Annotated in this window: 41 protein-coding genes (1 of these 41 running past the window's edge); 19 read left to right on the top strand and 22 right to left on the bottom strand. The window is 55.9% G+C overall.

Annotated features, from left to right (window positions below; genetic code table 11):
* Together M3087_RS11805 and M3087_RS11800 are read left to right on the top strand one after the other, a co-directional pair.
* A protein-coding gene (locus M3087_RS11805; protein WP_249095944.1) for a fimbrial protein crosses the window boundary here: on the top strand, nt 1–1006 show its 3' portion. Its footprint begins 2039 nt before the window's first position; the window shows 1006 of its 3045 coding nt (coding positions 2040–3045); the start codon falls outside the window, past its left edge; it ends in the stop codon at nt 1004–1006.
* Nucleotides 1007–1150: 144 nt separating this feature from the next.
* Nucleotides 1151–1726, top strand: coding sequence for a uracil-DNA glycosylase family protein (locus tag M3087_RS11800; RefSeq protein WP_249095942.1), 576 nt, complete (start codon nt 1151–1153; stop codon nt 1724–1726).
* A 10-nt stretch (nt 1727–1736) separates the two neighbouring features.
* Here M3087_RS11800 and ruvA read toward each other — a convergent pair whose 3' ends face one another.
* Nucleotides 1737–2333: a Holliday junction branch migration protein RuvA gene (gene ruvA, locus M3087_RS11795; RefSeq protein ID WP_249095941.1), complete on the bottom strand. Its 597-nt coding sequence runs from the start codon at nt 2331–2333 to the stop codon at nt 1737–1739.
* Between the two features lie 97 nt (nt 2334–2430).
* On the opposite strand from ruvA, the gene M3087_RS11790 reads away from it, so the two are divergent.
* Nucleotides 2431–3330: a diaminopimelate dehydrogenase gene (locus M3087_RS11790; protein WP_022385229.1), complete on the top strand. Its 900-nt coding sequence runs from the start codon at nt 2431–2433 to the stop codon at nt 3328–3330.
* A gap of 343 nt (nt 3331–3673) precedes the next feature.
* Here the strand turns inward: M3087_RS11790 and M3087_RS11785 are convergent, their stop codons facing one another.
* Entirely contained in the window at nt 3674–4048 is a 375-nt protein-coding gene (locus tag M3087_RS11785) for a winged helix-turn-helix transcriptional regulator (RefSeq protein ID WP_249095939.1), read from the bottom strand.
* A 180-nt stretch (nt 4049–4228) separates the two neighbouring features.
* On the opposite strand from M3087_RS11785, the gene M3087_RS11780 reads away from it, so the two are divergent.
* A complete protein-coding gene (locus M3087_RS11780) occupies nt 4229–4684 on the top strand; it encodes a cupin domain-containing protein (protein ID WP_022385216.1) in 456 nt (151 codons plus the stop codon).
* A gap of 76 nt (nt 4685–4760) precedes the next feature.
* On the opposite strand, the gene M3087_RS11775 is transcribed toward M3087_RS11780, so the two are convergent.
* Nucleotides 4761–6041 carry an O-acetylhomoserine aminocarboxypropyltransferase/cysteine synthase family protein gene (locus M3087_RS11775; protein WP_249095937.1) on the bottom strand — a complete coding sequence of 427 codons (1281 nt, stop codon included), beginning with the start codon at nt 6039–6041 and terminating at the stop codon, nt 4761–4763.
* A 115-nt stretch (nt 6042–6156) separates the two neighbouring features.
* On the opposite strand from M3087_RS11775, the gene M3087_RS11770 reads away from it, so the two are divergent.
* Nucleotides 6157–7170: an N-acetylmuramoyl-L-alanine amidase gene (locus tag M3087_RS11770; RefSeq protein ID WP_249095935.1), complete on the top strand. Its 1014-nt coding sequence runs from the start codon at nt 6157–6159 to the stop codon at nt 7168–7170.
* A 41-nt stretch (nt 7171–7211) separates the two neighbouring features.
* Nucleotides 7212–7643: an acyl-CoA thioesterase gene (locus M3087_RS11765; RefSeq protein WP_106483653.1), complete on the top strand. Its 432-nt coding sequence runs from the start codon at nt 7212–7214 to the stop codon at nt 7641–7643.
* Between the two features lie 103 nt (nt 7644–7746).
* Here the strand turns inward: M3087_RS11765 and gdhA are convergent, their stop codons facing one another.
* A complete protein-coding gene (gene gdhA, locus M3087_RS11760) occupies nt 7747–9084 on the bottom strand; it encodes an NADP-specific glutamate dehydrogenase (RefSeq protein ID WP_022385212.1) in 1338 nt (445 codons plus the stop codon).
* Nucleotides 9085–9532: 448 nt separating this feature from the next.
* Between gdhA and M3087_RS11755 the strand changes: the two genes are divergently transcribed.
* From M3087_RS11755 to M3087_RS11745, 3 genes are all read left to right on the top strand, one after another.
* Entirely contained in the window at nt 9533–13792 is a 4260-nt protein-coding gene (locus tag M3087_RS11755; RefSeq protein ID WP_249095933.1) for an ATP-binding protein, read from the top strand.
* A 12-nt stretch (nt 13793–13804) separates the two neighbouring features.
* Nucleotides 13805–15118, top strand: coding sequence for an acetylxylan esterase (locus M3087_RS11750; protein ID WP_022385210.1), 1314 nt, complete (start codon nt 13805–13807; stop codon nt 15116–15118).
* A gap of 70 nt (nt 15119–15188) precedes the next feature.
* A complete protein-coding gene (locus M3087_RS11745) occupies nt 15189–15728 on the top strand; it encodes a helix-turn-helix domain-containing protein (protein WP_022385209.1) in 540 nt (179 codons plus the stop codon).
* 157 nt (nt 15729–15885) lie between these two features.
* Here M3087_RS11745 and M3087_RS11740 read toward each other — a convergent pair whose 3' ends face one another.
* Nucleotides 15886–16311: a hypothetical protein gene (locus M3087_RS11740; RefSeq protein WP_022385208.1), complete on the bottom strand. Its 426-nt coding sequence runs from the start codon at nt 16309–16311 to the stop codon at nt 15886–15888.
* A gap of 836 nt (nt 16312–17147) precedes the next feature.
* On the opposite strand from M3087_RS11740, the gene M3087_RS11735 reads away from it, so the two are divergent.
* Complete coding sequence (locus M3087_RS11735) at nt 17148–17444, top strand: ATP-binding protein (RefSeq protein WP_289551393.1); 297 nt, start codon at nt 17148–17150, stop codon at nt 17442–17444.
* A gap of 8 nt (nt 17445–17452) precedes the next feature.
* Nucleotides 17453–17671 (top strand): Fic family protein, encoded by a 219-nt coding sequence (locus M3087_RS11730; RefSeq protein ID WP_249095919.1) that lies wholly within the window; start codon nt 17453–17455, stop codon nt 17669–17671.
* 111 nt (nt 17672–17782) lie between these two features.
* On the opposite strand, the gene M3087_RS11725 is transcribed toward M3087_RS11730, so the two are convergent.
* Nucleotides 17783–18184 carry a DUF2752 domain-containing protein gene (locus tag M3087_RS11725; RefSeq protein ID WP_249095916.1) on the bottom strand — a complete coding sequence of 134 codons (402 nt, stop codon included), beginning with the start codon at nt 18182–18184 and terminating at the stop codon, nt 17783–17785.
* Nucleotides 18185–18341: 157 nt separating this feature from the next.
* Between M3087_RS11725 and M3087_RS11720 the strand changes: the two genes are divergently transcribed.
* Together M3087_RS11720 and M3087_RS11715 are read left to right on the top strand one after the other, a co-directional pair.
* On the top strand, nt 18342–20786 hold the full coding sequence (locus M3087_RS11720; RefSeq protein WP_249095914.1) for a heavy metal translocating P-type ATPase: 2445 nt from the start codon (nt 18342–18344) through the stop codon (nt 20784–20786).
* Nucleotides 20787–20904: 118 nt separating this feature from the next.
* Entirely contained in the window at nt 20905–21378 is a 474-nt protein-coding gene (locus M3087_RS11715) for a low molecular weight protein-tyrosine-phosphatase (RefSeq protein WP_106483646.1), read from the top strand.
* 124 nt (nt 21379–21502) lie between these two features.
* Here the strand turns inward: M3087_RS11715 and M3087_RS11710 are convergent, their stop codons facing one another.
* Nucleotides 21503–21742: a CD225/dispanin family protein gene (locus M3087_RS11710; protein ID WP_234395670.1), complete on the bottom strand. Its 240-nt coding sequence runs from the start codon at nt 21740–21742 to the stop codon at nt 21503–21505.
* 315 nt (nt 21743–22057) lie between these two features.
* Here M3087_RS11710 and M3087_RS11705 point away from each other — a divergent pair, with 315 nt between their 5' ends.
* A complete protein-coding gene (locus tag M3087_RS11705; protein WP_249095912.1) occupies nt 22058–23173 on the top strand; it encodes a Fic family protein in 1116 nt (371 codons plus the stop codon).
* 169 nt (nt 23174–23342) lie between these two features.
* Here the strand turns inward: M3087_RS11705 and M3087_RS11700 are convergent, their stop codons facing one another.
* The 4 genes from M3087_RS11700 to M3087_RS11685 form a co-directional block, all read right to left on the bottom strand.
* Nucleotides 23343–26297 carry a PEP/pyruvate-binding domain-containing protein gene (locus tag M3087_RS11700; RefSeq protein ID WP_249095908.1) on the bottom strand — a complete coding sequence of 985 codons (2955 nt, stop codon included), beginning with the start codon at nt 26295–26297 and terminating at the stop codon, nt 23343–23345.
* Nucleotides 26294–27145 carry a flagellar motor protein MotB gene (locus M3087_RS11695; protein WP_106625684.1) on the bottom strand — a complete coding sequence of 284 codons (852 nt, stop codon included), beginning with the start codon at nt 27143–27145 and terminating at the stop codon, nt 26294–26296. Before M3087_RS11695 ends, M3087_RS11700 begins: the two co-directional genes overlap by 4 nt.
* Nucleotides 27146–27463: 318 nt before the next feature.
* Complete coding sequence (priA, locus tag M3087_RS11690) at nt 27464–29929, bottom strand: primosomal protein N' (RefSeq protein WP_249095906.1); 2466 nt, start codon at nt 29927–29929, stop codon at nt 27464–27466.
* Between the two features lie 99 nt (nt 29930–30028).
* Complete coding sequence (locus M3087_RS11685) at nt 30029–32068, bottom strand: HD family phosphohydrolase (RefSeq protein ID WP_249095903.1); 2040 nt, start codon at nt 32066–32068, stop codon at nt 30029–30031.
* A gap of 267 nt (nt 32069–32335) precedes the next feature.
* Here M3087_RS11685 and M3087_RS11680 point away from each other — a divergent pair, with 267 nt between their 5' ends.
* The 3 genes from M3087_RS11680 (at nt 32336) to M3087_RS11670 (ending at nt 35837) form a co-directional block, all read left to right on the top strand.
* Nucleotides 32336–32953, top strand: a complete 618-nt coding sequence (locus tag M3087_RS11680; RefSeq protein WP_249095900.1) for a rubredoxin-like domain-containing protein — start codon at nt 32336–32338, stop codon at nt 32951–32953.
* 136 nt (nt 32954–33089) lie between these two features.
* Complete coding sequence (gene gltX / locus M3087_RS11675) at nt 33090–34607, top strand: glutamate--tRNA ligase (protein ID WP_022385075.1); 1518 nt, start codon at nt 33090–33092, stop codon at nt 34605–34607.
* 12 nt (nt 34608–34619) lie between these two features.
* Entirely contained in the window at nt 34620–35837 is a 1218-nt protein-coding gene (locus tag M3087_RS11670; RefSeq protein WP_249095896.1) for a 3-deoxy-D-manno-octulosonic acid transferase, read from the top strand.
* A 157-nt stretch (nt 35838–35994) separates the two neighbouring features.
* Here the strand turns inward: M3087_RS11670 and M3087_RS11665 are convergent, their stop codons facing one another.
* The 8 genes from M3087_RS11665 to M3087_RS11630 form a co-directional block, all read right to left on the bottom strand.
* Entirely contained in the window at nt 35995–37092 is a 1098-nt protein-coding gene (locus M3087_RS11665) for a PepSY-associated TM helix domain-containing protein (protein WP_249095893.1), read from the bottom strand.
* A gap of 13 nt (nt 37093–37105) precedes the next feature.
* Nucleotides 37106–38326 carry a DUF4374 domain-containing protein gene (locus tag M3087_RS11660; protein WP_369860747.1) on the bottom strand — a complete coding sequence of 407 codons (1221 nt, stop codon included), beginning with the start codon at nt 38324–38326 and terminating at the stop codon, nt 37106–37108.
* Nucleotides 38327–38351: 25 nt separating this feature from the next.
* Nucleotides 38352–40526 (bottom strand): TonB-dependent receptor, encoded by a 2175-nt coding sequence (locus tag M3087_RS11655; RefSeq protein WP_249095888.1) that lies wholly within the window; start codon nt 40524–40526, stop codon nt 38352–38354.
* Nucleotides 40527–41359: 833 nt separating this feature from the next.
* Nucleotides 41360–42505: a SusF/SusE family outer membrane protein gene (locus M3087_RS11650; RefSeq protein ID WP_249095884.1), complete on the bottom strand. Its 1146-nt coding sequence runs from the start codon at nt 42503–42505 to the stop codon at nt 41360–41362.
* Nucleotides 42506–42563: 58 nt separating this feature from the next.
* Nucleotides 42564–44246, bottom strand: a complete 1683-nt coding sequence (locus tag M3087_RS11645) for a RagB/SusD family nutrient uptake outer membrane protein (protein ID WP_249095881.1) — start codon at nt 44244–44246, stop codon at nt 42564–42566.
* A 24-nt stretch (nt 44247–44270) separates the two neighbouring features.
* The gene (locus M3087_RS11640) at nt 44271–47303 is read right to left on the bottom strand and encodes a SusC/RagA family TonB-linked outer membrane protein (protein ID WP_249095880.1); all 3033 of its coding nucleotides are present in this window, start codon (nt 47301–47303) and stop codon (nt 44271–44273) included.
* A gap of 56 nt (nt 47304–47359) precedes the next feature.
* Nucleotides 47360–49534: a glycoside hydrolase family 97 protein gene (locus tag M3087_RS11635; RefSeq protein ID WP_249095877.1), complete on the bottom strand. Its 2175-nt coding sequence runs from the start codon at nt 49532–49534 to the stop codon at nt 47360–47362.
* A gap of 38 nt (nt 49535–49572) precedes the next feature.
* Complete coding sequence (locus M3087_RS11630; RefSeq protein WP_410797081.1) at nt 49573–51432, bottom strand: glycoside hydrolase family 13 protein; 1860 nt, start codon at nt 51430–51432, stop codon at nt 49573–49575.
* Nucleotides 51433–51668: 236 nt separating this feature from the next.
* Here M3087_RS11630 and M3087_RS11625 point away from each other — a divergent pair, with 236 nt between their 5' ends.
* Together M3087_RS11625 and M3087_RS11620 are read left to right on the top strand one after the other, a co-directional pair.
* Nucleotides 51669–53279 (top strand): DUF6377 domain-containing protein, encoded by a 1611-nt coding sequence (locus tag M3087_RS11625; protein ID WP_022385086.1) that lies wholly within the window; start codon nt 51669–51671, stop codon nt 53277–53279.
* 102 nt (nt 53280–53381) lie between these two features.
* Nucleotides 53382–54740, top strand: a complete 1359-nt coding sequence (locus M3087_RS11620; protein ID WP_249095875.1) for an MFS transporter — start codon at nt 53382–53384, stop codon at nt 54738–54740.
* A 152-nt stretch (nt 54741–54892) separates the two neighbouring features.
* On the opposite strand, the gene M3087_RS11615 is transcribed toward M3087_RS11620, so the two are convergent.
* The 3 genes from M3087_RS11615 to M3087_RS11605 form a co-directional block, all read right to left on the bottom strand.
* Nucleotides 54893–55228 (bottom strand): HigA family addiction module antitoxin, encoded by a 336-nt coding sequence (locus M3087_RS11615; protein WP_022385089.1) that lies wholly within the window; start codon nt 55226–55228, stop codon nt 54893–54895.
* An 8-nt stretch (nt 55229–55236) separates the two neighbouring features.
* On the bottom strand, nt 55237–55554 hold the full coding sequence (locus M3087_RS11610; RefSeq protein ID WP_022385090.1) for a type II toxin-antitoxin system RelE/ParE family toxin: 318 nt from the start codon (nt 55552–55554) through the stop codon (nt 55237–55239).
* A gap of 863 nt (nt 55555–56417) precedes the next feature.
* A partial coding sequence (locus tag M3087_RS11605; protein ID WP_249095873.1) for an ATP-binding protein occupies nt 56418–57671 on the bottom strand: 1254 nt, incomplete at its 5' end.

Here is a 57671-nt window from a genome sequence, read left to right as displayed (position 1 = left end):
AACGACTGGAAATAGCTGGAGCTTATTGTCCGCAAGTGATAAGGAAAAAAGTGCCTTTAAAGCCTGTTTGGCCCGTAATCGTGATTTGAATAGAAATGGAAGAATTGACAATGAGGAGATACGCTGGTATTTGCCAGCCCGTTCACAGTATTTGCGGATGGGTATAGGTGCTAATTCGCTGGGAAGTGCTGCATTGTTCAGTGGAGATAAAGCCAGCATCACAAATTATCCTTTCGGTGTCGATTGGAGTCTGGTAGGTAAGGGCTCGTTGTATTATTCAAATACTCCATCTCCGGAAAGTGATGACCCCTGGGAATTGTATTGGGCGATAGAAGTTGGTGCTTATGGTTCCAATAGAAAGCCGGATCCAAACGGACCGGAATTAACTCAATACGGTTATAGGGCACAAATCCGTTGTGTACGCAATTTGCCGAGTGCCGGACATCTTGACACTCCATATGATGATGGAGCATTGGCTGGACCTGTTTATGGGAAATTAAGACGTTTGGAGTCATTGGACAAAAAAAATTATATTTTTGATTTTGGAGACCGCCTGGATGATGTGCTGTACCGTCATGCTGAACAGACTCGTCCTTATTCGGAGCATAATGAAACAAGTACTGCGAATATGCTTCCTGCGGCATTTGTGGTTTCGTCGGATTATATAATAAGTAGAAGAGGAACCCCGATGCAATATACGGTTGCAGAAGCTTATTCAAGTGATAATAACCCGTGTGCAGATTATTATGAGACACAGGCAGATAGAGGAAAGTGGCGTGTCCCGAATTTGAGCGAACTGACCGTAATGTCTACTGTGGCTGAGGAATTGGGGATGGATAAGGTAACTTTAAGCAGTACACAGTTCTCAAATCCGAACGTCCGTTGTGCCTTTAATTTTAATGGTACAATCATTACGGCGTGGGATAAAAATTCAGAGAATACAAAAGGATATATTCGCTGTGTACGCGATGCCACACAGGCAGAAATAAATGCAATTCGTAGATAAGTTTAAGATATTACAACGGAACTGCTAAAGTGAATGGGGGGGATGTTCATGGGACGTCCTCCCATTTTCCTCTCCTCATTCCTCCCAGTTTGCCGGTATTCTCCTTACCTTTGCACGCACAGAACCATTGGATACAGGAGAATTATGAATGTAGAACAACACCCGCTGAAACCTTTCCTTCCGGCTAATGCCCGTCTGCTGATGCTGGGCAGCTTTCCGCCCCAACAGAAACGTTGGTGCATGGACTTCTATTACCCCAATTTCATCAACGACATGTGGCGCATCGTGGGGCAAGTCTTTTTCGGTGACCGCAATCACTTCGTGGATGTGGCGGCGAAACGCTTCAGGAAAGAGATGATTGTGGACTTCCTGAACGAACGCGGCATCGCACTGTACGATACAGCCACCAGCATACGCCGTTTGCAGGACAACGCTTCCGATAAATACCTGGAAGTGGTGGAACCTACCGACGTGAGAGGACTGTTACGGCAGATTCCCCATTGCCGGGCAATTGTCACGACGGGACAGAAAGCCACCGACACCCTGTGCGAGACCTTTGACATACAGGCACCGACGGTAGGCAGTTATTCGCCTTTTCAGTTGGAGGAACGTCCGATGAGGCTCTACCGCATGCCGTCGTCTTCACGCGCCTATCCGTTGTCGCTGGAGAAGAAGGCGGTGTTCTATGCGGCGATGTTTGCCGACCTGGGGATGGTGTGAACGGGAATCTTCAGAGCCGCTTCAAGGCAAGCTTGATGACCTTCTCCACGGGGCTATCCGGTTCCTCTTTCAGGATGGCGTGGACCACCTTCTGCGAGGCGGCTGCCGGGAATCCGAGCATGGTCAATGCAGCTACCGCTTCGTCCACAATCTCGTTTTGCAGGTTCATCGGAAGCTCTGCCGCTCCGGACGCATTGCCCAGACCGAGTGCGGCAATCTTGTCCTTCAGGTCGACGATGATACGTTGGGCGGTTTTCAGGCCGATGCCTTTCACCGTCTTGAGCAGCTTGTCGTTCCCGCTGCTGATTACGTTGCACAGTTCCGTGGGCGTCAGTGCGGAGAGAATCATGCGTGCGGTGTTTCCGCCGATGCCCGACACGGAGATGAGCAGCAGGAACAGTTCGCGCTCCTGCTTGTCGGCAAACCCGTAGAGCACGTGTGCATCTTCGCGGATGGCCTCATAAATGTAGAGTTTCGTGCGGCTCAGGTTCTGTATCGCCGAGAACGTGTTGAGGGAGATGTTGGCTTCATAGCCTACGCCTCCACACTCGATGACTGCGGTGGCAGGCGTCAGTTCCGTAATATCACCTTTGATGTATTCTATCATCTTTTTTGACTTATTTGCTAGATGTTCATTGCAAATATAGTGAGCTTTGTCTACTTTTGCACCACATTTAGTAGAAAATTGTAATCAGGAAAGAAAAATGAAAAAGATTAGAGCTGCCATTGTCGGATATGGAAATATCGGACATTTTACGTTGGAAGCACTGCAAGTGGCTCCCGATTTTGAGATCGCAGGCATCGTCCGTCGTCATGGTGCAGAAAACAAGCCGGCAGAGTTGGAACCCTATCCGGTAGTGAAGAGCATTAAGGAACTTTCCGATGTGGATGTGGCTATTCTTGCAACACCGACCCGCAGCGTCGAGGAGCATGCCAAGGAGTGCCTGGCGTTGGGCATCAATACGGTGGACAGCTTTGACATTCATACGCAGATTGTCGACCTCCGCCGTTCGCTTGACAAGGTGGCCAAGGAGCATCAGGCAGTCTCCATCATTTCTGCCGGATGGGATCCGGGAAGCGACTCCATCGTCCGCACCTTGATGCAGAGCCTTGCTCCCAAGGGAATCAGCTATACCAATTTCGGTCCGGGCATGAGCATGGGGCACACCGTGGCAGTGAAAGCCATCAAGGGTGTGAAGGCCGCCCTGTCAATGACCATTCCCGTCGGTACCGGTATCCACCGCCGCATGGTTTATGTGGAGATCGAGGACGGACATACGCTCGCCGAAGTGACGGCTGCCATCAAGGCTGACCCGTATTTCGCCCATGATGAGACACACGTGATGCAGGTTGCCTGTGTGGACGATTTGAAGGATATGGGTCACGGTGTGAACCTGGTGCGCAAGGGTGTGTCGGGCAAGACACAGAACCAGCTCTTCGAGTTCAACATGCACATCAACAATCCGGCGTTGACCGCTCAGGTACTGGTGAATGTGGCGCGTGCCGCCATGAAGCAGCAACCGGGTTGCTACACGATGATTGAGATTCCTGTCATCGACATGTTGCCGGGTGACCGTGAAGAGCTGATCGCTCATCTGGTATAAGCATACGGCTATTAGAATTTATGAGTATAGGGCAAGTCCCGGGGCGTTGGCTCCGGGACTTGCTGTATAGATGCCTGTCACATCCTTGTTCCTTGCCCACTTCGTTCACACTCCCAACCCGTTCAAGCACCCCCTTCTTGCTTGAGCCCTTTCCGTCCCTTCAGCAAGGCGTTTGGTTCTATACGGCTTGGGACTTCGAGTTCCAGGGCTTGGGACTGTGAGTCCCAAAGCGTGGAACTGCGAGTCCCAAAGGCTGGGACTATGAGTTCCACGGCGTGGAACTGACATTCCCACGGCGTGGAACTGGAAATCCCATCGGCAGGTCGTCCGTCGGAGAACAGCTTTATCCCTCTTTGCTCTCAAAATCCTTCCGGTGCTGCATGATGGATGCCATGTGGCTCTGCGCCCATTCCGTCAGGGAAAGAATGATAGGGACCAGGCTGCGCCCGGTGTCCGTCAGCTCATACTCTACCCGGACGGGAACTTCCGGGAAGACCGTCCGCTTCAGCAGACCGTCCGCTTCGAGAACGCGCAACGTGTTCGACAGCACCTTGGTGGAAATGTCGGGGATGAGCTTGCCCAACTGCCCGAAACGGGTACTTCCGTTTTCACTGAGCAACAGGATGATGAGGAAAGACCACTTGTTGCCGAACCGTGACACCACGTTGCGGATGGGGCAAATCTCGATGATGGAATATTTTTCTAGATTTTTTGCCATGACAAAGGTTTGTTTTACAGTAAAAGTGAGTTGGAGGTAACTAGCTTCCCTTCAGGTAACGTATTGTCTGTAAGCGGAATGACTGTTACCTTTGCACCGTCGGTGAGGGAACTTCAGACGCTGCAAAGGTAGTGAATCATCGGCATGAAACAACTACAGACAAGAAAAAACAGTAGACGTATGAAACAGATGAAGCAAATTGCAGAAGCTGCCAACTTCACGGCTGTAGAGGTTGGCAAGTTGAGTGAACTGAGTGACTATGTGCTGGAACTGGGACCGGATGTCAAGGTTCCCGGTAAGGTCTTCGGAGGCACGGCGGTGCATGCCACGGGCGGAGAGTTCTCTTTTCAGCTGTTCCAGCCCGGGACTGAGACCGGTTTCCTGCATACGCACAAGCAGCATGAGGAGCTCTACTTCTTCCTCAGCGGAAAAGGGGAATTTCAGGTGGACGGACAGGTGTTCCCCGTAGGAGAGGGGAGCGTGGTCCGTGTCGCTCCGGCAGGACGCCGTTCCGTGCGTAACAACGGGACTGCTCCGCTCGTGATGCTCTGTGTGCAATACCGGGGTGGGACCTTCACGGCGGACGATGCCCAGGATGGCAATATCCTGTCCGAACGCGTGGAGTGGGGCGACTGACAGAAGTGCCCGGCATGTTCAGGAGGATGTATCCGGCTCTTTGTAGGGCGGATGCATCCTCCTGTTCTTTAGTTGTTTAGCGTGTCAGCGCCTGCTCGATGTCCGCCAGGATGTCTTCCACATCTTCGATGCCGACGGAGAGGCGTATCAGGTCCGGAGCGATGCCAGCCTCCTTCAGTTGCTCGTCGCTCAGCTGACGGTGCGTGTGGCTGGCTGGGTGGAGCACACAGGTGCGCGCGTCCGCCACGTGCGTCACGATGCTGATCATCTTCAGGCTGTCCATGAAGTGGATGGCATCCTCGCGTGTGCCTTTCAGTCCGAAGGCAATGACGCCGCACGAGCCGTTGGGGAGGTATTTCTGCGCCAGTTCGTAGTACTTGTTGCTCTTCAGCCCGCAATAGTGTACCCAGGCAACACGCGGATGCTTCTCCAGGTATTCAGCCACCGTCTGGGCGTTGCGGCAGTGCTGGGGGACACGCAGATGGAGGGTCTCCAGTCCGAGATTGAGCAGGAACGCGTTTTGCGGCGACTGGATGGAACCGAGGTCGCGCATCAGCTGTGCCGTTGCCTTGGTGATGTATGCCATCTTGCCGAATGCCTTCGTGTAGGTCAGCCCGTGGTACGAGGGGTCGGGTTGGGTCAATCCGGGGAACTTGTCGGCATGTGCGTCCCAGTCGAAATTGCCGCTGTCGACGACTGCTCCGCCCACACACACGGCGTGTCCGTCCATATACTTGGTCGTGGAGTGGGTCACGATGTCGGCTCCCCATTCAAACGGACGGCAGTTGATCGGGGTAGCGAACGTGTTGTCGACAATCAGGGGTACCCCGTGGCTGTGGGCGATGCGTGCGAACTTCTCGATGTCGAGCACCTGTATGCCCGGGTTGGAGATGGTCTCGCCGAAGAGGGCTTTGGTGTTCGGACGGAAGGCCTTGCTGATTTCCTCTTCGCTGGCATCAGCGTCGATGAAGGTGCAGTCGATGCCCATCTTTTTGAGAGTGACACCGAAGAGGTTGAACGTGCCGCCATAGATTGCCGTGGCACAGACGAGGTGGTCGCCGGCTTCACAGATGTTGTAGACGGCATAGAAGTTGGCTGCCTGTCCCGAGGAGGTCAGCATGGCGCCCACTCCGCCTTCGAGTGCGGCAATCTTGGCTGCCACGGCGTCGTTGGTAGGGTTCTGCAGACGGGTATAGAAATAGCCGTTCTCTTCCAGGTCGAAGAGGCGTGCCATCTCTTCGCTGCTGCTATATTTGAAGGTGGTGCTTTGGTAGATGGGGAGTACACGAGGCTCTCCGTTCTTGGGTGTCCATCCTGCCTGGACACACAGTGTGCCGCGTTTAGTTTGCTTTGTCATAATGTTATCAGTTTTATATTTTGATTCTCTAAATGAAGTTGAATGGCGCAAAAGTAGGGAAAATATTGTAATTTTGCCGCGGTATAAATTTAAAAGACACCGAAAACCTTAGTTGATGGAAGCTTTGAACCGTTATCTCGTCCGTCCCCTCTTCCTGCTGTTGCTGTGCTTTTCGGCGATGGCCGTGCAGGCGCAACAGAAGGATGTGCCCCGTCGGGGGGAAGGCATCACCACTTTTCTCCAGCGTCACGGGCGTTCGCCTCGCAAGTATTATGCTGCTTTTATAGAACTGAACCGCGACAAGCTGGGGCGCAGCCGGGAGCTTCGTCTGGGTGTCTCTTATGTCATTCCTCCGTTGGAGAGTGCAGCGGAAGGGAAGCGGAAGTCGCGCCGTTCGTATGTCAACGAGCCGTTGTTCGGCAAGCGTTTTGATGACGTGAAGGTCACTTCCAACCGCCTGGCAGGCTGCTGTTTCTATGTGGTGAGCGGTCATGGCGGTCCTGACCCCGGTGCCATCGGACGCGTAGGGAAACATGAACTCCATGAGGATGAATATGCCTACGACATCGCTCTGCGTCTGGCGCGTTACCTGTTGCAGGAAGGGGCAGACGTGCGTATCATCATCCGCGATGCGAAGGACGGCATACGCAACGATGCCTACTTGTCGAACAGCAAACGGGAGACGTGCATGGGCGACCCGATTCCTCTCAACCAGGTGCGCCGGTTGCAACAGCGTTGTGACAAAATCAATGCACTCTATGCCCGCGACCGTAAGAAGTACAGCTATTGCCGTGCCATCTTCATCCATGTCGACAGTCAGGGAAAGGGCAAGCAGATGGATGTCTATTTCTATCATTCTGCTGGAAGCAAGTTGGGCAAACGGCTGGCCACGTCCATGCGTTCCACGTTCAAGACCAAGTATGGCATCCATCAGCCGAACCGCGGATTTACGGGGACGGTGAGTGAACGCGGACTGTATGTGCTGCGGAACACCACGCCGGTCTCTGTCTTTGTGGAACTGGGAAACATACAGAACCAGTTTGACTTGCGCCGTCTGATTGACAGCTCCAACCGGGAAGCCCTTGCCAAGTGGTTGAAGGACGGATTCGTGAAAGATGTGAAGCAATAGCCTCCTGTTAACTCCTCACCTTCTGATTAAAGAAAAGAACAATGAAACATACTTATCCCGTACAACTCCGCTTCAGTGATGTGGACCAACTGGGGCACGTGAACAATTCCGTTTATTTCTCCCTGTATGATTTGGGCAAGACTGCCTATATGCGCGATGTCCTGGGCGAACGTGTGGATTATCGCCGTACGTCGATGGTCGTTGCCAACCTGAATGCCAACTTCTTTGCTCCCGTATTCTTTACCGACCGGCTGGCGATTGAAACCTCGACGGTCCATCTGGGCAACAAGAGCTTTGTGTTGTGGCAACGTGCCGTATGTGAAGACAGCGGGGAGGTGAAATGCGAATGCCGCACGGTGATGGTCGCTTTCGATGTCGAGACGCAGCAGGCCATCCCCATTCCGCAGGCATGGAAGGAGGCGATTGCCCGTTTTGAGGGGACGACGGTAGAGGCGTTGTCCGATGAACGATGAGCAGTGAATGATGAACATAAAAAAATGCTGCCCATGACCTTCGCAGGCGATGGGCAGCATGTTACAATACAAAATACAAATACAACTAAACGAGATTCTATTATTAAACGATTCCTTGTGCCATCATTGCATGAGCCACTTTCATGAAGCCTGCAATGTTTGCACCCTTCACGTAATTAATGTAACCGTCAGGTTGTGTACCATACTTCACGCACTGTGCGTGGATGTTACCCATAATTTCGTGAAGTCTGCGGTCTACTTCTTCAGCAGTCCAGCTAATATGCATTGCGTTTTGGCTCATTTCCAAGCCCGAGGTGGCAACACCACCGGCATTGACTGCCTTACCCGGAGCGTAGAGGATCTTATGCTCGATGAAAGCGTCGATAGCTTCCGGCGTACATCCCATGTTGGAAATCTCACCTACACAAGTCACATTGTTATTGATTAAGGCTTTGGCGTCTTCTCCATTCAGCTCGTTCTGGGTTGCGCAAGGCAGAGCGATGTCCACTTTCACTTCCCAAGGACGACGTCCGGCTACGAATTTGGCATTCGGATATTTCTCTGCGTAGGGAGCTACGATATCGTTACCCGAAGCACGGAGTTCGAGCATATAGTCAATCTTTTCGCCACTGATGCCGTCCGGGTCATATACATAACCGTCAGGACCGGAGATGGTGACTACTTTGGCACCGAGTTGGGTTGCCTTGGTTGCAGCACCCCAAGCCACGTTACCGAAACCGGAGATGGCAACAGTCTTGCCTTTGATGTCAATGCCTTTGGTTTGCAGCATGTGGTTTACGAAATACAAGCCGCCGAAACCGGTTGCTTCAGGACGAATCAGTGAACCACCGAATTCCAATCCCTTACCGGTGAATGTACCTGTAAATTCGCGGGTCAGCTTCTTGTACATACCGAACATATAGCCCACTTCGCGACCGCCTACGCCGATGTCGCCGGCGGGAACGTCCATGTCAGGACCGAGGTGACGCCACAATTCGAGGATGAAGGCTTGGCAGAAACGCATTACTTCAGCGTCGCTCTTACCGCGCGGAGAGAAGTCTGAACCACCCTTGCCACCGCCCATAGGCAATGTGGTCAAGGCATTCTTGAAGGTTTGTTCGAAGCCCAAGAACTTCAGAATTGACAAATTGACAGATGCGTGGAAACGGATACCGCCTTTGTACGGGCCAATGGCGTTGTTGAACTGAACGCGGTAACCGAGGTTTACTTGAACTTTACCATTATCGTCTACCCAAGGAACTCTGAAGGTGAAAATGCGATCGGGTTCCACTAAGCGTTCGATAAGGCTCACTTTTTCAAATTCAGGATGTTGGTTGTAGATATCTTCGATAGACATGAGCACTTCTCTCACGGCTTGCAGATATTCCAATTCGCCCGGGTGTTTGGCTTCCAAGGAAGCCATGATGTTTTCAATATTCATGGTAGTTCTGTTTATAGGTTAATGATAAAATGTAATCATTATGTCTGCAAATATAGGGCTTGTTGGGAATGAACCAAAACTTTTTGCCTGAAATTTCTCTCTTTTTTGATAAAATGTTAGTTTGGGTCGATAAAGCTGTTTTATAACACTGTTTTATAAATGGATTTCCGCGTTTCCGGTGGAATGGGTGTACAGTGAGCACTGAAACGAGGGCTTCATTCGGCTCATTTCTTTGTCAGCCGATGTGCCGGAAGCTGCCTGTCCTGATTCGCGGCTGAGGAGCAGTGCATCTCCTCCGGAAGTTTTTGGAGGAAAGAAATCCCCGCACCGAGAATCTTTCTTAAATTTGTGCTCTTAACATAAAGAGTATAGCATGAACCGCCTCCTACCTTATATAATATATGTGTGGTGTCTTTTTGTTGCGGCAGCTGTTCGGGCGCAGGACAACATGAGCGAGCGTTGTTTCTCGGTCAACGACGGACTGTCGCAGGGCATTGTGCAGGACATTATCCAGGACCGCAACGGATACATCTGGTTTTCCACCTGGAACGGATTGAACAAGTATGACGGGTATGTGTTCACCTCCTTTAAGTCACATCCGGGGGAGGGAGCCGTGTTGTCCAGCAACCGTTTCGTGGAGCTGAAGGAGAGCGCGTCGGGTGACATCTGGTGCCTGACGCAGGAGCATTGTGCTTATTTGTTCGACATCCAGACTTCGACGTTCATCGACGTGCTGGGTCCCTACCTGAAAGATATCCCCTCGCTGCATTTCGATAAGATTGTCTGCCTGCCTACCGGCGTCACCTGGTTGCTTTCGGGCGACGGGGAAGTGTGTGTGCGGGTGGATGAAAAACAGTTGGGGACGGAACAGGCCATCCGTGTCTATGATGCCGATACCAAGGGGTGGCATGCCGGTGCTGTCTCGCAAGTGAAGGCTGACAGCGACGGTGATGAGTGGGTGCTCACGGACAAGGGCATCAACCTGATTGGCAAGAAACGGATTGAATGTGATTTTCCCTTCCGCTACATGACCGAGAAGATCGGGCGCAAATGGCTCATCTCGTCCGATGGTCAGCTTGCCGAGTTCACGGCAAAGGGAGTGCGCTTCATGGACCGTGCTCCGGGAGTGAGCCGTGTGTATCAGATGAAAGCCATCTCCGACACCCTGCTGACGGTGGGAACGGATGCCGGGCTGCTGCTCGTACGTATTCCCGACGGGAAGATGAAGATGGTCGACATCCGTTCGGCGGCGCAGCCCGTCGCTGACGTTCTGTCGGTGTTCAAGGACTCCTCCAGGCGGTTGTGGATGTTCACCCCTTCAGCCGGCGTGGTGATGTATGAGCTGACCGACGGACGCTGTACGACCCTGCTGCCGTCCGTGTCCCGTGACTTGTCCGAGACTGCGCATCCTTTTGTCTATGAGGATGAGAGGGGACTGGTGCGTGTATATCCCCGGGGAGGCTATCTGTCCTGTTATGACCCGGAAGCCCGGCAACTCAGGCCTTATACCAATCCCGATGGCTCTTTATTGACCAATACGGTCCGTGTGTACCTCGTCGACCGTCAGAAAAACATCTGGTACGGGGGACCGCGTAACCTGTATCACGTGACTTTCTTCCATGACAACGTGGACTACCTGCCTGGCTTGGGGACGGTCGAGGCACGTTGCCTCTTTACTGACCGGGAACGGAACCTGTGGGTCGGTACCAAGGATGGTTACCTGCGTATGTATCGTGGGGAACGGCTGGACCTTCCGCCTCTCTACCTGACGACGACCGGACGGTTGACCACAGCTCCGTCCAAGTTCATCGGCAATGTCTACTGCATGATGCAGGATGCCGGGGGAATCCTGTGGCTGGGTACGCGAGGACAGGGACTGGTGCGTGCAGTCCCCGCAGGGGAAGCTTATGCCTTGCGGCGTTTCCTGTCCCGTCCTGATGACGAATACAGCTTGAGCAGCAATGATATCTATGCACTCTGTCAGGACCGGAAGGGACATATCTGGGTGGGAGCCTACCAGGGCGGACTGAACCTGCTGGAGCAGGATGGCGACCGTTATCGTTTCATCCACGGAGGCAACCGCCTGCGCAACTATCCCTATCCGTACGCAAAGTCCAAGATTCGTTCCATTACCGAAATGCCGGGTGGCGTCCTGCTTGCCGGAGCTTCCGAAGGACTGCTGGCATTCTCGTCGGACTTTGACCGTCCCGAGGCCATCAAGTTCCGTCTGCATACCGCCGAGTATGACCGTGCCGACGGAATGACCTGTACCGAAGTGATGCAGGTCGGTGCTTCCGGTGACAGTGTCTACATTGCCACTTCTACCGGAGGCTTCAACCGGGTGATGTCGAGACAGTTGTTGGCAGATACACTCCGTTTCCGTGCGATGGGAGTACGCGACGGGTGGATGTCCGACCTGGCACTCTCGTCGTTGGGCGTGCCCGGAGGCGATACCTGGTTTGTCACCGAGAACTACCTCATACGCAGCAATCGCGGGAGTGGACAGCAGGAGTATTACGGCAGTTCGTTCTTCCACAACGAGGTGTTCTTTTCCGAGGCGGCACCGGTCTGTCTGTCCGACGGACGCCTGCTCTTTGGCACTACCGATTACGGCGTGCTGGTGATAGCTCCCGACCGTCTGCGTGAACAGACCTATACACCGCCGCTGGTCTTTACAGGGCTGCGCATCCGGGGACAGTCCAAGTCCATATCCCTCGACAACATCAACCACATCCGCCTGTCCCCCGACGAACGTTCGCTGACCTTCTATTTTGCAGCTTTGGACTATGCAAACGCTTCCGACATCCAGTATGCTTACCGCCTTGATGGGCTGGACAAGGACTGGAACTATTGTGGGACACTCCGTTCGGCAAACTACAACAACCTGCCGCCGGGCAACTATGTGTTCGAACTCCGCTCCACCAACAGCGACGGGGTATGGACATCGCAGGTGAAACGGCTGGAGGTCATCATCGAACCGACGTTCTGGGAGACTCCCTGGGCGATGGTGCTGTATGTGGTGCTGTTTATCCTGGCAGCCTTGCTGGTGGCCTATATCCTGTTCTACATCTACCGCCTGCGGCATAAGGTCGACGTGGAGCAACAGCTGGCGGAGGTGAAGCTGCGATTCTTCACAGACATTTCCCATGAACTGCGTACACCGCTCACACTCATTGTCAGTCCGGTGGATGAGGTGCTGGAACATGAAGACGGCTTGTCCGCCACTTCACGTGCCCACCTGGAACTGGTGCAGCGGAACGTGAAGCGCATGTTGAGGCTCGTGAACCAGTTGCTGGACTTCCGCAAGATTCAGAGCCGGAAGATGAAGCTGGTGGTCGAGCAGACGGACGTGGTCTCCCTGCTCACACGGGTTGCCGACTCGTTCCGTCTGCTGGCAGGAGAACACCGGATGACGTACCGCTTCGAGCACGACATGCCCGGACTGCGTCTGTGGGTGGACCGTGACAAGCTGGAGAAGATATGCTACAACCTCCTGTCGAATGCGTTCAAGTACACGGACGACGGAGGCACTGTCGTGCTTCGGCTGACGGAGACACAAAAGACCGTGGACCTCTCGGTGAGCGATACCGGGACAGGCATCTCGGAAGAAAAGCTGTCCCACCTCTTCGAACGCTTCGAGACCTTGGCAAGTCGCAGCTGGTCGCAACCTTCGTCGGGCATCGGGCTGTCGCTGGTCAAGGAGTTTGTGGAGTTGCATCACGGGACCATCGAGGTGAAGAGTAAGCCGGGCGAAGGGTCGGTGTTTACTGTCCACCTGCTGAAGGGACGGGCTCATCTGGAGAAGGACGGGCACACCGAGTTCCTCCTGACGGACAGCCTGCCGGACCGTGCAGTGGCACCTGCCGGTGGGGAGGCGTCGGCTGAAAAGGAAGAATCGGAAGGGCAACCCGAGGACGACACCCTGTCGGTGTTGGTGGTCGAGGATAACGAAGAACTCCGTCTGTTCCTGAACAGCATCCTCTCGGAGAACTACCGGGTCTGGCTGGCAGCCGACGGACGTGAAGGACTGGAGCAGGCACGTGCCCAGTCGCCCGACCTGATTGTGAGCGACGTGATGATGCCTGTCATGGACGGCATGGAGATGGTGCGTCACATCAAGGAGGACCCGTCGCTCTGCCACACACCCATCATCCTGCTTACGGCAAAGTCTGCTCCGGAGGACTGCATCACGGGACTGGAGCAGGGCATCGACGACTATGTGACAAAACCATTCAGCGCCTCTTACCTGAAGGCGAAAATACAGAACCTCCTGCTTAAGCGGAAGCAGTGGCAGGAGCTGGTGCGTACCGAGCTGATGAAGAGAGAGCAGGCGGACTTCCAGCCGTCGGAGCTGCACCTGACCTCCTATGACCGCGACTTCATGGAACGCCTGATGGCGTTCATCGAGACGAACATGAGCAACACGGACCTGAAGGTGGAACAGATAGCCGACTCGATGAACCTGAGCCGTGCGGCATTCTACAACAAGCTGAAGACCATTGCGGGGCTGTCGCCCATCGACTTCCTCCGCGACATACGCATCAAGCGTGCCTGTCAGCTGATTGAGTCGGGCAGTTACACCATCCAGCAGGTGGCGTTCATGACCGGCTTCAAAGACCCGAAGTTCTTCAGTCGGACCTTCCGCAAAATCATGGACTGCTCACCGACCGAGTACAGGGAACGGATACAACCCAATCTAACTAAATAAACACACACTATTATGACGAAAATCTTGTTTGCGGTGTTGCTCTCCATCGCGTTCTGGTGCGCTCCGGCGCTGAGAGCAGAGAATTATCCTTATCGTAGCGATGTACTTTGGGTCACGGTCCCCGACCATGCCGACTGGGTATACCGGACGGGGGAAAAGGCGAAGGTAGAGGTGCAGTTTTACAAGTACGGCATTCCCCGGGATGGCGTGGTGGTGGAATATGAGTTGGGAGGCGACCTTATGCCTGCCGACAAGACAGGGACCGTCACGCTGAAGAATGGTCGTGCCACCATCGACATGGGCACCATGAAGACTCCCGGTTTCCGTGACTGTCGTCTCACGGCGAAGGTGGACGGAGTGACTTACCGTCATCATGTCAAGGTGGGTTTCTCCCCCGAGAAGATTGAGCCGTACACCCAGCTGCCTGCCGACTTCCGTGAGTTCTGGCAGCAGGCACTGGACGAGGCGGAGCGTTGTCCGATGGTTCATTCGCTGACTCCTGCACCCGAGTATGCCAACGACAAGGTGGACTGTTACCTCCTGAAGCTACAGTGTGTCCGTCCGGGGAACTACGTTTACGGCTACTTGTTCATCCCGAAGGCGGAAGGCAAATACCCCGTGGTGCTCTGTCCGCCGGGGGCAGGTATCAAACCCATCAAGGACCCGACGCGCCACCGTTACTATGCCGAGGAGGGATGCATCCGCCTGGAGATTGAGATTCACGGCATACGCCCCGACCTGGGCGCCGATGCCTACAAGGAAGTCAGCAATGCCTTCGGCTCCAAGAACAACAGCTACCTCTGCAACGGGCTGGACGACCGCGACAGCTACTACATGAAACGGGTCTATCTGGCTTGTTCGCGCTGCATTGACTTCCTGACGTCGCTGCCACAGTGGGACGGCAAGAACGCTGTCCTCCAGGGAGGCAGCCAGGGTGGCGCACTTGCCATCGTGACGGCTGCCCTGAACAAGAAGGTGACTGCCTGTGTGGCAAACCATCCGGCACTGAGCGACATGGCAGGCTACCGTGCCGGACGCACCGGAGGGTATCCGCACTTCAAGACCAAATTCACAGGCATGGACACGCCGGAGAAGGAGAAGACCATGGCTTACTACGACGTGGTGAACTTTGCCCGTCTGCTGACCGTGCCGACCTACATGACGTGGGGATACAACGACAACACCTGTCCGCCGACTACCAGCTATGCGGTCTACAACGTCATCACGGCTCCCAAGGAGGCACTCGTCACACCCATCAACGAGCATTGGACTTCCGACGCCACTGAGCGCGGACACCTGGACTGGATAAAGAAACACTTGAAATAGGAAAGGCGGCAGAGGCACAACCTCTCCGGACAGAAAGCGTATGCAGGGAACAACCTTTTACATAAAGAATATGGTGTGCAACCGTTGCATCATGGCTGTGGAACAGCTGTTGGGACGGTTGCACTTCACCGTGCTCCATGTGGAACTGGGGAAGGCGGTGGTTGGCGAGGTGCCCGACGAGGCATCGGTGGAACAGTTGCGTCGGGAGCTGGAGGCACTGGGCTTCGAGTTGCTGGATGACCGACGGATGCAGCTCATCGAGCAGGTGCGCCATCTGGTCATTGACCTGGTGCATCACAAGAACAGTGCACTCCGCACCAACCTGTCAGACTACCTGACGGAGCATCTGCACCATGATTACAGTGCCTTGAGCAAGCTCTTTTCGGAGGTGACAGGGACGACCATCGAGAAATATTTCATCGCCCAGAAAATCGAGCGCGTGAAGGAGCTGCTGGTCTATGACGAACTGTCGCTCAGCCAGATTGCCGACCTGCTGAACTATTCGAGCACTGCCCACCTGAGTGCACAGTTCAAGAGTGTCACGGGAATGACTCCCAGCCGCTTCAAACAGGAGAAGAAGAACCTGCGCAAGCCGTTGGATGCAGTCTGATGACGATTCACTTGCCGTCAGTCGACGGAAGCAGATGTGCAAAAAAAGAAGAAGGAAGAACCGGATGCCACAGGGGCTCAGGTACTTCCTTCTTCTTTTATTATGTATCGGAACAAGTTGGCGGAACCTGTTTCCTTGTCAGCCGTCCGTCACATTCTCAGAGGCTGTGTTCAGACAGCTGCAGTGTGAAGTTGGCAGCCTTGAATTTCGGGACGATGTAGCCGACGAACCAGGTGCGTGTTGCAGAAACATGGCTGCTGGTCGTGACGGATACATTCAGGAGGTAGTTTTCGGCACGCGGAAGCACTTCCTTGAACACATCAACCAGTTCACCCGAGGTCTCTCCCCACACGAATACAAGGGAAGAATTGCTGAAGTCAATGCCGGATTCCGGAGCATTGGACTCAAACAGCGCCTTGAAGGAAGCTTCATCGTTGATGGTCACCAGTTCCTTTTGAACGGCTTGCAGACGGACATCCTCATCGAGGTGATACGGACGAATAGAGTATTGGGGATCGTCATCGCTGCACCCTACAGCGAAAAGAAGGCAAAGCAACAGGGTGATTTGTGATAAGATTTTCATGATGATGAATTGTGAATGGTTATCTTGTCCGCAAATATAAATAAAAATAGATTACACTGTATCGCGCCGGATAAAGTCTTTAGGAATTGAGAATGAATCGTGAAGGAAACGGGATTGGAATTGCATAAATTTCCGTATTCTTCACAGGGTTGTTTCGCAAATGTACGAGTTTTCTTTCGTGTCTGGTAAAGATAACCGGAAGTTATTTTTCTTTTTGGAAAAAGCAATAGGAGAGATGACAGAACAGCCTCTCCCCTGATGTAAAGATTCCGCAAAACGGAAAGAAAGCAAAAGGCGGGATTTGCTTGACAGAATCGGCATTTCTGTCTTTTCCGGCTAACGCGTATTTTTGGAAAAACAGGTAAAGTAGGTTTTTTTAGGAATAGATATGCGCTTTTGGACGCATAAACATTCCATTTAACGCTGAAAGTTGCATGTTTATACCTTCAAACAATATTGTTTCACGCATCAAACACTTGTGTTTGCCATCTCAAACAATATTGTTTGACTCGCCAAACAATATTGTTTCGCGAGTCGAACATTTGATTTTCTCGACAGATAGCAACAATATACCGAATTTCACCTTCTTTCACCTCTAGTTTGCGTGTGCAGTGTTCATTTCTCAAATTATGAAATTGCAGGCTTCTCTTTCATTTTAGTGGATGAAAGAACTGCTTTTTATTCGAATCAAGGCAGAAGGATATAAGAATGGTCAGAAGGGTGTCATCATGTATTTTGCGAATCGCCTGAGAAGGCTCTTCCCGGTCACCAACTCATGTTTTGTTCCAAGGAAGGCCCTTCTCAGGCGATTCGTTTGACGTTTTGTCATTTTGTTAGTGGAGGGGATTTATCATGAGTCGTATCCGCATAACCTGAAAGTGGCGGAAGCTCTTTATCGGATGACTTATCTGGAAAACTGGGGGAGCGGTGCAAAGCGTATCATGGATGCTTGTCAGGCACAAGGAGTGGAAGCTCCTACATGGTCTTCCAACGGTGGTTTTGTAACTATCACGTTCAAGCGACCCGATTTCGCATCCGTCACAATAAAGACAGACAAGGAGGATAAGCAAGCAACTAAAGAGACCAAGTACCGCTCAACTACCGACCAAGTACCGCTCAAGTTCAAGAAATGATTCTTTCAATGAGTGAAGACTATATGACTATGAATGAAATAATGTCAAATATGGGCTTCAGACATCGTACATCATTCCGGAAAAACTATTTTCTTCCAACGTTGGAAGATGGTGCAATTGAGCCAATGTATCCTGAACAGCCCAATCATCCAAAGCAAAGATATAGACTAACAGAATCGGCTATAGCATGGAAAAAGGGTAATTCTGCCCATACCAAGATGCAATAAGATAATATAACGTGAGTTCAAGATGAATTGGAACATGGTAAGTTGCCTGTCTTTTTCCTGCACTTCGGCAAATTTCTTGCAAAAATCATTTCTTAACCTCCCGTCCGTGCATCAGAAGCCGAAGAGATTGCGGACGATGGTCCAACCGATGACCAGTGCCAGGTAGGTCAGGAGGTATGCCGGACGTTGGACGGCTGCATAGAAGGCGGGGTAACGGGTGCGGATGGCTTCAGCAAAGAGCAGCAGGAGGAGCAGGGGAAGGGAAAGCACCAGGAAGGCATTGTAGTGGAAAGCCTGCACGAAGTCTAGATGAAGCAGGCTGTGCAATGCCCGTTGGGAGCCGCAACCCGGACATTTCAGTCCGGTAGCCATCAGAAACGGACAGCGGGGAAAGAAGGCGGAAGTGGCAGGATTGTAGGCGAAATAGAGGATGCCTGCCAGCAGGACGACGATACCGCCGAGGAGGACCGTCCGCAGGTGGAAGGACAGGTATGGTTTGTGGTTTGCTTTCATGTTCAGGTCGTTGCTTCAGTCGTTGGCCTCATCTGCCGCTCCAAAGTTAGCGGTTTGCAACGGAAATCTTATAACTCCCATCCATAATTCTGTAACGCGGACGACGGGAAAACCCTGTACCTTTGCCTCCGTAAACCTAAAACAGGAGAATCGAGCTATGAGTATGCAGAAAGATACGTTCCCCGTGCTGGGGATGAGTTGCGCTGCCTGCGCGGCACGGGTCGACAAGACCCTGCGCCGGCAGCATGGAGTGAAAGACGTCGGGGTGAACTATGCCGCAGCCACGGCTACGGTGGAGTATGACTCGGACCTGTGTTCGCCCCAGGAATTGAAGCAGGCGGTGGTGGAGGAGGGATACGACCTGCTGGTCGACAAGGGTGCAGACCGTGACCGGCTGGTGGAGGATGCCCACGAGGCGAAGTACCGCCGGCTGAAGTTCCGCACCACGTGGGCGGTCGTGCTGTCGCTCCCCGTCGCCGTCATCGGGATGTTCTTCATGGACATGCCTCATGCCAACGTCCTCATGTGGGCGTTTGCCACCCCGGTCGTCGGCTGGTTGGGACGTGACTTCTACGTCAATGCCTGGAGGCAGTTCCGTCACCGCACGGCAAACATGGATACGCTGGTGGCAGTGAGCACGGGCATCGCTTACGTGTTCAGCCTCTTCAACATGCTCTTCCCCTCGTTCTGGCTGTCACGCGGACTGGAGCCTCATGTCTACTTCGAGGCGTCGAGCGTCATCATCGCCTTCATCTTGCTGGGGCGTCTGCTGGAGGAACGGGCGAAGGGAAACACCTCGACCGCCATCCGCAAGCTCATGGGGCTGCAACCCCGTCAGGTCACTCGGGTGATGACGGACGGAAGTCTGCGTGAGTGCCCCATTGCTGACGTGCTGCCCGGGCATGTGCTGCTGGTGAAGCCCGGCGAACGGATTGCCGTCGACGGGACAGTGACTGAAGGCAGCTCTTACGTGGACGAGAGCATGCTCAGCGGAGAGCCAATGGCGGTGCGCAAGGAAGCCGGGGCGAGGGTGTATGCCGGGACAGTCAACCAGCGTGGCAGCTTCCGTTTCACAGCCGAGAAGGTGGGAGCCGACACGATGCTGTCGCACATCATCCGGCTCGTGCAGGACGCACAGGGCAGCAAGGCTCCCGTGCAGAAGCTGGTCGACCGCATAGCCGCCATCTTCGTGCCCACCATCATGAGCCTTGCCCTGCTGGCGTTCCTGCTTTGGTGGGGACTGGCTCCTGCCGACGGATTTACACACGGACTGCTGGCAGCCGTCACGGTGCTCATCATCGCCTGCCCTTGTGCGCTGGGGCTTGCCACACCGACGGCAATCATGGTGGGCATAGGCAAGGGGGCTGAACACGGCATCCTCATCAAGGACGCCGAGAGCCTGGAGGTGGCACGACGGGTGGATGCCGTGGTGCTAGACAAGACGGGAACGCTCACCGAAGGGCGTCCGGTGGTGACTGACGTCAGTGCACAGCCGGGTTATGAACGGGTGCGTGCTGCCCTGCGTAGCCTGGAGGCATTGTCCGAACATCCACTGGCTGAGGCGGTGGCGGCGTCGGTCGATGAGGCGGTCCGTCCGGTGGAAGGCTTCGAGAGCCTGACGGGACGAGGCGTGAAGGGACGTGTCGACGGCAGGCTCTACCTGGCAGGCAACCGCCGCCTGCTCGATGAGCACCGGGTGGACATCCCCGCAGAGTTGTTGCAGCGTGCCGAGGCATACGCAGCCGAGGCGAAGACCGTAGTCTGGTTTGCCGACGAGGAGCGTGTGTGGGCTGTGCTTGCCGTGGCAGACCGGCTGAAGGCTTCGTCGCCGAAAGCAGTGCAGGAGCTGGAGAAGATGGGCGTGACCGTATACATGCTCACCGGTGACAACGAGAGCACGGCAGCCGCCGTGGCACGTCAGGCGGGCATCAGCCATTACCGTGCCGGGGTGCTCCCTGACCGGAAGGCAGCGTTCGTGAAGCAGTTGCAGACGGAAGGTCACCGGGTGGCAATGGTGGGCGACGGCATCAACGACAGTGCGGCGTTGGCACAGGCAGACCTGGGCATTGCCATGGGACAGGGCAGTGACATCGCGATGGACGTGGCGAAGATGACCATCATCTCGTCGGACCTGCTCAAGTTGCCCGCAGCCATCCGCCTGTCGGCACAGACCGTGCGCACCATCCGTCAGAACCTGTTCTGGGCATTCATCTACAACCTCATCGGGGTGCCCGTGGCTGCCGGCGTGCTCTATCCTTTCACAGGCTTTCTGCTGAACCCGATGATTGCCGGAGCGGCGATGGCGATGAGCAGTGTCAGTGTCGTGACGAACAGCCTGCGGCTGAAGGGAAAGAAATTGATGGAAACAAATGATGTTGAACCTATAAAACAACCAGAAGTTATGAAGAAGCAATACACCATTGGCGGCATGATGTGCAACCACTGCCGCATGCATGTAGAGAAAGCTCTGAACAGTATCCCCGGCGTGACGGCTACCGTCACACTCGACCCTCCCGTTGCCACGGTAGAGTTTGCCGGAGAGGAACTTCCGCTGGCGACACTGCGCAAGGCGGTGGAGGAAGCGGGATACTCTATCAATTGACAATGGACAATTGACAATGGACAATTGATAATTGACAATGAACAATAAGCAATGGGCAATTGGACAATGAGACCTACCGGGCATTGCCAGTTGTCCATTGCTTGTTTATCTTTGCGGCATGAAACTGTTATTCGTTTGTTTAGGGAACATCTGCCGCTCGTCGTCGGCAGAAGAGATTATGCGCACCTTGGTGCGCCGTGCAGGAATGGAAAAGGAGATTGCTGTCGACTCAGCAGGCATCCTGAGTTATCATCAGGGCGAACTGCCCGACCCACGGATGCGGGCGCATGCCGCACGGCGCGGTTACACGCTGACGCACCGTTCGCGTCCGGTGACGACAGACGATTTCTATGACTTCGACCTGATTATCGGGATGGACGACCGCAACGTGGATGACTTGCGCGAACGTGCTCCCGGCGTGGAGGAAGAAGCCAAGATACGCCGCATGGCTGACTACTGTGTCCATAAGGTGGTGGACTACGTGCCTGACCCGTACTATGGCGGAGCATCCGGTTTCGAGAACGTGCTCGACATCCTGGAGGACGCCTGTGCCGGACTGCTGGAGGCAATCCGGGAAGGAAAGGTGCGCTAGCATAAACAACAGCAGAGGCACAAACATACAGAGCGGAGTCCCCGGTAGTTGCCCGGAAGTATCCGTCCTGTAGGTTTGTGCCTCTGTATGTGAACCGATGCAGGCACAGCCTGTTTCAGACCGGTCAGAGTTGGTCTGCCATGCCGCTGAAGCCGAAAATCAGGAGAAAGAGCAGATAAAGGATGCCGCCTACGATGCCGACTCCTGCTGCAATCTTGGTCCATTTGCCGGCGTCCTTGCTGGCTTGTTGAGCCTCGTCGTAACGACCGGAGGCATAGAGTGAGCTTACCTTGGAGGCATTGATGATGCCGACGATACCAAAGGGAAGACAACAGAAGATGGTAGCAAGGACGGATTCGACCATCCATGTTTTCGGACACTCGGGTTTAGAATCTAGAGGATTGTAGTCCATGGTGATAATGTGATTAATGGTTAGGAATTGGTAAATATTAATCTCTTCGCAAATATAGGGATTTGAGCGAACAATGCGTCATGCAGAGCTGGGAATTTGCGTGCATGGTCGCGTTTTTTTTTCATCGTCACGTATCGATTACCAGTCCGGTTCGGTTGCCCGGAGGAGTCAGTGACGAGATTAACGGGCCTATTCTCGTCATATTTTGACGCGAATAGCTTGCTTATTCACGTCAGAGCCTTACCTTTGCACGGTAATGATACGCTTATGAGACCTATTTATATTTGGCAATATCCAACATGGCCTGCATTTACGTGGGATGACTCTGCGCTGATTAGTCTCCTTGCAGACGTCCGTAACCTCGAAGGAAAAATACAGGGGATGATGGGCAGTCTGGGCTTTGATGTCCAAAGCAAGGCTTCACTGGATGTCATGACGGAGGACATCGTGCGTTCCAGTGAGATAGAAGGTGTCATACTGAATTCCGACAGAGTGCGTTCGTCCATTGCGGAGCATTTAGGGGTTGAGACGGTCGGACTTCCTCGTCCGGACCATTATACGGAAGGCATTGTGCAAGTCATGCTGGATGCCGTCAGAAACAGCTGTCAGCCCCTGAGTCACGAGCGTTTATTCAATTGGCATGCAGCTATCTTCCCGATGGGACGGAGCGGCATGTATCCCATTACGGTCGGAGCCTATCGGACCGGAAGTGAACCGATGCAAGTTGTATCCGGAGCAATGGGAAAGGAGAGGGTGCATTATGAGGCACCGCCTTCAGATGCCGTGCCCGGCATGATGGATGAGTTCTTGGATTGGGTGAACAGGGACGGCGATGCCATGGACCCGATCCTGAAAGCTGCCGTAGCCCACTTGTGGTTTGTGGCGATTCATCCGTTTGATGACGGGAACGGACGTCTGACACGGACGATTACAGATATGTTGTTGGCGAGAGCTGATGGTTTTCCGCTCAGGTTTTACAGCATGTCGGCTGAGATTCTCCGCGAACGGAAATCCTACTATGAAGCTTTGGAACGCACGACCCAGGGTTCGACTGAGATAACGGGATGGCTCATGTGGTTTCTGCAGACCATCCGAAAGGCGCTCCTTCATGCGGAAATGACTATACGGAAGGTTGTCTGCAAGGCACAGTTCTGGCAACGGCATAAGGATATTCTCATGAATGAACGGCAGGTGAAGATGGTCAACCTCCTTTGGGAAGGGTTTGAGGGGAAGCTTACCACTTCCAAGTGGGCGAAAATAACCAAGGCTTCACAGGCTACTGCTCTCAGAGACATCACGGACCTCATTGCGAAAGGTATCTTGATATCTGCTGAAGACGGCGGACGGAGTACGAACTATCGTTTGAACCCAAGTCTAATGTGATTTGGGTTGGAGGAAGACTGATTTCTTCTCGTTCCGTCCTCTCCTCCTTTCGGGGTATCCGTCTTCCCGTCAGTGAAGAAAAGAAAGACACGGAAGCGCAGGCTGCTTTGAAAGGCTGTGCTTCCGTGTCTTTTTGTAGGGACCTGTCCTGGAGGACGGGTGCTCCGGCTCACTTCATGACGACCCCGATGTTCTTCTTGCCGTCCATCTTGACCACCAGCGGACGGTCGAAGTGGATGTGGCGGAGGAACTTCGTCTCGTGCACTGCGGGCAGTGAGTCGAGGTATGCCTGGTCGTAGATGCCGTCGTTGCGGTAGGCATTGACGGTGAAGTAGCCCACGCCGAAGGATGTCAGGTTCTGGAAGAAGTGCGTCCCCTGGCTGGGGTCGACGCGGTAGTTCGTCAGACCTGCCTCGACAATGACGCGCGCTGCCGAGATGTGCGGCCACTTCACGGGGATGCCCAGCCACGTGTCGCTGCTTCCCCAACGGCCGGGGCCCACGAGGATGTAGTTCTTCCCTTCGCGCAGGAACTCCGCGTTCAGCTTCTCGATGTCGTAGGCGATGAGCTGGTTGTTGGATGCCGAATAGCCGTCGGTCTTCACATAGACCAGGTCCTGCATCTCGTCCATGATGCCGTGCCCCAGCGAGTTGTTCGAACGGATGATGACGTCCTCGTCGGGGATGGTGGAGAGGTCCTCTTCCAGCATCTTCTTGCAGTCGACGATGGGGCGTATCTGCAACAGGTAGAATGTGCCCGTGCGGTCGTCGTTCAGGTTGGCAGCGAACTCGATTTCCACCGGACGGCGCATCTCGCCCTGACCGTACTGCTGTGCCAGACGCAGGATGTCTGCCAGTGGGAACACGTCGTGCTGTAACACGTTGGCGAAGGTGATGACCTTGCGTCCGCCCGGATAGATGCCGTCGCGGATAACCATGTCATACGGGTCGTAGGTCGACGCGATGTAGGTGAGCGCACCGTCCGCTTCCGCCTCCTTGACGGGCAGCTTGAGGATGTTGAACCCGTCGTCGACCGAGAAGTTCTCGCCGATGTTCTTCGTGTCGAGGGCGTAGAACTGCGTCTGTGTCTCCCGCAGGGCAAGTTCCAGTTCGCTCGTCTGAAGCACCTTGTTGGGATGGTAAGGACAGACGCGCAGGGTCAGTCCGCCGTCGACGATGTACTTGCCCAGTCCCAGTGCGAGGCTGACCACGCCCTCTTCCGCCTTTTCCTCCCCGATGGGGTAATAGTTGAGCGAACGCGCCACGCCCGAGAGCGTCGGGTAGTAGCGGTCGCCGTGCTGTGTGCCCACCACCTCCTGGAGGATGACTGCCATCTTCTCCTGGTCGATGACGTTGCTCGTCGCCTGCATGTACGCCTTGCTGTCCTTGTAGTAGACTGACGCGTACACACCCTTGATGGCGTCGCTCAGCATGCGCAGCATCTCGTACTTGTCGTCCAGGTAGGGTATCATGTAGGTGGAGTAGATGCCTGCAAACGGCTGGTAGTGCGAGTCCTCGAGCAGGCTCGACGAGCGTATGGCAATGGGCGCCTTCACCGCCTCGAAGAACGCGAAGAAGTCGTCGATGAGCCGGTCGGGCAGCTTGGCACGCAGGAAGTGGCGCAGGATGACCTCGTCGGGCACGTCGCTCAGCGCGAGCTGGTACAGGTTGTTCGTGTCCATGAACTCGTCGAAGAGGTCGGTGCAGAGGACCACGGTCTTGGGGATGGTCACCGTGGCATTCTCGAACGACTCGAACTCCACGTGACGCTTCACGAGATTGTCGATGAATGCCAGTCCGCGTCCCTTGCCGCCCAGCGAGCCTTCTCCGATGCGGGCGAAGTTGGAGTAGCTGTCGAAGCGTTCCTTGATGAACTCCGCCACGACGCCCCGGTTCTTCATCCGGCGGTACTTGACGATGGCGTCGAATATGATTTGCCGGTGGGCGTCGATGTCCTCGTAGGAGTCGCAGGTGATGCTCTTCAGGAACTCCGCCACGGGGAACATGGCGCGTGAGTAGAGCCAGCGCGAGATGTGGTTGCGCGTGATGTGGTAGTAGAGCGATTCGCGAGGGATGGTGAAGATGATGTTCTGCAACTCTTTCAGGTTGTGCACGCGGGCTATCTCCTTCATCGTCGCGGGGTCCCGGAAGATGAAGTCGCCGAAGCCGAAGTTCTGTGAGACGGCGTCGCGCAGGTCGACCCCCATCTTCTTGGAGTTCTTGTCGACGAAGCTTGCCCCGAAGAGGTGGGCTACGTCACGGTTCGCCGTCTCCGACGACTCCATGATGAGCGGCATGTACGGGTCGCGGGCACGTATCTCGCCCAGCAGACGGGCGCCTGCCTGAGGGTCCTTCTCTCCCTCACGGGGGAAGGAGGCATCGGAGATGACCCCGAGGATGTTGTCCTGGTATTGCTCGTAGAGGGTCATTGCCTCCTCGTAGGTGCGTGCCAGCACGATTTTCGGACGTCCGCGCATACGCAGCGTCCGCTGGTGGCCGTTGAGTGCCTCGGTGGCGAACTCCTTGCTCTGCTCCAGCACGAAGCGGTAGAGGTTGGGCAGCACGGACGAGTAGAAGCGGATGGAGTCCTCCACCACGAGAATCATCTGTACTCCGACCTCCTTGACGTCGTGTGCCAGGTTCATCTTGTCCTCGATGAGCTTGATGATGGAGAGCAGCAGGTCGGTATTGCCCAGCCAGCAGAAGACATACTCGAAGATGCTCAGGTCCTCATGTTCCATGCGGGCGGTAATGCCGTGTGAGAACGGGGTGAGCACGACGAGCGGGATGTACGGGTAACGCTTCTTGATGCTGTGGGCAATGTCGAACGCGTCGCTGTTGTCGCTGCCCGGCATGCAGATGACCAGGTCGTAGCCCATCTTGTCGAGCCGCTGCCACGCCTCCTCCATGGTCGACACCTGTGTGAAGCGCGGCGGGTAGCGGAGGCTCAAGTTCATGTACTCGTTGAACACCTTCTCGTCGATGCGTCCGTCGTCTTCGAGCATGAACGCGTCGTAGGGGTTGGCTACCAACAGGATGTTATAGATGCGCTTCGTCATCAGGTCGACGAACGAAGTGTCCTTGAAGTAGAGTTGGTTCAGCCGCTGTTTGAGTTTGTTTATCATTCGTCGGTGGTGTTAAGCAGTTTGTAAAGCTCGTCGAGCTTCGGTGCCATGATGATTTCGGTGCGGCGGTTGCGTGCACGTCCTTCGGCGGTCTCGTTGTCGGCGACGGGCATGTGCTCGCCCCGTCCGCAGGGCAGAATCTGCAGGGGGTTGACCTCATACTCTTCGGTCAGGATGCGGACGACGGATGTGGCACGGACGACACTCAGGTCCCAGTTGTCCTTGAACTGTGTGGTGTGAATGGGCTTGCTGTCGGTGTGCCCCTCGATGTAGACGTCGATGTTCGTCTGCTGGTTGAGCACGTTGGCGAGCTTGGCGAGTGCCTCCTTGCCGCGCTTGTCCACCCGGGCGCTGCCCGACTCGAAGAGCAGCTTGTCGCTCATCGCCACGTATACCTTGCCGTTCTCTTCGCGGACGGTCAGTTCGTCGCTGTTGAAGCCCAGCAGGGCATCCTTCACGCTGTTCAGCAGCGCCTGTACCTTCTCCTGTTGGGCGTTAATCATGCTTTGCAGCTCGTTGATGGTATTCTCGCGTTCGGCGAGCTGCTCCATCTTCTTGTTGAGCATGGCGGTGAGCTTCTCTTGCGAATCAACGTTGCCGGCAAGCATCTGCTGGTAGGCACGGAGGCTGTTCCCCAGTCGGGTGGTGTCCTGCACCAGGCGCGTCACCTGGTCAGACAGACGGCTGATGTCCGTCCGGGCAAGGTTCAACTCACTGCCCAGCCGGTCGGCACGTGCCAAGGCCTCCAGCCGTCCGTTCTCGGCAAGCATGTATTTCTCTTTTGTCACACAGGAAGACACGGACAGCAGGAGCGCTGCCGCAGCCAATGGTAATAGAATCGGTTTCATGGATGTGATGGATTGGTTCTGACGGCGAAAATAATCAACTTCCGTCTTTTCCACAAAGGATCAGCTTGTGAATGTTGTGCCCGGTTGAACGTACAAGCACGGGATACAGGGACCAAAGTATAATACTTTGCCTGCCTAAGTATTATACTTAGACCCCCTAAGTATTATACTTTGGTTCATTAAGGGCAGGCTTGTCGCTCGCTGAAGGCAAGTGCCCGGTTTGTCAGGCACTTGTCTATTCCTGCGTCATCGCCCGGCAGTCGGGCAAGATGGTTACGGCAAGGCTCAGCTGAAGGGATGGAAAATGGGCACGCGCGCCTACATGGGGTCGACGTCGTAATAGACCGTCAGTGAACGGAAACGCTCGTCGGCGAGCAGACGCTGCTGGGCGGTGAGCAGGTAGTCACGTACCTTGCTGCCGGACATGCCGAGGTCAAGCTTGATGACAATCTTTTTGATGAAGAGCAGCTGAACCCGTCCCACGGGCGGCTTGTCGGGACCGAGCACCCGTTCGCCAAAGGCGGTGCGGAGCCATGCCGCCAGGATGTTTGCCGCCTGGGCAGCCACCTCCTCCTTGCGGTGCTTGAGGTAGACGTAGATGAGGCGGCAGAAGGGCGGGTAGTGGAAGACGGTGCGCTCGCCGGTCTGCTCGTCGTACATGGCGCGGTAGTCGTTGGCGACGACCTGGCGGATGACGGGCAGCTCGGGCGACTTCGTCTGGAGAATGACCAGTCCGCGCTTGTCCCGCCGGCCGGCACGCCCTGCCACCTGCGCCATGAGCTGGAAGGCACGTTCGTGGGCACGGAAGTCGGGATAGTTGAGCATGGTGTCGGCGTTGAGGATGCCCACGACACTGACGTGGTCGAAGTCCAGTCCCTTGCTGACCATCTGCGTGCCGATGAGGATGTGGGTGCGCCCCGACTGGAAGTCGGAGATGATGCGCTCGTATGCCGAGCGGCTGCGGGTCGTGTCGAGGTCCATGCGTGCCACCTTGGCGTCGGGGAAGACGGCGCGGATGTGGTCTTCGATTTTCTCCGTGCCGAAGCCCCGGTTGACCAGCTCGACGCTGCCGCAGGCAGGACAGAGGTGCGGGACGTCATACGTGGCGCCGCAGTAGTGGCAGGTCATCTGGTTGAGTCCCTTGTGGTACGTCAGGCTGACGTCACAGTTCTTGCACTTGGGCACCCAGCCGCAGACGCGGCACTCCACCATCGGTGCAAAGCCGCGACGGTTCTGGAAGAGGATGACCTGCTCGTGCTGTTCCAAGGCGCGGCGCACCTCGGCGAGCAGGTCGGGAGAGAACGGCCCGTTCATCATCTTCTTTCGTGCCAGCTCCTTGATGTCGACGATGCGGATGTCGGGCAGCTGCATGTCCTTGTAGCGTTCGCCCAGTTGCACCAGTCCGTATTTCCCGGCGAGGGCGTTGTGATAGGTGTCGATGCTTGGCGTGGCAGTTCCCAGGAGCACCTTCGCACCGTGCATCCCGGCAAGGACAATGGCGGTGTCGCGGGCGTGGTAGCGCGGTGCCGGGTCCTGCTGCTTGTAGGTGGTCTCATGTTCCTCGTCGACGATGACCAGCCCCAGGTTGTGGAACGGGAGGAAGACCGACGAGCGGACGCCGAGGATGATGTCGTAGTGTCCTTCGGGCTTCAGCTGCTTCTGCCAGATTTCCACCCGTTCGGCATCGGGGAACTTGGAGTGATAGATACCGATGCGGTTGCCGAAGACGCGGCGCAGGCGTTCGGTAATCTGGGTGGTGAGGGCGATTTCGGGCAGGAGGTAGAGCACCTGACGCCCCGCCTCGATGGTGCGGCGGATGAGGTGGATGTAGATTTCCGTCTTGCCGCTCGACGTGACGCCGTGGAGCAGGCAGACGTTCTTTTCGCGGAAGCAGGCGGTGATGGCGTCGAAGGCTGCCTGCTGTGCCTCGTTGAGCGGATTGATGTCGATGGTGGCGGTGTGCGCCTTGTCCAGCCGCCCCACTTCATACTGGTACGTCTCGAAGATGCCCTTCTCCGTCAGTCCGGTAAAGGCGGCAGGAGTGGCGTCGGCGCGTGCCAGCAGCTCCTTCCTGCTGACCTCGCGGAGGGTAGAGGCGTTGTTGAAGAAGCCCGACAGCTCCAGGTACTTCATCAGCAGGGCGAGTTGCTTGGGGGCGCGTGCCAGTTCGTCGAACAGCGGACGGATGCGCTCCTCCGTGTCAAATCCTTTGCCGAGCTTCACCCGTGCCTCGGTCTTGGGCTTGTAGCTGCGTTTCAGCTCCTCCTTGATGTGTATCGCCCCTTTGGCAAGCAGGCTGTTGACCACCGGAAGGAGGTTGCGCCCCGGTTCGGCGTGTTTCTCCAGCTGGGTGATGCACTGTTCGGGGTCTGCCGTCAGCTGGTCGAGCACCTGTTGTTCGCGGACGGAGAGGGGGATGTCCGGCTCGTAGTCGGTGTTGAGGGTCACGATGGTCTCGCTCTCCAGCTTCATGCCCGACGGAAGTGCCGCCTTGTAGACGTCGCCGGGTGTACAGAGATAGTAAGAGGCAATCCACTCCCACAGACGGAATTGTCCCGGCAGGAGGATGGGGTGGGGGTCGAGCACCTCCACGACGTCCTTTATCTCATAGCCGGTGGGCGGGTCGCTGTGGATGCGTGCGACGAGTGCCGTGTAGAACTTCTTGCGTCCGAAGGGCACAATGACGCGGCTGCCCTCGGCGACTTGTCCTTCAAGTGCTTCGGGAAGGGAATAGGTGTAGCGGTTTGCCAGGGGCAAAGGCAGGATGACATCGACGTAAAGCATGGGCAAAAGGGAATCGTTTTTGTGAAGGGGGAAACAGGCGGACGGCATGACGGAGGACCGCTGCCGGTAGTTTGTCGGCGAGGCGGTCCCCGTCCGTTCCTATTTCTTGAGCTCGGGGTAGCTGATGCGGGTGTGGTAGACCGCCTTCAGCTTCTCCTTGAAGAGCGCCTTGATGGTGGCAATGTCCTTGAAGGTGATGGGGCATTCGCGGAAGAAGCCGTCCGCCATCTGGGAGTCGATGATTTTATCGACCAGTCCGTTGATGCTCTCCTCGGTGTACTCCTTCAGGCTGTGTGACGCCGCCTCGACGGAGTCTGCCATCATCAGGATGGCCTGTTCCCGCGTCCACGGGTTCGGTCCCGGGTAGGTGAAGATGCTCTCGTCGATGGGTTCGCCGGGATGCTCGTTCATATAAGATATGTAGAAGTACTTCGTCTTTCCGGCACCGTGGTGGGTGGTGATGAAGTCGCGTATCACCTTGGGCAGGTTGTGCTTCTCGGCGAGCTTCATGCCGTAGGTCACGTGGTTGATGACCACCTGCGCACTCTGTTCGTAGGTGAGGTTCTTGTGTGGGTTCACACCGTTCTGGTTCTCGGTGAAGAAGACCGGGTTGCCCATCTTCCCGATGTCATGGTAGAGTGCCCCCGTACGCACGAGCTGGCTCTTGGCGCCAATCTTGTTGGCAGCTTCGGCGGCAAGGTTTGCCACCTGCATGGTGTGCTGGAACGTGCCGGGCGCCACCTCGGACAGCTGTCTGAGCAGCGGATGGTTGATGTTCGACAGCTCGACGAGCGTGACGTTGGAGGTGAAGCCGAACATCTTCTCCACCACGAAGAGGAAGGGGTAGGTGAAGAGCAGCAGGACACCGTTGATGAGGAAGTTGACATACATCGCCGCGTTGAGCTTCGAGAGGTCGTTCTCCGTGATGAGTTCATAGGAGAAGTACGTCAGGCAGTAGAGCAGGGTGATGCAGAAGGCGGTGCGGAAGAGCTGCGAGCGTTGCGACAGTTCGCGCAGGCTGTGGATGGCGGTCAGTCCCGCTACGGTCTGCAGCAGGAGGAACTCATAGGGATAGCGCAGGACGATGGAGCACATCAGGATGCTCACCATGTGTGCCATGAAGGCGGTACGTGAGTCCATGAACACACGGATGGTGATGGGGAGCAGTGCGATGGGGAGGATATAGACGCTCAGGAGGTTGTACTCCATCATCAGCGAGGTGAGGATGGGGAAGAGCGACACGAGGGAGATGAGCAGCAGCAGGCTGCGCCGGTTGGCGAAGTAGTCCCGGCGGAACAGTTCCAGGAAGATGAAGAGGGCGCCCATGAAGATGCCCACGAAGAGGAACTGCCCCAGCCAGATGAGCCGTTGCTGGCTCGTCGTGTCGCTGCGCTTGAGCGACTCCTTCTCGTAGGAGAGCAGCTTGTTGTAGATGTCATCGGTCACAATCTCGCCGCGGTCCACGATTTTCTCCTCGCGGAGCACCATGCCCTGTGCGGCGGAGATGCTGCCCAGGAGTTCCTGCCGGGCGGTCTCGGACTTCTCCTCGTCGTAGGTGAGGTTGGGGACAATGTAGTCGTTGAGGTTGCACTGCTGGAGGACGGACTTGTTGTAGCGCAGTGTGTCGGCGTTGATAAGGTACTCATACGCCGCCTTGACGGTGAGGAGCCTGTCAGCCTCCATGACACGTGCCAGGTTCTTCTCGACCAGTTGCACCTGACTGACCTGCATCTCGGCGAGTCGCGACGCGTCGGCGTTGGAGATGACTCCGTGCTGGTAGATGTCCCGGAGTGTGCGCTCGATGTGGCGCAGGTAGGCGGTGGTGGGCAGGCGGAAGGCGTAGCCGTTGTTGGAGTTCAGCTTCAGCAGCTGCTGGTCGGCCACCGACGCATCCAGGTCAAAGTAGGGCTGGAGCTGGCGCAGCACGCTGTCCTCCTCCTGCTTCACGCGCGCTTCATCCTTGTAGATGGGGAAGTCGAACGTTGCCACCAGTTGCCCGTATCGCCAGGGCTTCCCTTTGTCGAACTGGTAGTTGAACCGCCCGTCGCTTGGCATAAATGACACGATGAGGACGACGGCGGCAAGGTAGACAATGCACTTGTAGAGGATATCCTTGTACGAAGAGGTCTTTAGTTGCATACTTGATAAGTTGTAGGTTAGTAGGCGCGAATATAGACAAAAAGTCGTACACGGTGAAGGATGAGGCGCAGAGAATGAAGAAATCTCTAGTAGAAAGTCCTTCTTGTCCGGTCTGCTCCCGATAGACCTTGCATTTTTGAATGCCTCATGAATGACAGGGACGAAAGGAAGGGAAGAATGATAAAAAGTCGGCGGCTTCTTTGGCTATGAATCAGATTCAGCGTACTTTTGCACGAAACCTTAACAACAAACAAATAAACGAATCATATGGAAGAGCAAAAACCAGAAGCTAAGAAGAGTGGGTACATCATTTGCCGTGTATGTGGTTATATTGACACAGCCGATAAGATTGACCAGGTATGCCCCGCCTGCGGTTATCCGAAGACCGTATGGATGGAATACAAACCCCGCCGGATCAATGAAACCCGCCGCAAGTTGCTCGACTTGCACATTCACCCCATTGCCGTACACTTCCCCATCGTCGGCAGCGTCATGACCTTTGTCCTGCCCGTGGTGGCACTGATTGTTCCTTTCCTGACCTTCCTGCCCGACACGTTCGACGACCGTCTGTACGACGCGACCTGGATGATCAGTCTGGTCCTGCCGTTGCTGTCCATCCTGGGCGCCGTGACCGGCTATGTCGGCGGCAAGCTGCGCTACAAGACCGTGAAGGCACCCATCCTGAAGCAGAAGATCGTGTTGAGTGTCCTCTACTTCATCGTGACCCTCCTCCAGTGCTACGTCGCCTACGCCTACGGGGTGAGCAGCGGCAATGCCCTGCTGGTGGTGCTCCTGGGTGTGGCATCCAGTGTGCTCGCCAGTGTGCTGGGCAAGATGGGTTCCCACCTGTTTGCCGGAAAATTCGGGCCGTACGTCGCCGGCTGACCGGTCCGTCCTTCAACTTGAACTGATTGCGCCCCGCTCTGCTCCCTGCACGGCGGGGCTTTTTCGTCCGCTGCTACTACCCTTCTTCCAAAAAAATGTCGTACTTTTGCCGCATTAATTACATAATACTTATAGCATGGCAGAAAGAAAAGTAAGAGTGCGCTTCGCTCCCAGTCCTACGGGGGCGTTGCATATCGGAGGTGTCCGAACCGCATTATACAACTATTTGTTCGCCCGTCAACACGGGGGCGACCTCATCTTCCGCATTGAAGACACTGACTCCAACCGCTTTGTTCCCGGGGCGGAGGACTATATCATCGAATCATTCAAGTGGCTCGGCATCCAGTTTGACGAGGGCGTCAGCTTCGGTGGAAGCCACGGACCGTACCGCCAGTCGGAGCGCCGGGACATCTACAAGAAATACGTGCAGCAGCTGCTCGACGCAGGCAAGGCTTACATCGCCTTTGACACGCCTGCCGAACTGGAAGCCAAGCGCGCCGAGATCCCCAATTTCCAATACGACGCCCACACCCGTGGCACGATGCGCAACTCCCTGACCCTGCCCAAGGAGGAAGTGGACCGACTCATCGCCGAAGGGCAGCAGTACGTCGTCCGCTTCAAGATTGAGCCGAATGAGGACGTGCACGTCAACGACCTCATCCGCGGCGACGTGGTCATCAACTCCTCAATCCTCGACGACAAGGTGCTTTACAAGTCTGCCGACGAGCTGCCTACCTACCACCTGGCGAACATTGTCGACGACCACCTGATGGAGGTCACCCACGTCATCCGCGGAGAAGAGTGGCTGCCGTCCGCCCCGCTCCACGTCCTGCTCTACCGTGCCTTCGGCTGGGCAGACACCATGCCCGAGTTCGCCCACCTGCCGCTTCTGCTGAAACCTGACGGCAAGGGCAAGCTCAGCAAGCGCGACGGAGACCGCCTTGGCTTCCCCGTCTTCCCGCTCGAGTGGCACGACCCCAAGACCGGCGAAGTATCCTCGGGCTACCGTGAGTCCGGATACCTGCCCGAAGCTGTCCTCAACTTCCTCGCCCTGCTGGGCTGGAACCCCGGCAATGACCAGGAGCTGATGACGCTCGACGAGATGGTGCAGCTCTTCGACATCCGCCGTTGCAGCAAGGCTGGCGCCCGGTTCGACTACGTCAAGGGAATCTGGTTCAACCACGAGTACATCCTGAAGATGAGCGATGAGAAAGTGGCGGAACAGTTCATGCCCATCCTCCGCGAGCACGGTATCGACGCCCCGATGGACAAGGTGGTCACAATCGTCGGCATGATGAAGGGCCGCGTCAACTTCGTCAAGGAACTGTGGGAGACCTGCAAGTTCTTCTTCGTAGCCCCGACGGAATACGACCCCAAGACCGTGCAGAAACGCTGGAAGGAGGATTCCGCCGAGATGATGACCCGTCTTGCCGACCTGCTGGAGAGCCTCGACGACTTCTCGCTGGAACACCAGGAACAGGTGGTCATGAAGTGGATTGAAGACAACGGCTATCACACGGGCAACATCATGAACGCCTTCCGGCTCACGCTCGTGGGCGAAGGCAAGGGTCCCCACATGTTCGACATCTCTTCCGTGCTGGGCAAGGAGGAGACCATCGCCCGCATGCGCCGCGCCATTGAAGTCCTGAAATAACCGTCCGCGCCCATGTATAGTTTCGTTATCTGCATCTATCTGATGGCTGTCAAGCTGGTGTCGCTCTTTAACAAGAAGGTGCGGCTCATGGTGCGCGGCCACGCACAGGTCTTCCGGATACTCCGTGAGCACATTGAGCCGGATGCGCAATACATCTGGTTCCATGCCGCCTCGCTGGGAGAGTTCGAGCAGGGACGTCCGCTCATGGAACGCATCCGGCGCGACCATCCGGAGTATAAGATTCTGCTCACCTTCTTTTCCCCCTCGGGGTATGAGGTGCGCAAGAACTATGCCGGGGCCGATGTCATCTGCTACCTGCCCTTTGACACGCCGCGCAACGTCCGCCGGTTCCTGAAGCTGGCACATCCCTGCATGGCGTTCTTCATCAAGTACGAATTCTGGCAGAACTACCTCAAGGGGCTGCAGCGCCGCGGTGTCCCCACCTACAGCGTGTCGTCCATCTTCCGCAAGAACCAGGTGTTCTTTCGCTGGTACGGCGGACGGTACTATAAGGTACTGACGCGCTTCACCCATCTCTTCGTGCAGAACGAAGTGTCCAGGGAGCTTCTTGCCACACTCGGCATCCACAACGTGACCGTCGTGGGCGACACGCGCTTTGACCGCGTTATCGAGATTTTCGAGCAGGCGAAGCAGCTTCCCCTCGTCGAGGCGTTCAAGCAGGGGCGTCCCGTGCTCGTTGCCGGCAGTTCGTGGCAACCCGATGAGGATATCTTCATCCCCTACTTCAACGCGCATCCGGAGATGAAGCTCATCATCGCTCCGCACGTCATCGGGGAGAGTCACCTCACGGAGATTATTGGGAAGCTCCGCCGTCCCTGCGTCCGCTACACCCAGGCAACGCCCGAGACGGCTGCCGCTGCCGACTGCCTGATTGTCGACTGCTTCGGCCTGTTGTCGTCCATCTACCGTTACGGTGAGATGGCATACGTGGGCGGCGGTTTCGGCGTGGGCATCCACAATGTGCTGGAGGCGGCAGTCTACGGTGTCCCCGTCCTGTTCGGTCCGAACAACCAACGCTTCCAGGAGGCGCGTCAGCTGCTTGCCACAGGAGGCAGCTTTGAGGTCACCGACGCCGCGTCGTTCGGCAGCCGGATGGACCGCTTCCTGACCGACGCCGCCTACCTGTCTGACTGCGGCAAGCGTTCGGGCGAGTACGTGCACGGTCGTGCCGGGGCGTCCGACAAGGTGCTGCAGGCGGTCGGGCTGTAAGCAGCCGGTGCCCGGTTCACCTTATATATAAGGTATAGCAAGCGCGGATGATGTCGATGTGAGAATCGGCATCATCCGCGCTTTGTTTGTTTCAGGAGGCGGCAGGGGCCGCCACGTGTTTCCCCGTTCCCGGATACACGGCCGGGAGAACTGTCCCTTAGGCTTTCCTCCGTCTCTTTTTCCACCACAAGAGGTATCCCGTCACGGGAAGGCTGGCACCGACGAGCGATGCCAGACACATCAGCATCTTGCCCCATATACCCCAGATACGGCCCTCGTGAATGTCGAGGTTCATGCGCATCATCTTGTCGGCGGGGGAGGCGTCGGTGTATCTGCCTGCCCACGGGCCGGTGCCTTGCAGCTCGCGGAGGGTGTACCGGTCGAAGAAGCGGTTGTCCTGCTTGTAGTAGCTGCCCCGTTCGTGGACGATGCTCACGCGGTAGACCCCGGACGCGGTTTGCGGCAGCGCGTAGTAGAACTGCACGGCACCGGGCTCCTCCGCTTTCAGGCGGGCGTGCAGGAGGTCGATGGAGGGGGTGTCCGTCCCGGCGTTCGTGCTGTCGGACGAAGGCAGGCTGTAACCCTGCATGACCTGTCCGCCCGACACCAGGCGATAGAGCCCTCCGGAGAACCATGATAGTCCGAAGAGCAGTCCCGTCAGGCAGAGGACGAGCAGGGGCAGCGTGGCATAAAAGCCCAGCACGTTGTGCAGGTCAAGGCGGAAACGGGCGGCTCGCAGCGGGCGGTGGAAGGTGAAGTGGCTCTGCACCGCCTTCCGGTTCCAACGTTTCGGCCAGGAGACGACCAGCCCCGTGACCAGTGCCAGGAAGAAGACGAGGACGGCATAGGACACCAACGGACCGCCGATGGAGCGCGGCAGCCAGAGGTTACGGTGACCGTCGAGCAGGAAGGCGAAGAAACCGGCATCGCCCGGCTCGCGCCGGATGACCTTCAGGACTTCTCCCGTGTAGGGGTCGACGTAGGTCGTTGTCGTGCCTTGTGGGGTATAGGCGTCGAGCCGTGCCGCTTCGCCGGCAGCGCCCAGCGTGAGGGCGGAAGCCTCGTCCGCAGCCTTCAGCAACGCCGAAGGGGGAAGCATTTCCGCGTCGCGGACGGGCACCCGACGCCAAGGCTCGCACACTGCCTCCACTTCGTCCCTGAACACATAGAGACTGCCCGTGAGGCACACGACCATCACGATGAGGCCCGACACGAGTCCGAGCCAGCGGTGCAGAAGGCTGAATAGTCTCTTCATGGTCAGCAGGCGGTCAGTCGAGGCGGAAGAGTCCGCCTACGAAGGTGGCTGAAATCTTGGCGCCACGCACCGCCTTTCCCGTGGCAATCTCCGTGCGGTAGATGTACACGCCGTCCGCGGTGGCTATCGGGGCATAGACGTAGCCTCCTTCCGCGTAGGCGACGAAGCGGCGTCCGCCCTGTCCGCTGTGCAGCGGGATTTCCTGGATGACGGTGTGGCTCTTCTTGTTCAGGTCGATGAGTACGCTCAGGTCCTCGGCATCGCTCCAGGCGCCTGCCTGCTGGTTGGTCGACACCTCGGCATACACCTTGCCGTCGCCGACGTAGAGCCAGTGGGCGACCTTGTAGCCCGTCAGTGCCTCGTAGTCGAAGAAGTAGTCGTCGGCAAACTGTGTGTCGCCCGCCTTGATTTTCAGGAAGCCGGACTTGCCGTTGCTCTGTGAGAACCCGTTCGTCAGGCTCGTGTTCGACATGGCGATGACGTCGCCCTGCTCGTCCTTCTGAAAGCCGTTAAAGGCGTTCCAGCTGCCGATGTTTCCCAGTCGCGTGTCCTTGATGAGCGTCTTGAAGCGGAAGTCCGGATAGCTGTACACCGCCACGTAGGCCGTGTCCACCGCCGGGGTGGCGAACGTGTTCGGGTTCATGGGGACGTAGCTCACGTAGAGGTTCCCTCCTGCATACGTCATGCCGGTGACCGACGGCCAGTCAACTGCGTCCAGCGGCGCCACGGGAGTGGTGGTGACGCGGCTCTCCAGCTCCAGGGTACGGATGTTGACCGTGTAGAACGTCAGGTTCTGACCCTTGCCTGGTGACTTGGGCAGTTCCAGTGCCGCCATCTTCTCCCCGTCCACCTGACAGAAGCCGATGGGCGTGTTGTCGAATACGAAATCGCCCGTCTCCTGCAGGTAGCCCTCGGCATCCCGTTGGATGCCCGTGGCGCTGGTCACACCCAGTCCGCCGATGGAGAAGACCGTCTGCTCCGCCTGCTGGTAGTCGCGGTAGCCGTTCTGCTCGATGCCCTTGCTGTAGGCGTTGATGGGCCGCTCGCCCATGAGGTCGTCGGTGGTGACGACGTAGTAGGTGGTCGTGTTGCCCGAGGTGATGCCGAGCGAGAGTACATAGGGTTCGTTGGGGACTTCGAGGCTCCCCATGTCGTCGTCGCAAGCGGTGAAGGTTGCGGCGAGTGCCGTGCAGGCGAGTGCCCAGCCGGCTATCTGTAGTCTGAATGGTTTCATTGAGTTCATGTGTGTGGAAAGGGGGTTAGAGGTTGGACAAGTACAGGCGGAACTTCACGTTGAAGGCGCGTCCGGGCTTCTGCAGGCGGTAGTTGTCGTAGAGCTTCTCGTTGGTGAGGTTGGTACACTCCAGGCTGACGCTGTAGCGTCCGTCGTGCATCGTGTAGCTCACCGAGGCATTGTGTGCGAACTGGGTCGGGATATACTTCTTGCTCGTCGGCCGTCCCAGACCGGCAAAGCTCAGGTAGTACTTGTAGACGTAGTCGCACGAGTAGTCAATGGAGAGCGTGTTGCCGCGCGCCAGGAAGTCGCGGAAGCTGTAGCCCGCGTCGCCATTGACGAAGAAGTAGGGGATGTTCGGCATCCGCTGCCCGTACGAGACGTTCTCCGTCGAGCCTTGTTCGACGTAGCTGTCGGTGGTGCGCGCCGTCTTCTCGCGGTCGGTGATGTCCTGGTACGTCAGGCTGCCGCCCACGTGGAAGCGGTTGTCGTAGTCGTAGCGGGCGGTCGCCTCGATGCCATGAGTGACTGCCTTGCCGATGTTCTCGTAGGAGGTCGTCGGGTCGCTCGTCAGGCTGACGCCCTTGAGGATGAAGTCCTTGGTGTAGCGGTAGATGTAGTTCACCTCCGCGGTGACGCGGTGCCCCGACTCAAAGCGTTTGTCCAGTCCCACGCCGATGTTGAGATTCTTCGAGTTCTCCGGCTGCAGGTCCGGGTTGCTCTTCTGGATAAAGCCGTCGCCGAACATCTCGATGGCTTCCGGCATGCGGTATGCCTGTTCGAAGCTCACCTTTGCCTGGAGGAAGGGGAGGAAGAAGTAGGTCGCCGCCGCCCCGTAGCCGAACTGCCGCTTGCGTTCCGACACCTGCTCCCAGTGCTCGGTCTCCAGGAACTGGTCGCGCAGCTTGTGCGACGAGGAGTAGAGGGCATACATCTTGCCGAAGATGTTCATGTTCCAGCGGTCGAAGCGGAGCTGGTAACCCAGTCCGGTGATGTTCTTGGTGAGGTGCTGTGCCTGCCCGTTCATCGGGTAGTCGGGATACTCCCTGTCGTCCTGCTTGCGCCGCATGGCGGTCACGACGTGGTTGAGCGTCACGCTCTGGTGGTCGCTGATGACGTAGTTGAGGTTGGCGTTCCCCTGCCACTGGCGCTCCTGGATGAGGGCGTCGGTCAGGTAGCCTTCACCCCGGCTGGTGGCAGGGACGGACTCGCCCAGCCAGTTGTATGCCACGGCAGCGGTGTCGACATTATGCGTGTTCACCACGTTGTAGGTGCCGTAGAGGCTCAGGTCCAGTCCCGGCGTGAACAGGTTCGTCTTCTTATACCTAATTGTAGGTATGAGGCTGAAGCTGCTCGACTTCACCTTGCCATACACGGCGTCCATCGTCGCTCCCGTCTGGATGTGCTTGTCGTTCTCGGAGAGGATGACGCCCACGAGCATCTGGTCCGCCCAGGGCCTGCCCACGAGTCCGGTCTCCATCTTCAGTCCCGCCGAGTGGTAGTCGTCGTTGAAACGGCGCACCCAGCGGTCGCCCAGGTTCCGTCCCGTCGACAGGTCGACGATGGGGGCAAAGACCTTATAGTCGTTCTTGGAGTAGTTGAAGAAGGCGTTGGCACGCAGGGTGAATCCCGTCCGTGTGTTGGTGTACGCCCCGTTGACGCTCGCCTTGTGGGTGTTGAACGAACCGACGCTGTAGGTGGCGTCGAGGTAGTTGGCGTTGATGCGGGACACGATGTTCACCGCGCCTCCCAGGGCATCGGCTCCCAGATGCACGGGCAGCACGCCCTTGTAGACTTCCACGCGGTCGGCGAGGTTTGCCGAGAGGTTTGCCAGGTTGAAGCTGGAGCCGAAGTTGTCCATGGGGATACCGTCGAGGAAGAACTTCACCTGGTTGCCGGAGAAGCCGTTCATGGCGAAGGTGTAATTGCTGCCCACACCGCCGTCTTCGCGGATGCGGACGCTGGATACGGTGTTGAGAATCTTGTTCATCGGGGTGGAGGTGGCGTGGTTCGCCTTCAGGTCGACCACGGAGATGGCGTAAGCCTGTTCCTGTAGCTTGCGTGCTTTCGATTTCGCTACAATCTCGATGGCTTGCAACTCCTGGTTGCCGAACATGAGCGTGTCGGTCTGCGCCGACACGGAGAGGGAGAGGGCTGCGGCGAACGTCGCAGGAACCATCCGCTTGAATGCGTTGTCCATATTGAGTTTGTGTGTGTTGATAATCGTTCTTTTTTACGGATGCAAAGGTACAGGCGTACAGGACGGTATGAAATACCTAAAAATGGTGATTTTCTGCCCCGACCCATCGGGCAGCGAATGTAGGGGCGCCTGTTCATTTTGTCATAATGACACCGTTTCCCTGGTTTTAACATCACATTTCCCCAATTCAACGTTTTCAGGTAACGCACAAATCCGCAAATTTGTCCCAATTAGAAAAACGCGCGTTAAATATTTTAAGAGACGTCCGTCAGAACGCATCAGAATAAACATACGTTTGTATAATTACACTCTTTCTAACGCGAAAAAATTATCTTCCGCACCCATCCACACGGTCAAAAGCACCTATGATTGGCTTCGTACGGACGAACGACTACCACCGTACCGACGTGTCCGCACCGTCGTAGTCGTTCGTCCGTACGAAAACAGCCACCTGTTTTCATTTTTCAGAGCCCGGAGGGACACGATTCCGCAGGTGTGAAATTGTGCCCGTCCGTGTGAAAAGACCGACGGAAGGGAACGAAGGAAGAGAAAAAACGTGCAAAAGGGAAGGAAACGGACGGAAATGCCGTCAAGGTGCACCGGACGAATCGCCTGAGAATGCCCTTCCCGGTCATCCCTCCGTATTTTGGCGCAACGAAGGCCCTTCTCGGCGGCTTCGTTTGACACTTTGACAAAATGACAGGAGCGGACGGACGGTGCAGGGGAAAAAGGGACGGAGGGCGGCAACCGGTTGTCTGCATCCGGTCGCTCGCCCTCCGTCGGTCAATCTATGGAATGAATACCTATTGAAAGAATAATTTTAGTTGTATTTGCTATTTGATGGAACCTGTGCCGTTGGCAAAGTTCAGGTAGACCTTGTTGCCCTTGCTTCCGCTGGCAGCATACTCGGGACCCAGCTCGCTGAGGTTATCGCCCACGCCGGTGTTGGCGCGGTACACGATTTCCTTGCCGCCCTTGAGGGTGAACTCGGTGCGCCACCAGTCCTGTCCCGCCTTGACAGCTATGCGCAGCATGTCGGGACCTGCCAGGGCGGGGGAGACGAACTCGCCGTCCTTGGTCGCAGGCACCGTGAACTTCCAGGCGTCGTCGTAGCCCCACGTGCCGTTCGGGGCGGCGATGAGGTAGACCTCCGGACGGAGGAAGGTCATCGTGTAGTCGAGGTTGTCGCCCGTGGCGTTCGCCTTGGCAGTGATGCAGACGATGTACCATCCTGCCTTGCCCACCTTGATGTTGTCGGAGCCTGTCACGCCGGCTTCCGCCTCGTCCTTCAGCGTCTTGATGGCGCCGTAGCCGGTCCAGTCGCCTTCGAACTTGCCGAACTTGAACTCGCCGCCCTCGCTGAAGTAGAACATGCCCCAGAACTCGCCGGGCATTCCGGTGACGGCAACCAGCGGTTGCCAGGTGCTCCATGCCGTGCCGATGTCAGCCCCGACGAGGTACATCGCTTCGGGCAGCTCGACGGTGACGGGGATGGCAAACATCCGTACCGTGGCGTGCACGAGGTTGCCGGTCGTCTCGCCGCTGTTGTTGGCAGAGAGGCGTGCCTTCACGCGGAAGTAGACGGTGGCGTCCTTCCCGGCATAGTCGCCTTCGTTTTCAGCCTGCCAGAGCTTGACCACGGCGGCATTGAGGTCCTTGTTCTTGAGGGTGAAGCTGTGTCCCTTGTAGTCGCCGAGGGCCTGCGTCTTGCCTTCCTCAAACCGGTCGTTGAGGCAGATGTCGACGCTGTAGGTCACGGCAGCCGGGAAGCCATAGTCCGGCTGGGTGCAGCTCAGGGTGAGCTGGTTGTCGCCTTCAGCCGTGAGGACGTAGGGCGCCGTGCCCAGTTCGTCGACGGTGAAGGTCGTGGCATCCGTTCGCAGGATGGGGTTGTCGTCGCGGTCGGAGTCGCAAGCCGTGAAGAGCGGTGCGCCCAGTGTCATTGCCGCGAGCAGGGTATAAAGTGTGATGCGTTTCATTGCTTGTTGTTTTTTAGGGATTAGTATTCAGCTGACGGGGCGTTGTGCGCCCGCCTGCTTACTTGTACCATGTTCCTCCGAAGCCCTGGTAGTTGGGGTTGTCCTTGTAGTCCTGGGCGGGGATGGGGTAGGTGTTGTACTTGTCGTCCACGCCGCGTCCTTCTTTCACGCCGCCTTTCCACTCCCAGAGGTAGTCGGACGAGGTGAACTTGCCAAAGCGGCGCAGGTCGCTGCGGCGTCTGCCTTCCCAGTAGAACTCGCGGCACCACTCGTCGAGCAGGTAGTCGGCGTCGAGCTTGGCGGACGTCACGAGGTCCTTGCGGTTGCGCATCTGCTGCAGGGAGGCGATGGCTTTGACGGCTTCTGCCTTGTTGCCCTCGCGGAAGTAGGTCTCCGCCACGATGAGCTGTGCCTCTGCCGTGCGGAAGAGAGGTACGTCGGTATCGGGGTCCGAGGGGTCGCTGGCGGGCTTGCCGTCGCTGCGGAGGTTGCTCCACTTCACGACACGCAGCCCCTTGTCGCCGGCAAAGTTGTCGGTCGGCTGTGCGCCGTTGCGGTCGTTGCTCACCGAGTGCTTGCCGCCACCGACACCGCCGTAGAAGAGGGCGCGGTCGTCGCCGGCTTTCGCCACCATGTCGTCGGTGCCGATGCCGTGCTCCCGGTCGAAGGTTATGACTTCCTGACGGCTGAAGTTCTCATACTCCGACTTGAAGTCTTCGGGTTTGAGGTAAGGGACGTCGTCGAGCGTGGGGAAGAACTTGAGGAGGGTCGAGCTCTTCAGCAGGAGGCAGTTCCACGTGTTGGAGCTGAGGTCGGGCATGACCGGCTTGGCACCGTCGCGCGAGGCGCAGACCAGGAACTTGGCGGCGCTGCTCGCCTCTTTCATCCGTGTTCCGTCCTGACGGATGGGGAAGACGATCTCCGGACGCACCGCCATGTTGACGTCGTTGTCCGCCATGAAGAGCGCCTTGTAGTGGTTCGTCAGGTGGTGGTAGCCGTCGGTGAGCACCTTGTTGGCATACTCGCGGGCTTCTGCCCAGTGGGCGGTGCCGGTGTAGACCTCGGCATTCAGGTAGAGGCGTGCCAGGAGCAGCCAGCAGGCTGACCGGTCGGCACGTCCGAAGGGAGCCTGTCCCGGGGCATAGAGGTCCGGCTCGACGGCTTTCAGCTCTGCCACGATGTAGTCGAAGAGCTCCTGTCCTGCCTTGGGCACGGGGTTGTTGTTGTCAAAGACCTCCTTCACCGGAGCCACGCCCCAGAGGTCGAGGTTGTACCAGTAGTGCAGGGCGCGGAGGAAGCGCACCTCGGCACGCCGTCTCACGCTCTCGGCATCGTCCTTCCCGGCGAGGTTGCCGAGCAGGAGGTTGTACTGCGTCACGTCGTATCCGAGGCGGAGCCATGCCCACTCGGGGATGTTCGTGCCGTTGTCCCAGCTGAGGTTGGTCAGAGCGGGGATGCCGGCATTCTCCTGCCACTGCCAGATGACGCCGTCGGCAGGATACTCCTGCAGGGAGAACACGGTGCGGTAGAAGCCTGCCTTGTCCTCGTCGGAGCTGAGTCCCAGGTTTCCTTCGCTGCCCAGCAGGGAGTAGGCGAACGCGAAGTTCTGGTCGATGTTGTAGGCAGGCTGTTGGGGGTCGATGGGCTGTATGTCGAGGTCGTTGACGCAGGAGCCCATCCCCAGTCCGGCCGCCGTAAGGAGGACAGCCGGAAGGATATGCTTGAAGTACCTTTGTTTCATAATCATGATGTGCTTTTGGGGTGGTTAGAATTGCAGGCTCAGACCGAGCAGGAAGGTCGTGGCACGCGGATAGGGGTTCTTGTCCATGCCGCTGGATACTTCCGGGTCGAGTCCGTCATACTTGGTGATGAGGAAGGGGTTCTGCACGGTGGCATACAGACGGCCCGTGGCTCCTCCGTAGTAGATGCTCTTGAAGAGGTTCTTGAACGAGTAGCCCAGGGTGATGTTGTCGCAGCGCAGGAAGGAAGCGTTCTGCACGAAGTAGTCCGAGCGGTAGTTGCTGAAGTCGGTCCAGCCCAGGTCGATGGCTTCCTTGATGACGTTCACGTAGGTGTTGTTGGCGAACAGACCGTCGGCTGCCACGTTGGCGTTCTCTGCCAGGCGTCCGTAGTAGACGTAGTTGTTCAGGCTTGCACGCAGGGCGAAGCTGAAGTCCCAGTTGCGCCAGAGCATCTTCGATGTGAGGCCCATGAGGACGTCGGCTGCCGGCTTCTTGTACATGTAGCGGTCGTCGAGGTCGATTTCCCCGTTGCCGTTGCGGTCGACGAACATGCCCTGGATGGGTTTGCCGTCGGCGTCATACACCTGCTGGTAGACGTAGAACGAGCCGGCAGGGTAGCCCACCTTGTGTGCCTGTGCCTTGTTGCCGTTGCCGCGCGGGGCGTCGTCGCCGCTGTCCACGTAGTAGGAGTCGTTGTCGGCATCGGTCAGCCGGGTGATTTCGTTGTGGTTCCAGGTGGCGTTGAAGGAGAGGTCCCACGTGAAGTCGTTGGTCACGACAGGCTTGGTGTTGATGCTGAACTCCACGCCGTAGTTCTCCAGCGAACCGATGTTCTTGATGAGGCTGGAGCTGAGGTTGGTGCCCACGGGAATCTTCACCTTGTTGATGAGGTCCTTGGTCTCGCGGTAGTATCCGTCGAGGCTTCCGGAGATGCGTCCGTTGAGGAAGCCGAAGTCGAATCCGGCGTTCCACGTGGTGGTCTGCTCCCACTTCAGGTTCTGGTTGTAGGCGTTGGGGCGCAGGGTGTTGTAACCCTCGTCACCGAAGAGGTACTGCGAGTACTGGTTGCTGATGTTATAAGTCGGCAGGTACGGGAAGTCCTGGTCCACGACCGCCTGTTGCCCGGTGATACCCCAGCCCAGACGGAGCTTCAGGTCGGAGAGGGCCTCGACGTCGCGCAGGAAGCCTTCCTCCTTCATCTTCCATGCAAAGGCTGCCGAGGGGAACTTGCCCCAGCGGTTGTCGTCCGAGAAACGGGAGGAACCGTCGAAGCGCATCGTGAAGGTGAGCAGGTATCGGTTGAGGAGCGTGTAGTTCAGACGGCCGAAGTAGGACACCAGGGAGTTGTGGGTGCCGTATGCCTTCTCGCTGCGCTTCTCCTCCTTGTACTTCTGCTGGAGGTAGCTGTCCCAGCCGGCGCCCTGCGAGTAGCCGGTGCGGTGGAAGTGCTGTTCCTCGCCGCCGACCATCACGTCGAGCGTGTGGTTGCCCAGCTCCTTGACATACTGGGCGTAGGCATTGAGCGTCGTGCTGTACTTGAACTCCGTCTGCATGCCGTCCCATCCGTAGTAGTTGTTGCTGTAGGAGTAGGGCGAGATGACGGTGCGCTGCGTGCCCTCTGCATATTCACCGCCGAGGCTGGCATGGATGCGCAGGTCGGGGAGGAAGTGCACGCGGTAGTCCATCTCGATGTTGCCGATGAAGTCGTCGCTGCGGGAGCCGTCGTTCTTCTGATGCAGTTCGGCGACCGGGTTGCGCGGAGAGTTCTCATAGGGTTTGGCGGTCCAGTTGGGGTCGGACACGGCAAAGCCCACCGACTTCTGGTAATAGCCGCCGAAGAACTTCACGGCGTCGGGGTCGTCCGAGTAGACCGGGCGTGTCGGGTCCATGGCGAGTGCCGAACCCAGGATGACGCCGGCGTCCACGAACCGGTTCTTCCCGTGCATGTATTTCGCGTTGATGTTGAATCGCAAGTGGTCGTCAAAGAACGACGGGGCGAGGTTCACTGCGGTCGTGAACCGCTGGTAGTTGGACGTCTTGATGATGCCGTCGTTGTAGTTGTATCCCATCGAGACGCGGTAAGGCATGTTCTTCAAGCCTCCGGTGACGGAGATGTTGTGCTCCGTGCTCACGGCTTCGCGGAAGATTTCGTCCTGCCAGTCCGTGTTCGCATCGCCCAGCGGGGTGTCGAGCTGTGCGCCGTTGTCCTTCAGGTGCTGGATGTAGGCACGGTATTCGTCGCCGCTGAGGACGTCGTATTTCTTGGTAGCGGTCGCCATGGAGACATAGCCGTTGTAGCTCACCTTCGGTCCCGAACCGCTCTTGCCCTTCTTGGTGGTGATGATGATGACACCGTTGGAGGCACGCGAACCGTAGATTGCGGTGGCAGAAGCATCCTTCAGGACGGTGAACGTCTCGATGTCGTTCGGGTTGACCATGGAGAGTCCGTTGGACATACCCTTGATGCCGCTGTTGTCGATGGGCAGTCCGTCGATGACAATCAGCGGGTCGTTCGATGCGTTGAGCGACGAGCCGCCTCGGATGCGGATGGTCGAACTGCTGCCCGGCGCGCCGTCGTTGCTTATCACGCTCACACCGGCGACCTTGCCGGCGAGCATGTCCTGTGCGCTGGTGGTGATGCCCTTGCTCAGTTCGTCGGGCTTGATGGCGCTCACCGAGCCGGTGGCATCGTCCTTCTTCACCGTACCGTAGCCGATGACCACGACGTCGTCGAGCAATTCAGTTGCCTCTTCCAGGGTAACATCCATCGTGGGAGAGACAGGGACCTCCCGGGTGCGGTAGCCCAGGAAGGAGATGACCAGGACATCACCTTGGTTGGCTTTCAAGGTGAAGCGTCCGTCGATGTCGGTAATGACACCCTTCGTCGAACCCTTGACGGCGACGCTTGCGCCGATGAGTTCCATGCCGGCCTTATCTCTGACAACGCCCTTCACCGTGATGGCTTGCTGTGCGAAAGCCTGCACGGAGAGCATCAGGCATGCTGCCGGAATCATGAGTTGTCTGCTGGAGACTTGAATGATTGAGTTCATCTTCATGCTATTGTGTTTAAGTTAAAAATCCGATAGTAAAGTAAGAATGTATGTGCAACGGCTTATTCCACCGGCTTGATGCTGATGGCATAGCCTCCGCCCACAGCCGCACGCAGGGTGAGCTTGGAGCGGGAGTTGATTTTCTTGCGGGTGATGGTGTATGCCTGGGGATTCGTCTGCCAGTGGGCATCCTTGGCGTCGGCGTAGATGGTTGCCTCGTAGGTCTTTCCCGGGGTCAGGAAGTTGAAGGCAAGCTTGGACACATGTCCGTTGTAGCCTGCCGTGCAGCCCACGAACCAGTTGTCGGTGCCCTTGGCGCGTCGGGCAATGGTGACGTACTCGCCCGGTTCCGCTTCCAGGTAACGGCTCTCGTCCCAGTCGATGGCGACGTCCTTGATGAACTGGAAGGCGTCGAGGAACCGCTCGTAGTTCTCCGGCACGTCGGCTGCCATCTGAAGCGGACTGTACATGGTGACGTAGAGTGCCAGCTGACGGGCGAGGGTGGAGCGCACCTGCGAGTGGTTGTCCGGGTTCATCTTGTCGATGTGTGTCTCGAAGATGCCCGGCGTGTAGTCCATCGGTCCGCCGATGAGGCGGGTGAAGGGCAGGATGGTGGTGTGGTTGACGTTGTTGCCGCCGAAGGCTTCATACTCCGTGCCACGTGCCGACTCGTTGCCTATCAGGTTGGGATAGGTGCGGCACAGTCCGGTGGGGCGCACCGCCTCATGGGCGTTGACCATAATCTTGTAGTCAGCGGCCTTCTGTACCGCGTAGAGATAGTGGTTGACCATCCACTGGCCGTAGTGGTGCTCTCCGCGCGGAAGAATGTCGCCCACGTAACCGCTCTTCACGGCGTTGTATCCGTGGTCCACCATGAAGCGGTAAGCCTGGTCCATGTGGCGTTCGTAGTTGCGCACGGCCGAGGAGGTCTCGTGGTGCATCATCATCTTCACGCCCTTCGAGGCGGCATAGCGTTGCAGCTCGTCCACGTCAAAGTCCGGGTACGGTGTCACGAAGTCGAAGACGTAGTCCTTGCTCTTGCCGAACCAGTCCTCCCATCCTTCGTTCCATCCTTCCACGAGGACGGCGTCGAAGCCGTGCTTCGCTGCAAAGTCGATGTACCGTTTCACGTTCTCCGTGTTGGCGGAGTGGCGGCCGTTGGGCTTGGTCTTCGTGTAGTCAGTGATGCCCAGCTTCACGCTTGCCAGGTCGTCGGTGTACGCCCAGGTACCCCGTCCGGTAATCATGTCCCACCAGACACCTACATACTTGACAGGCTTGATCCACGACGTGTCCGTCAGCTTGCACGGCTCGTTGAGGTTGAGCGTGATGCGCGAGGCAAGGATGTCGCGGGCATCGTCGCTCACGATGATCGTACGCCACGGCGTGTGGCAGGGCGTCTGCATGTAGCCCTTGTCGCCCCGTGCGTCCGGTGTCAGCCAGGAGCGGAACACGAGGTTGCGGTCATCGAGGTCCAGGTTCATGCACGGGTAGTCCACGAGTGCCGCCTCGTGCAGGTTGATGTAGAGTCCGTCGTCGGTCTTCATCATCAGCGCCGTCTGTACGCCGGTGGGCGAGCTGAGCGTCTGCGAGGAGTTCTCGGTGTAGGCTTTCTTCATCAGGCCCCGTATCTCGGAGAGGCGAGAGGTGGTGTAGTCGTACTCCTGCGTGTCATAGTCGCCGGGAATCCAGAAAGCCGTGTGGTCTCCCGCCATGGCAAACTCCGTGCGCTCTTCGCGGATGACGAAGTAGTTCAGCTCCGGCTGTTGCGGGAACTCGTAGCGGAAGCCCAGTCCGTCGTCGAACAGGCGGAAGCGGAGCACCAGTTGCCGTTGTGTGGCTGCCTGGTCAAGCGTCACCTCCAGCTCGTTGTAGTGGTTGCGGATGCGGCTCTCTTCGCCCCACACCGGGGTCCATGTCTCATCGAACGTCGCGGTCTGCGTCCGGTTGATGCTGAATCCGGTCATCAGGTCTGCTTTGGCATCGAGACGGTCGGCATCCTTGCGCTCGGTCCATTCGAAGTCGGTCTTCTTGTTGGCATCCTCACGCTTCAGTTCCAGTCCCAGCCGGCTCGGCTTGATGACGGGGTGACCTTTGTACGTGAGTTCATAGACCGGCGTTCCCTGGCTGTTGAGGCTGAAGTCCAGCGTCAGGTTGCCGTCGGGTGATTTCAGTTGCTGTGCCCCGGCGGAAAGCCCGAGGAAGCAGCAGAGGGTGAGTATGAGTGAATGTTTCATAAGGATAATGGTATAGGGATGATTTGTTTGTGTTCCGGTCAGAATTCGAGGAGGAGCGCGTCGCGTGCCTTCAGTTCCAGCTTGTCGGTCAGCTGACGGGTCTGTCCGTTCAGGAAGTCCGTCGCCTCCTTCCGCGGAAGGATTTCGGCGTATGGCTTCAGGTCAAGCGTCTGCGGACGGTCCGTCCCGTTGAGCATGACCACCACCGAACGGTCTCCGTAGCGTCGTTCGTAGACATACACTCCGTTGGCGATGGAGAAGTGCTTCAGCGACCCCTTGGCGATGACCTCGTTGCCCCTTCGCCAGTTGAGGAGCCTGCGTGCATAGTCGAACGCCTCGTTCTGCAGTTCCGTCCGTCCGGCACGGGTGAAGCAGTCGGTCTTGTCGCCCTGCCAATCGCCCGGGAAGTCGCGGCGCAGGCATCCGTCACCCTCCGCCTTGTCTGCCGCCATGAGAATCTCCGTCCCGTAGTAGAGTTGCGGGATGCCACGGGTGGTGAGCAGGAAGGCCAGTGCCTGCTTGTAGCGGTCGAGGTTGGCAGTCTGCTCCTCCTTCGTATAGAAACGGGAGGTGTCGTGGTTGTCGAGGAAGATGAGCAGATGCATCGGGTCGGCATACACGAAGTCCTGCGTCAGGTAGTCATAGAGCCCGTACAGTCCGCCGCTCCAGTCGGTGGTCTCTTCGTCAAAGGCACGGTTCATCAGCCCTTGCAGGGGGAAGTCCATCACGGTGGGCAGGAAGGAGTTGCGCGGAGCTGCCAGCCGGCTGTCCTTTTGCCAGGCGGACACCAGCACGTTGCTGTTGAGCCAGGTCTCGCCCACGATGTTGAAGTGCGGATATTCGGCAAGCACCTCCCGGCACCATTGCGCCATGAAGTCGAAGTCGGCATAAGGATGCGTGTCCTGACGGATGCCGTTGATGCCCGCATACTCGATCCACCAGATGCTGTTCTGGATGAGGTAACGCGCCACGTGGCGGTTGCGTTGGTTGAAGTCGGGCATTGACCGGGTGAACCAACCGTCGGTAGCGATGGTGCGTTCATAGTCTGCCGCATGGGAGTCGAAGACGGAAGCCGTCTTGTAGGAAGTCTGTACGTATTCCGAGCGGAAGTTGAACCAGTCCTTCGAAGGCTTGTCCTTGAACAGAAGGTTCTCTGCACCGCAGTGGTTGAATATCATGTCCATGACCACCTTCATGCCCCGGGACTGTGCCTGCCGGGTCAGTTCGCGGAACTCCTCGTTCGTGCCCAGCCGACGGTCGACCTGGAAGTAGTCCGTGATGGCATAGCCGTGGTAGGACCCCTCGGGCATATCGTTTTCCTGGATGGGGTTGAGCCAGATGGCGGTGATGCCCAGGTCAGCCAGATAGTCCAGGTGATCGGCAATGCCCTTCAGGTCTCCCCCGTGACGGGCATACTGCTCCGTGCGGTCCACACCCTGTTCGAGCATGCCGGGGATGACGTCATTCGCTGTCGAACCGTTTGCGAAACGGTCGGGCATGATGAGGTAGAGCACATCGGATGCATCGAAGCCTTGGATGTCGCTGCCCCGTCGCGTACGTGCCTTCAGTTCATAGGGCACCGTGGCTTTCTGCCGTCCCTTCTGGAGGAGGATGTCAAACGTCTGCGGCTTGGCTTGCGACAGGTCGACGTATAATAAGAGGTAGTTGGGATTATCCAGCACGACGGTCTCTTGCAGGAGAACGCCTTCGCCCCGGATGGAGACGTCGGCAGATGCAAGGTCGTCACCATAGAGCATGATTTGCAATTGGGGATTCTTCATGTCAGCCCACCAGAACGGGGGTGATACTTTCTTTACATGGAAGGTGTTTGCGGCAACCGTTGGCGAGACTGTTCCCAGCAAGCAGGTCATCAAAGTCATTAGCAACGTTTTCATGATATTCTCATTTGGTTCTGCACAAAGATAGGCACTATCAACAGCCTTTGGGTAGGCTGGAAAATAAATATAAGTCAGTAGAAATATTAGTCCTTTGTAAATAAGGTAAATAGCTTTTATCGGATACCCGGATAATATAAGTCAGAAGGAAGCTTTTTCCGGAAAAATAAAGGTGTTTATGGAGTGCTTCTACCTCTTTTTTCGTATGTTTGTCGCTACGAACCACGAAAGATATGCAAATGAAAGCCATGAAGACCTGTTTTCTCCTGATGGGGATGCTGTTCGGGTGGACGGCGGCTCCACTTTTCGGACAGGATTACGACCGTCAGACCAAAGAAATATTGGAACAACTGGACCGGACCATCCGTCACAAGAGCGACTGTCACCGTCTGAAGGAAGCGAGGATTGACAGCCTGAAGCAAGTCCTGCAGACGGCAGCCACCCCACAGGAGCAATGCGACCTTTGTGGCTCACTGTTCTATGAATACCTGCATTACCAGGCAGATTCCTCCCTTGCTTATGTCGAACGCAAAGCCCGGCTGCTGCCCCGGCTGAACCGTCCCGACCTGGAAAACGAAGTGCGTATCAACCGTGCCGAAGTGATGGGTGTCATGGGCATGTACAACGAGGCAGGCACCGAACTGGCACGCGTGCATAAAGACGCTCTCTCGACAGGCGGACTGCTCTACTACTACCACACCCAACGGGCGTATCACGGCTGGCTTGCCGACTACACCGCCTACCAACCTGCCAAGGAGAAATACCTGAAAATCACGGAAGCCTACCGCGACTCCATCCTCAGTATCATTGGTCCGGGACTCTCCACCGACATCGTCCGTGCAGAAAGGCTCCTGCTTGCCGGCAACCCCGACGAGGCGCTGTCGCTGTTGGCGTCGCATGATGAAGACGGAATGACCATGCCCAACCGTGCCTACCTGAACTACACGCTGTTCGAGGCCTGGCAGAAGAAGGGGGATGTGGAGCACGAAATCTACTACCTTGCCCGTACTGCACTGGTTGACATCCGTATGGCTGCCCGCGAATATGCCTCCCTCCAACGGTTGGCAAGGCTGATGTATGAACAGGGAGACCTGGCACGGGCATACCGCTATATGGCATGCTCCATGGAGGATGCGGTGGCATGCAACGCCCGTCTGCGTTTCCTTGAAGTCACGGAATTCTACCCAATCGTCGAACGCGCTTATCGTGACCTGGAAGAGAAGAAGCACGACCTTCAGTACGTCATCTCCGTGAGTGTGAGCATACTGGCGATTCTCTTCATCACACTTGCCGTCTACCTCTATATCAGCATGAAGAAGCTGGCGCAGATGCGTCAGAACCTCTCGATTGCCAACGGACAGCTGATGGCTGCCAACCGTACGCTGGAAGAAACAGGCAAAATCAAGGAGGTCTACATTGCCCGTTACCTGGACCGCTGCGTGATGTACCTGGAGAAGCTGGAGCAATACCGACTCTCGCTCGACAAGCTCTTGCGTGCCTCGAAGATGGACGAGCTGGTCAAGCTGGTACGCTCGGACAACTTCCTGCAAGACGAGCGGAAAGCGTTCTACAAGGAGTTTGACAAGTCGTTTCTCGACCTTTTCCCCAATTTTATCACCGATTTTAACCAACTTTTGACCGACGAGGGCAAAATTTACCCCAAACAGAATGAACTACTCAATACAGAACTTCGTATCTTTGCGCTCATCCGACTGGGAGTGACCGACGCCAACAGCATCGCCCACTTCCTGGGCTACTCCCTGGCGACGGTCTACAACTACCGCAGCAAGATACGGGGCAAGGCCCGGGGCGACAAGGATACCTTCGAACAGCAGGTGATGAACCTCTGACACGTCGCTGCCGTCATCTCCATTACTTTCCCACTGCAACTCAATAAAGTCTCTTTATATACACCTTTATATATTATCAACCTAAAACAGTTTTGTTCAGCCATGAAAGTAATGCCGGATTTAAGTTTCTGGAAGTTGTGGAACATCAGCTTTGGATTTTTTGGCGTGCAGATAGCCTACGCCTTGCAGAGTGCAAATATCAGCCGTATCTTTTCAACCCTGGGTGCAGACCCTCACAGCCTGAGTTTCTTTTGGATTCTTCCGCCGCTGGCGGGCATCCTGGTCCAACCCGTCGTCGGTGCATTGAGCGACCGTACCTGGACGCGCTTCGGACGCCGTATTCCCTACCTGTTTGTGGGGGCACTGGTGGCGGTGCTGGTCATGTGCCTCCTTCCCAATGCCGGCAGTTTCGGCATGACCGTCTCCACTTCCATGATTTTCGGACTGCTCTCGCTGATGCTGCTCGACACCTCCATCAACATGGCGATGCAGCCCTTCAAGATGATGGTGGGCGACATGGTCAATGAGAAGCAGAAGGGGCTGGCATATTCCATCCAGAGCTTCCTCTGCAATGCCGGTAGCCTGGCAGGCTACCTCTTTCCCTTCCTGTTTGCAACCGTAGGCATCAGCAAGGTTGCACCCGAAGGTGTGATACCCGACTCCGTCATCTATTCCTTTTATATAGGTGCCTTTATCCTTATCCTCTGCGTGGTCTACACCACGGCAAAGGTCAAGGAGTATCCTCCCGCCCTCTATGCCGAATACCACGGGATAGCCGACGACACCCGGACGGAAAAGGTTGGTGTCTTCACCCTCCTGCGTCGTGCCCCCAAAGCCTTCTGGACCGTAGGATTGGTACAGTTCTTCTGCTGGTCAGCCTTCATGTTCATGTGGACCTACACCAATGGGGCGATTGCCGCCAATGTCTTCGATGCCCCCGTGGTGGAACGTGTCATCGACGGTATGAACCGTGTGGTGCTCGACACCAGTTCGGTGGAATATCAGACGGCAGGCGACTGGGTTGGTGTCTACTTTGCCGTGCAAGCCGTCGGTTCCGTGATTTGGGCTGCCGTCATCCCCCTGTTCAAGAACCGGCGCTTCGTCTATTCATTGAGCCTGTTCCTGGGTGCTGCCGGTTTCATCTCCACCTTTTTCATGCACGATGTCTATGCCCTCTTCGTGTCCTTCCTGCTGATAGGTTGCGCCTGGGCAGCCATGCTTGCCCTGCCTTTCACCATCCTGACGAACTCCCTTTCCGGTGGACACATGGGCACCTACCTTGGTTTGTTCAACGGAACGATTTGTGTGCCGCAGATTGTGGCGGCAGCTACCGGTGGCTTGATACTGCGTGCCCTTACCCCTGCCGATGGGTTGGCATCGGAAGGCAGCATGCTCCTGCTGGCAGGTCTGTTGCTGCTGGTGGGCACCTGTTGCGTGGTCTTTGTGCGTGAGCAGAAGTAAGGCAGTGGTGTGTTCGACGCATGCAAAACAAACATAGCCGTGTGTCTCATGTACGTTGTACATGGATGCACGGCTTTTTTGCACACATACGATAAGCAGGAATATTCCCGGACTTAGGGGAGGAGGCAGGTGGGATGATTACCTATACCCTGTCAGAGAACCGCGACAGCTTTACGTATGTTTTCAAGCACAGCGGCAAGTTTACTGTTTCGCCGTGCAGTCTGCATATTGTAGGCAGACTGCATGTTTACCCATACATGGGCAGGGATGCCCGTTGCCGCTTCGATTTTCAATGCATATTCAGTTGTTACTGGGCGTTTACCGTTCACAACTTCGTTAAGTACGGAGTAAGAAACGCCGATGAGGGCGGCGAACTTCCTTTGCGATATGTTGCGAGCCTCTAACTCGTCTTTCAGTATTTCACCGGGGTGTATTGGTGTGGACGGCTGTAACTCATGCGGTGCATATGTTTTCTTTGCTGTTTCCATATCGAATGTCATTTGTAATGGTTGCTGATATCCAATAGACGGCAAAGTGTAATTATTTGCTCGTTAAAGACTTCATGTACGGTAAATTCAAGCCTGTATTTGCGGTTTATTCTCACGGAAGAGATACCCTTTTTATCACCTTGCAAGACTTCATAATTTAGAGCATTGTTCTGGAACAAGTCAGTAATAGCATTGGCAGATGAAAGCAGAAAAACAGCTTTCTGGTAGCCCCTTATTACTTCAGGTTGGTAGCGGTGTCTCTTGTCGTTTGTGCGCCCTAGCTCGTACAACTCACGCAAGTAGTCTTTATCGAACTCGATATACATAATGCCTTGTCTTTATGTGTACAAAGATACTTCCTTATTCCTATATTCGCAAATTGTCTAACACTTTTCTGAAAGCGATGTTATCATTTTGACATTTCCCTCTCATCTGAAAGACGGTGTTGTCAATTTGTCAAACGAATGCCCTGAAAACGGCGATGCTCGCGCCAAAATACGGCTTGCTGGATTTTTTTGAATTCTCAGGCGATTCGCAAAATACACTTTGAAATGATAGGACCGCATTTACCTGTCTTTTGTCTATGTATTGATTGGATACAGCCGCGGTGAATTCTTCCTTCAGCCGAAAAGCTGTGCATAATCACACGCTCGCATTGTGCATCCTGACGGACAAACTAGAGGTGAATGAATATAAATTAATGTATAAGAACTGCAAAACAAGCCTTTTCCAGTCCAAACATTTTTGTTCGACGGACGAAACAATATTGTTTGGGTCGTCAAACAATATTGTTTCACGTGCCAAACACAAGTGTTTGACTTCTCAAACAATATTGTTTCGCCGTATAAATATTCGTTTTTGCCCCTGCTTCTGAATATCTATGCGTTCCGTCTCGCATGAATATTCCTAAAATAACCTACTTTGCCCGATTCCTCAAAAATACGCGTTAGCTGAAACGTATGTTTTGGGTGAATCTGTCAAGCGGAAGTGAAGAACTGGTTGCAAAAAGATAGTATCGTATCTCTGTGAATTGCTTTTATAGGGAAAAGCTGCTTGTGGTTTGGTGAGTCTTAACTATTTGCTATATTTGTAGTTTCTAGGAGAATTCTGAAAAGAACTGCCACGCTTTGTTGTGGTAAGTCTTCTAAACCTTAATGAATCATATAGAGAATGTAATCCTCCAAATATGTTAGAATTTAAGCAACCATTTCCATAAAGGGACAAGCTCTATATGAAAACCATCTTTTTCAATAAGGTTCTCTTCTTCCATCGTTACGACAATCATTCTGCTGATTGGTTGAATCGAATGTAGTTTTATTAGCCCATCTATCTCACGTTTAGATGTGTTTGCATCAGTCATGGAATATGACACCTGTACAGCCAGTTTTTCTTCAGGAACGACAAAATCGACTTCTGCATTCTTGCTATTCCAAAAATAACTTCCATCACCATATTTGCGTCGGAGGGTTACTGCTACAATGTTTTCAAGCAAAGAAGTGTTGGCATCAACAAGGAAAAGATGGAGCAGGCCATTATCCGTGAAATAATATTTGCGATTTGTCTCCTTGTCTTGTAACTTGCCATACAGATTCTCATAGGGTAATATGAGCCAAGTGTCTGTCATATATCCTATATAATCGATAGCTGCATCTGTACTTAGTTTTTTGCCTGTACTACTGACAATGCTTGCAATTCTGTTATATGAAAGAGGCTGCTTCACGCTTTCAGCCATTTTGCGTATCATCACACGCAACGCATAATCATTGCGTATTCTGTATCTTGCCACTAAATCGCCGAAGAATATTTTGCTGAACAGGTTGCTCATCCATGAACGTGTTTCTTTCATGCCTACAGTTTCCGGTAACCCACCATGTTGAAAATAAGTGTTCGTCAACTTCACAATCTGTTTTCCAAATACAAACATTGCATTCTTTTCAAGTATATCAATACCACTGGCTTTCAGATATTCTTTCAAGGAATAAGGGTACACTTCATATATCATATACCTGCCTCCAAGTGTGGTTGCAATCTCGCTACTCAGCATTTTTGCATTGCTGCCAGTGATGTATACTTGATATTTTTGGTCTGCCAACCTACGCGCAAATTTTTCCCATCTATCCACCAATTGTATCTCGTCCAAGAAGAATATTGGACGAGAGTCATACATTTCCTCATAGCATGTTTTTATTAAGTCGAGATCTTTTACCTCCAAGGAATCTATTCGGTCATCCTCAAAATTGAAATATAATATTTCCTCTTTTTTATGCCCTTGCTCTATCAATTGCGCTATGCGTTGGAACATCAAGTATGATTTACCAGCATGCCTCAATCCCACAAATACATAATTAAGTCCGTCCACAAATTCCACATCACGAGGAATGAGTTCAACTCCTGATACATATGATTGATATTCCGAAATAAGCAGTTTTATCAAATCTTTTGT

The organism is Mediterranea sp. ET5, assembly GCF_023337025.1.
In the GTDB taxonomy this organism is placed as follows: domain Bacteria; phylum Bacteroidota; class Bacteroidia; order Bacteroidales; family Bacteroidaceae; genus Phocaeicola_A.
Note: the sequence above shows the minus strand (reverse complement) of the source record. Positions and strands in the feature narration are given on the sequence as shown.

Bases quoted from the DNA above. Each gene is read 5' to 3' on its own strand.
- M3087_RS11765 (WP_106483653.1), top strand. From the start codon at position 7,212: ATGAAACATACTTATCCCGTACAACTCCGCTTCAGTGATGTGGACCAA.
- M3087_RS11740 (WP_022385208.1), bottom strand. From the start codon at position 16,311: ATGAAAATCTTATCACAAATCACCCTGTTGCTTTGCCTTCTTTTCGCT.
- M3087_RS11665 (WP_249095893.1), bottom strand. From the start codon at position 37,092: ATGAAGAGACTATTCAGCCTTCTGCACCGCTGGCTCGGACTCGTGTCG.
- M3087_RS11745 (WP_022385209.1), top strand. From the start codon at position 15,189: ATGGTGTGCAACCGTTGCATCATGGCTGTGGAACAGCTGTTGGGACGG.
- M3087_RS11720 (WP_249095914.1), top strand. From the start codon at position 18,342: ATGAGTATGCAGAAAGATACGTTCCCCGTGCTGGGGATGAGTTGCGCT.
- ruvA (WP_249095941.1), bottom strand. From the start codon at position 2,333: ATGATAGAATACATCAAAGGTGATATTACGGAACTGACGCCTGCCACC.
- M3087_RS11615 (WP_022385089.1), bottom strand. From the start codon at position 55,228: ATGGAAACAGCAAAGAAAACATATGCACCGCATGAGTTACAGCCGTCC.
- M3087_RS11730 (WP_249095919.1), top strand. From the start codon at position 17,453: ATGAGTGAAGACTATATGACTATGAATGAAATAATGTCAAATATGGGC.
- M3087_RS11695 (WP_106625684.1), bottom strand. From the start codon at position 27,145: ATGAAACCGATTCTATTACCATTGGCTGCGGCAGCGCTCCTGCTGTCC.
- M3087_RS11620 (WP_249095875.1), top strand. From the start codon at position 53,382: ATGAAAGTAATGCCGGATTTAAGTTTCTGGAAGTTGTGGAACATCAGC.
- M3087_RS11755 (WP_249095933.1), top strand. From the start codon at position 9,533: ATGAGCGAGCGTTGTTTCTCGGTCAACGACGGACTGTCGCAGGGCATT.
- M3087_RS11780 (WP_022385216.1), top strand. From the start codon at position 4,229: ATGAAACAGATGAAGCAAATTGCAGAAGCTGCCAACTTCACGGCTGTA.
- M3087_RS11635 (WP_249095877.1), bottom strand. From the start codon at position 49,534: ATGAAACATTCACTCATACTCACCCTCTGCTGCTTCCTCGGGCTTTCC.
- M3087_RS11750 (WP_022385210.1), top strand. From the start codon at position 13,805: ATGACGAAAATCTTGTTTGCGGTGTTGCTCTCCATCGCGTTCTGGTGC.
- M3087_RS11710 (WP_234395670.1), bottom strand. From the start codon at position 21,742: ATGGTCGAATCCGTCCTTGCTACCATCTTCTGTTGTCTTCCCTTTGGT.
- M3087_RS11725 (WP_249095916.1), bottom strand. From the start codon at position 18,184: ATGAAAGCAAACCACAAACCATACCTGTCCTTCCACCTGCGGACGGTC.
- M3087_RS11700 (WP_249095908.1), bottom strand. From the start codon at position 26,297: ATGATAAACAAACTCAAACAGCGGCTGAACCAACTCTACTTCAAGGAC.
- M3087_RS11800 (WP_249095942.1), top strand. From the start codon at position 1,151: ATGAATGTAGAACAACACCCGCTGAAACCTTTCCTTCCGGCTAATGCC.
- M3087_RS11715 (WP_106483646.1), top strand. From the start codon at position 20,905: ATGAAACTGTTATTCGTTTGTTTAGGGAACATCTGCCGCTCGTCGTCG.
- M3087_RS11625 (WP_022385086.1), top strand. From the start codon at position 51,669: ATGAAAGCCATGAAGACCTGTTTTCTCCTGATGGGGATGCTGTTCGGG.
- M3087_RS11680 (WP_249095900.1), top strand. From the start codon at position 32,336: ATGGAAGAGCAAAAACCAGAAGCTAAGAAGAGTGGGTACATCATTTGC.
- priA (WP_249095906.1), bottom strand. From the start codon at position 29,929: ATGCTTTACGTCGATGTCATCCTGCCTTTGCCCCTGGCAAACCGCTAC.
- M3087_RS11705 (WP_249095912.1), top strand. From the start codon at position 22,058: ATGAGACCTATTTATATTTGGCAATATCCAACATGGCCTGCATTTACG.
- M3087_RS11645 (WP_249095881.1), bottom strand. From the start codon at position 44,246: ATGAAACAAAGGTACTTCAAGCATATCCTTCCGGCTGTCCTCCTTACG.
- gltX (WP_022385075.1), top strand. From the start codon at position 33,090: ATGGCAGAAAGAAAAGTAAGAGTGCGCTTCGCTCCCAGTCCTACGGGG.
- M3087_RS11685 (WP_249095903.1), bottom strand. From the start codon at position 32,068: ATGCAACTAAAGACCTCTTCGTACAAGGATATCCTCTACAAGTGCATT.
- M3087_RS11670 (WP_249095896.1), top strand. From the start codon at position 34,620: ATGTATAGTTTCGTTATCTGCATCTATCTGATGGCTGTCAAGCTGGTG.
- M3087_RS11655 (WP_249095888.1), bottom strand. From the start codon at position 40,526: ATGGACAACGCATTCAAGCGGATGGTTCCTGCGACGTTCGCCGCAGCC.
- M3087_RS11610 (WP_022385090.1), bottom strand. From the start codon at position 55,554: ATGTATATCGAGTTCGATAAAGACTACTTGCGTGAGTTGTACGAGCTA.
- M3087_RS11790 (WP_022385229.1), top strand. From the start codon at position 2,431: ATGAAAAAGATTAGAGCTGCCATTGTCGGATATGGAAATATCGGACAT.
- M3087_RS11770 (WP_249095935.1), top strand. From the start codon at position 6,157: ATGGAAGCTTTGAACCGTTATCTCGTCCGTCCCCTCTTCCTGCTGTTG.
- M3087_RS11660 (WP_369860747.1), bottom strand. From the start codon at position 38,326: ATGAAACCATTCAGACTACAGATAGCCGGCTGGGCACTCGCCTGCACG.
- M3087_RS11650 (WP_249095884.1), bottom strand. From the start codon at position 42,505: ATGAAACGCATCACACTTTATACCCTGCTCGCGGCAATGACACTGGGC.
- M3087_RS11785 (WP_249095939.1), bottom strand. From the start codon at position 4,048: ATGGCAAAAAATCTAGAAAAATATTCCATCATCGAGATTTGCCCCATC.
- gdhA (WP_022385212.1), bottom strand. From the start codon at position 9,084: ATGAATATTGAAAACATCATGGCTTCCTTGGAAGCCAAACACCCGGGC.
- M3087_RS11640 (WP_249095880.1), bottom strand. From the start codon at position 47,303: ATGAAGATGAACTCAATCATTCAAGTCTCCAGCAGACAACTCATGATT.
- M3087_RS11775 (WP_249095937.1), bottom strand. From the start codon at position 6,041: ATGACAAAGCAAACTAAACGCGGCACACTGTGTGTCCAGGCAGGATGG.